Origin of the sequence: Pedobacter sp. ASV12 (genome assembly GCF_016429155.1) — a bacterium.
Taxonomy (GTDB): domain Bacteria; phylum Bacteroidota; class Bacteroidia; order Sphingobacteriales; family Sphingobacteriaceae; genus Pedobacter.
In genome coordinates, this window is record NZ_JAELUC010000028.1 from 1 (window position 1) to 48,514 (window position 48,514).

A 48,514-nucleotide genomic window follows, 5' to 3' on the forward strand; every position below is an offset into this window, starting at 1 on the left:
CCCCCCCCCCCCCCCCCCCCCCCCCCCCCCCCCCCCCCCCCCCCCCCCCCCCCCCCCCCCCCCCCCCCCCTTTTACATCCCCCCCCCCCCACCGAGACCTACCCATGTCGTGGTTCGTCGGCAGCGTCAGATGTGTATAAGAGACAGCTGAAAACCTTGGGAAGTTTGTGGAAGCATATATGTTCCTTACAAAGCCCAAAGAACAAAAGCAAACCACAGAAAAAATCAAAAAAGAAATATTTGGTCTGCTGTTATAAATTCAGGTTGGATCATTGTTTAACTAATCGAACAAACTCCCATTATTTTAAACAACCAAATCTTTTTAGTTATTCAAAATCTCAGCCATTTAGTAAACAGCTTCAAGCGGAAGTCGCAGAGCGAAGGGCAGTTATCCCCGCCAAACAGGTAGAAGGATTCACACTTCTGAAAGGCGCAGCAGTTGCTTTTCCTTTTCTCCCCTCAGGGGCAAATACGTAATGACCGATTTTTGGGTAAGCTGGTGCTAGCCATGCAGAGAAGCCATTCACACTGGAAAGCGGTATACGCAAAATACAAAAACAAGCGCTTTGAGGTCATCGGTCTATAGAAACGGAACAGATGCTATGGATCCTGCTAGCTGGAGAGTTTCCAAAAAAATATGTCGGCAAGAGTCATCAGTCGTTTCAGGATACAATACGGCTTAAAACAGCATTATTTTACAAAGTTTACATTTTTATTTACAATCTAAGTTCGCCTTGCCACAAGGCACCTCGGTAATTTTACCAGATCAAATTAAACATCAAGGCAACCCTGGAGAAGGGTGCATTACTGCTTTTAAAATCAATTATTATTAACCCAATTAATTTCTGTAGCATGAACAACAAACTATCAACTAATTCTTTCGTTTTAATTATTGCATCCCTGATTTTCGGTTGCCGTGGACCTGTAAAGGAGGCCGATAAAAACAAGGCAGCAACAAGCGCTTTATCCTTACATGCAGGGGATGAAAGATATATGGCAATAGACACAAAGGAAAGTACCGTAACCTGGCAAGGGTCTTCGTTAGCTGGTGTCAACCCTCATAAAGGATACGTGTATCTATCAAAAGGAGAATTGATGATCGAAAACGGCCAACTGAAGGGAGGCACAGCCGAAGTAAACATGAATACCATTGAAGATGAAGCCCATAGAAGCAATAACAACCTGATTAAACACTTAAAAGACCCTGATTTTTTTGATGTTAAGCAATTTCCCTTTTCTACCATTGCCATTACCAAGGTTGCCTCCACCAATACCGAGGATAAGCAAATTACAGGGAATCTGACTATTAAGAACATCACTCACCCTGTTACTTTTCCGGCCAAAGTGGAAGTTAAGAATGGACTGGTTAAAGCGAATGGCAAGCTGACGATTGACCGGACATTATGGGATATCCGTTATAGATCAGGAAAGTTCTATGGACATTTGGCCAATGGGGCAATTTCAGATTCCATTGCATTCGACATCAAGATTATAGCCAAAAAATAATTCCAGGTTCTTAATGTTCTGGAATTATAGCCTTAGGCTCCAGCAAAAACCACAAAAAGCCAGTCAGGTCACGACTGGTTTTTGTATTAAATTCTGTTGTCAATCCATTCGCATCAGCCTATTGCTCCAAATACTCCAAAGCAAACTGAATCCAATCTTTTATGCTCTTGTCCAGGTAAATGTCGGGTTGCATGCCAATGTTGTCAATCGGGTAATCAGGCAATCTTAACGAACGAAAAGTAGGCAATTGCAAAAGGTATTCGGGGCAGCCGAAATCGAACCTGCGGGCCGCCGCATAATCCAATCCGCCAGAGGTTACCGTGCCGGCTACTTTTACTTTCTTGCTTTGTTTGGCCTTCATCACGAAATTCTCGGCAGAACTCCCTACCCTATGATCGGTAAGTACCAGCACATGACTGGGGCCTTTCTCGGCAGGCATGACCTTTTGGATGGCAAACGAACTGCCTTCAACATTCACAAATTTTCCCATATTTTGTTTAAACAGGCTAATCCATCGCTTCACTGTGTTTATCTCTCCCTGTTTTTCTTTCTTGTCGCTCACTGTTTTGATATAGCTTTCGAGGCCGTTAACTAAAGTTTGGGTTGCCAGGTATTCCACCCCCATCGTCCTGATCGAATTGCTCATGATGTAAGGCAACAGCATTTGATAGGCATTGTCTGTCCCGCCCGAATTTCCCCTAACATCGACAATTAAGTTTTCGGCCTGTGCCAACTGCGAACGGTTGCTTTCCACAAGGTCTTCGATAATATCAACAAAAGGATAATCAAAAGACGGCAGCGTAATGAGCATGGTTTTGTCGGTCAGTTTTTTCATGGTAAATCCGTAAAACTCTCCTACTTTTCTTTTAATCTGCGTGGCTGTAAGGTTCGACTGTGGCGTTTCTTTGATAAAGGCCGCCCTTGCCTCCTTAAAATAAATGATACTGTTGTTGTAGATTTCGTATCGCCCGGTCTTCAGGGTTTTATCGAAGCCATAAAATTCAAACTTGCCATCAGGATATAGCCTGAATTTTATTTCGTTGGGCTTCCAGAAAGCAGAGCTTGAGGTGATGACAAAGCCCACTTGCACACCATCGCTGTTTTTGGTTATTCCGATTTCGTAGCCCACTCCTCCTGTCCATTCAAATTTATTTTTCCAAATTCCTTCCAACGGCTTAGGTGACTTTTTCAATCCATCCCGAAATTTTGCCACATCGATATTCACAAAATTAACCGGATCGGTGCTGGCCAAGCTTTTTGGACCTACAGAAGTGGCTGGGTTAATCCAGATATGGCCATCCCTGAAAAAAGAGGTATATTTTTTTAAGATGTCAAAACATTTTGCCTTTTCAGCGCTATTGGCCTGTTTCCTTAACTCTTGCTTAAAACTTTCGTACAAAATCTTGTCTTTGGTTTTTTCTTCGAAGCCCGGGTATTCGCTTTCGATTTTCTTAATCAATTTGTCCAGGGCATCGCCACAGGCACATTCGTTTTGTGCATGGGCCATTTTGGTGATGAAAAGTAAGGCTACAAGGAGAATAGTTCTGGTCTTCATGGTGTGTTTTATTAATTCTGCCGGCAAAATAAGCGAAATCCAAAGAATCAAAATTGTAAAAATCGTGCAGAAATATCGCCCCACCTCAATCTCCTAAAAAAACATTCCGATGACTTTAGCCCCTCGTTTCTTTAGGTTTGATTTTTATAACTTTGTTCCATGAGCCAGCACGAAACCATCAACGACTTTTACAAACGCATCCTCAAAGATTCTTGTTTAAACCTATCGGAGCTGAACACGCGCATTGGCCATGTCAACATCTTTTCGAGAGATAATTGCGCTACCATTTCGCCTTACAGCCGTCGCGATTACTACAAGGTATCGCTCATTATAGGCACAGGCACTTTGCACTACGCCGATAAATGGATCTACATCAACAAACCTGCATTGCTGTTCTCCAATCCTATTGTGCCATATTCTTGGGAAGCCGAATCGGAAAAACAAGAAGGCTGGTTCTGCCTTTTTACCGATGCTTTTATTGAGCCCGGCGAACGCAAGGGTTCTTTGCAGGAATCGCCTTTGTTTAGCCTAGGCGCCAATCCGGTTTACTTTTTAGATGAAGCGGCGCTAAAGGAAGTCTCTGATATTTTCATGAAAATGCAGGCCGAAATCCAGTCGAATTATCCGCACAAGTACAACGTGATCAAAAACTACCTGCATTTGCTTATCCACCAGGCCATGAAGCTCTCGCCTACCGAGGAATTCAAAAAACAGATCAATGCATCCACCCGTATCTGCGGCTTGTTTCTCGAACTACTTGAACGTCAGTTCCCTATTGATACGCCGACCAATGCCCTGCAAATTAAAACTGCGCAAGATTTTGCCAACAGCTTGTCTGTACACGTCAACCACCTGAACCGCTCGGTAAAGGAAATTTCGGGCAAAACCACCACCGAGCATATTGCCAGTCGCATTACCCAGGAAGCCAAAGCGCTTTTGCAGCACACCGATTGGAACATTGCTGAAATAGGCTATAGTTTGGGTTTTCAGGAACCTGCTTATTTTACCAATTTCTTTAAAAAGAATACAGGCATTACCCCCAATACCGTAAGGTTGCAAATGGCTTAAAACTGCTGTTTGATTTTTATAAGTTTTGGTTTGATAACTATAATCATACAGCCCAGCATTGCGAGTAGTTTTGTATCATAAAATTTCATCATGCCAATCTTATCCCAAAAACTGCAGCCCAAAAACAAAAAGATAGCCACTTTTATCGCTTTTCTATTGATCCCGCTTTCGGGCCTAATTACCGATATGTACCTGCCTTCTATGCCGCACATGGCCATAGAGCTGCACCAGACAGAAAATGCCATTCAGCTTACCTTGGCTTTGTTCCTGATCAGTTACGGACTGGCTCAATTTATTACCGGCAGCCTGGTTGACAGCTATGGCCGCTACAGACCAACACTCATTGCACTGGCTATTTTCATCGGTAGCAATTTCGTTATCGTATTAACCAAACAAATCGAAGTAATCTACGCCATGCGCATTGTGCAGGGCATTACCACGGGCTTTATCGTAGTAGCCAAAAGAGCCTATTTTGTTGATGTTTATGAAGGTGATGAACGAAAAAAATACCTGAGTTCCCTATCTATCGTATGGTCGTCGGCACCGGTTATTGCTCCGTTTATAGGCGGTTACTTGCAGCAATATTTCAACTGGCAGGCCAATTTTTATGTGTTGGCTGTTTACGGCATCGTGGTATTGGTATTGGAAGCGATCTTCTCGGGCGAAACCGTTCCCGAATATCGACCTTTTCGTTTGCCATCTATCATCAAGGACTACAAAACCATGCTGAGCACACCGCTGTTCTTATACGGCATCTTCATTATCGGGCTTTGTTATGGCACCACCATGGTTTTCGGGCTGTCGGGTTCCTTTATTATCGAGCATCAGTTTGGCTATTCGCCTGTGGTAGCCGGTTATGCGGCCCTGATGATGGGCCTGGCCTGGATGTGCGGTGGCTTGCTGGGCAAAGCACTGATCCAAAAGCCGTTTATCCCCAAAATACGAATCGCCAATATGCTGCAGTTGATTTTTATTGCGGGCATGCTCGTTAGCGCGCAATGGTTTAACAACATTTTCACGTTGATATTTTTTGCCTTTTTGATCCATGTCTGCGTTGGCTTCATCTTCAACAATTATTTCGCCTACTGTTTGGGCAGGTTTCCGCAAATGGCTGGAGTAGCGAGCGGCTTGAGCGGTGGCGCCAATTTTATCATCACCTCGGTATGCAGCTACACCGTGGTGGGCGTTTTGCATCCCCAATCTCAATTAGGACTTGGCTACGGCTATCTGTTTATCGGGCTTATTGCTTTGCTGCTGCTTCAGTTTTTGGTTAAACCAGTGGTCAACACTAAGGCGGCAATAGCTTAAAACATTATAAACAAATCGTTATTTACGACTACTCAAACCATATCGTTATGAAATATAGAAATCTTGGAAAAACAACTGAACAACTATCGGCTATAGGCCTGGGTTGTATGGGCATGAGCTTTGCTTATGGCCCTGCCGACGATACCGAAAGCATTGCCACCTTGCATAAAGCCTTGGATCTGGGCATAAATTTTTGGGATACCGCCGACGTTTATGGCAATGGCCTTAACGAAGAACTGATTTCGAAGGTTTTGGTACCCAACCGCGACAAGGTTTTCATTGCCACCAAATTTGGCTTCAGGTTTAAGGAAGATACAGGCACTTCAAATGCCGTAGGCACCTATTTCGATGGTTCGCCAAAATGGATGAAACAAGCCGTTGAAGCCAGTCTGAAAAGACTGAAAACAGACACCATCGATTTGTATTACGCACACCGTGTTGATGTGAATGTTCCGATAGAGGAAACCGTTGGCGCCATGGCCGAGCTGGTAAAAGAAGGCAAGGTAAAATACCTGGGCCTGAGCGAAGCCTCGCCGGCATCGCTCCGTAAAGCACACGCCGTGCACCCTATTTCGGCCCTGCAAAGCGAATATTCCTTGCTAACCAGGAATGTTGAAGGCGAAATTCTGGCAACCACCAGAGAACTGGGCATTACTTTGGTTCCTTACTCGCCATTGGCAAGGGGATTGGTTTCGAATACGCTCGACCTCAATGCCCTAACAGCCGACGATTTTAGAAAAACCCTGCCCCGCAACCAAGGCGAACATGCCGAAAACAATGCCAGGTTAGTGGCCGATTTTGCACTGTTGGCTCAGGATAAAGACTGTACACCTGCCCAATTGGCTTTGGCTTGGGTATTGGCACAGGGTGATGACATTATCCCTATTCCGGGCACCAAGAAAAGAAAATACCTACAGGAAAATGCTGGCGCCGTTGAAGTACAACTGTCAGGAGCAGAATTAAATGCGATAGAAGAAATCCTGAAAAAATATCCGAATGTTGGTGCCCGTTATGCCGAAGGCGCCATGAAATTGGTCAACAATTAACTTTCGTAACTACCCCTTACCAACCAAGCTGCCCATTGGGTAGCTTGGTTGCTTGCTGAAAGTTTCTTCTTTATTTAATTGTTTGCAGATTGTCCTGCTGGTTGTCGTCTAAATAATAGGCATAAGGATCTAGGGCGACAGCTTTGGGCTTTTGAGGCACCATGATGCTCAAAATGGTTTGCCGTTTGGTAAAATGATGCTTTTTCAAATAAAACGGTTTGGTTTGGTCGGTCCAGTCTTCCTTAAGCTGATCAAAAGTGGCCAAATCTACCGTCATATGGGGCTGCAACGCTGTCCTTCCGGCCTTTTCGCTGGGCTCAATATTTACCTGCAACTTCAATTCGTACTGCCCGTTTGCCAACGCTTTGCCTTGCAGCACTTTAAGGCTCATCCGGTAAACCATCATTTTGTTGATACTCTCGTCTATAAACTGCCTTTGTTCATGAGTAGCTGCTTTGTATAATTCGGCAACCAGGTCTTCAGTTCCCGCCCTTTTGTTAGGGCTCGAATGTTTGGCAAGCAACCGGCTCAGCACCAGGTTCATTTCACGTTCGCCCAGCATTTCTTTCAAGGCATACATCACCAACCCGCCTTTTTGATAATAGATATATGGTTGGTTATACGATTTGCCCAATGGCCGTTCTTCATGGTCGGTGGCGCTGTAAACAAAATAAAGGTTGTTGTCGAAACTCAGGTATTTGCGTAGGTACATTTTGCCATATCGATGTTCCATCAGTACAGCTTCGGTATATTTCGCCATCGATTCGGTAAACATATCGGCTCCGGGCTGCGACAAGGGCCTCAGCTGGTTGGCCCACCACTGGTGCGCGGTTTCGTGGGCAGCAATGGCATAGGCATGGTTGATCAGACTTTTGTTATAATTGGTCAGGAAATTGAGCTTTTCGGCGCTAAAAAGCACCCCGGCATAAGCGGTTGCCGCCCCGTTGTACTGCGGAATTTCGGCCAGACTCAATTGCTTAAACTGATACGGACTATAGTACTCTGCCCCATAGCTTAAGGCATCTTTCATACCCTGTAGCATATCGCTTAAATTGTATTCATGTCCTTTGAGGTAGTAGAGCTTAAGCGCCATGCCTTTGTAGAGTTCGGTTTTTACTTGATAGCGCGCCGAACTCAAAGCGAACATAAAATCGATAGGTTGTGTGGTTTTATAATGAAAATAACGGCGGCCATCCTTTATCCATTCTTTTTGCAATTGGCCTACGGTAACCACTTGCTGATCTGGAGCTGTTGATATCGTAGTTTCCAAATCAATCAGATGGTAATTGCTGTCAGTGGCATTGCCGATGACAATTGGCGCTAATCCGGCTTTTTTTCTAGCCCTTTCGTCGCTTGTTTCCATGCTGCTGTTATAGCCAAAGTCGGGCACAAACTTTTCCAACTCGATGTAAGAACCATTTTCAACTACCGAATTTTCTTTGTTAAAGGGCACAAAACCGGAGGTAACCACTTCAAGACTAAAATCCATGTACAGCGTATCGCCTGGTTTTAACGGTTTTTCCAATTCAATAAACTGCTGCTTAAATTCCCGATCAATTTTCGATTTCCCCTTGGCACGTACTCGCACATCAAAATAATTCACCTCCCGGTTAATGCCTACCCAAATTTTAGCAATGGCTAGCTTGCTTTCGTTTTGCAGCAAATAACTTCCCTTAACGTGGTATTTGGCCTCTTTGGTGAGTAAATCGACATGAGTTTTAACCGATTTAACAGTAGGTTGCGGCCAATTGGCCAATGCTTTGTACTTTTTCTCGTAGCGGATGCGCCAGTCGAGTTGGGCCTTTTTGTTTTGGTAGCCTCCTACAAGATTGGTTTGCTCGTAAATATAGCCTCCACTGGTAAAAAACACAACAATAGCTAGGCCAAACAGCCATTTATGGCTCCTTATCAAGTGGCCAATCCTTTTAAAACGTTGCGTCAAAGTGCTGTTCAAACGGTCTTGCCATAGGGCAACAGTTAAACCGGCCAGCAACACGCAAAAGCCAGACCAATAAACCATGTACCAATTAAAAGCCTTTGCATAATGGCCAAAACCATTAAAATAAGAATATTCGAGATCGGGTACGGCCGCAAAGCGGAAAAGGTAGTGCTCCAGTCCCACGCGCTGCGCCATGACGAAAAACGCGGCAACAAAGAGGCCCAATACCATGCCCAAGTATTTGTTGGCACTTAAATTCTGTGCAAATACAATAAGCACAACAAACAGGCACAAAGGCAACGAATTGTAATAGTATAAAGAAATGTAGGTAAGCGGTTCGATGTTAAAATAGCCATGGCTCAACTGCAGGGCAATGCCAATGCCTATATTGGTTGTGGTAAGCGCCAGCACCAAAACCATCAGTGCCAGCGTTTTGGCCGCCCACATTGGCCAGTTCCCAATCGGCGTGCTGTAGATGAGCGAATGTATATTAACCGATCGTTCGCTACCCAACAACTCGGCCGCAAAAAAGATGACCAAAATAAGCGAAAAACGCATGGACCGCAATTGCTCTACAATTAGGCCCGTAGTTGGATAGGCGGAAGTGCCGTACTGACCGTTAAATATAGTGTCCTTGAGCTCGATGGTATAAATAAATATCCAAAGCAAGAGCATCACCATAAACGAAATGTGCTTGAACAGCGAAACGGTTTCGAGCCTAAACTGCGATTTAAACACCAACCAACTATAGCCAAATCCTTGGGCCTGCGTTTTAAAATTCCTGAAAGGCACAAGTGCGATTTTTCTTTTCGACACCTTCGCTTGTTTGCTTTTAGGGGTTTGCCCTAACCTGAAGTTGAAGAGGCGATAGCTCAGCAAAATCAATACCGCCGTGAAGCCTAACCATAGCAGCCGGTTCATCAAAAACAGTCCTTCAACCGGAAATTGCTGGGTGTTGCGTTGCAAATCGGTCCAGGTTTTTACGGTAGCAAAGAAAGCGGCAAGGCCAAAAGGATCTGTTAAGATAGGGACAGCCAGCGAATCGGTGGTTTTATAAGCCGAGTTGGCCAACATGGGCGAATTGCCCAAAATAGAAGCAGCCATGTACAAAATATACAGCAGTACACCTGCGGCATAAATGGCCCTTGTGTTTTTGCTGAGCACTGCGGTACAAAAAATGATGGCCGACGAAAACAAAATATTTGGCAAGCCGAAAACCAGCAAGGGCTGCAGGCAATTGACCCATTTAAATGGCCCCAACTGATCGGCAGCAAACCAATAACCACCTAACAACATGCCCAATATAGCCACAACCAGTATAAAAAACACAGCCACCACCAACCCTGCAAAGCGCACAAAAAAGTAAGGCCTTTTTTTAATCGAAGTGGTAAATACCACACTGTCCATTTGGTAAACCTGATCTCTCAGCACAACATTGGCACAACACAGCGTACTGGCAAATACGGTAAGCAACGACAAGAAACTGGTGATATAGGTAATGGTAAAGGGCGAATTTTTATATACTTCACTGCTGCCAAAACCTCCATTAACAATGACCATGCCCAACGCAAAGAATAACAGGGCCGTAATTTTGAACGAAAGCTGGCCGAAATGGTATTTCAGCTCGAACCTTAAGAGTTGACCCATCATCTTCCGCCCTCCTCTTGTAGCTGTTGTGCGCCAAACAGCGCCGAGAAATATACTTCTTCCAACCCTGGATAAAAAGGCTCGAAACCTGTTGCCGGACGCTCATCGGCCAATACGTGCAATTGGATCTGACCAGCTAATCTTCGGGTAGAAATGACATTAAACACGTTTGCATAATCAGCCAAAGCCTCTTTCGAAATGGTTTTGCGCCATATCCTGCCATTTAGGCCTTCGGTTAAAATTGATGGCTTGCCTTTTAAAATGACTTTTCCGCCTGCCAACACCGCCATTTCGGGACAAAGATCGTGTACGTCTTCTACAATATGGGTAGAGAGCAATACCACTTTCTGTTCGCCTATTTCGCTCAGCAGATCGTGGAAACGGTTGCGTTCGAGTGGGTCTAAACCGGCAGTGGGTTCGTCAACAATAATCAGTTGCGGATTACCGAGCAAGGCCTGGGCAATACCAAAACGCTGCCTCATGCCACCAGAATAAGTACTCACCGCACGTTTACGCACTTCGTACAGATTGGTTTGCTGCAACAGCGATAGCACCTGTTCTTTCCGTTCGCTTTGATTGAGCATGCCTTTAAGCACCGCCATGTGGTTGAGCAAATCGACCGCCGATATTTTGGGATAAACGCCAAAATCTTGGGGCAGATAACCCAATTGGTTGCGCATGTATTGCGAATCTTGGTAAATATCCTGTCCATCAAAGTAAACCTGTCCGCTATCGGGGAGCTGCAACGTAGCCAGGGTGCGCATCAGCGACGATTTGCCCGCGCCGTTAGGGCCAAGCAAACCGAACATGCCATTGCCAATACTAAGCGTAACATGGTCCAAGGCCTTTACGCCATTGCCATACTGCTTGCTAAGATTTTGTAGATGAAGTCTTTCCATGGTCATTCGAATTATGATGGAACAAAGAAAACCAGCCGTTTCCATTCCCTTAAATTTTAGTGACGAAGGCGCTGGTAACGATGATGAAAGGCTCGAAACGAGGTTAAAGCGCAAAGACCAATACCGCTATTGACCGTAGACGATAAACCGGTTTTCCTTTCATCACCAAAAAGCCCCCCTTCGTCATTTAGATTTGAGGATATGGGCAATTTGTTGTTCTTTCGTTATTTTTAAAGCAATGGATAAATCGGCAGCCCGCTTAAATGTGATTTTCAAACACCAAGAGTTCTTTATTTTTATTGGGCTTTGGTTTTGGATTGCCATTCTTTTCTTATGGGATAAGGGTGCAACCACCTGGGACAATTATTTCAACTACCTATCGCTTACTTTTCCGGTTCTGGCACCTTGCCTGTTATTTTCGTGGTTCAACCCACAATTACAGGCCAACACTGCACGAAAAAAATATCTGCGCTATTGGTTGCTTTGCTTCATGGTTTGCCTGCCTGCAATAGCTACCCTTTTTGCCTGCCTATTTCAGTGGCAATACATTAACCTGTATGCACTTACTGCGGGTGCAGCCTTGGCTTTAGCATTATTGCTGCGCATCAACAGCTACTATCAAAACAGCATCAGACATGTGAAATGGATCAAAAAAATAGGACTCGAAAATGCAGTGTTGATCAGCATCGTACTTTTTGCGCTTACCATTTCCATAATGGCGGTATCGAGTATGGGCAACCCGCGTTACGACCACCAAAACAACCTATTGATAGGATTAGAGTTCAGTTTTTTTAAGGTTATACGCCATTTCAGTGCTTTTATCAGTTTTTTTGTCCAGTTTTTAATCATGTACCTATCGGGTTACCTGTTCTTTTTCATCAACAACCGCTACCTTGTGGCCAAAGTACTGAAACAACAGGGACTCACCAGTTACATCTTAAGCTTATTGACAACCGTTGTTATCCTCTACCCCATTATTGCACAGCTTTTGTTGTTTTTGCCCATTAACAAGATATTTGGGCGCGATATTTTCTCTCCCAATCCCTTCGACCTCGAAAATGCCTTTAGCGTAATAGGAATTATGATTTTGAGCCTGCCTATTGTACTTTCGTTGCAATGGGGTAAGCAGAACAACCAGATTATTGCATTGGAAAAAGAAAAATCGCAAGCCGAACTCGATTTGCTGAAGCAGCAGCTCAATCCCCATTTCTTTTTCAATACGCTCAACAACCTTTATGCATTAAGCCTGCAAAAATCGGACAAAACGCCCGAAAGTATTTTACAACTGGCCGAGCTGATGCGCTATACCATTTACAAAGGCCAGGAAAAGCAGGTAAGCTTGGCCGACGAGCTGAAATACATCGAAGACTACCTCCAATTGCAACAAATCAGGCTCAAAAAGCCTTTAGATCTTAAATTTGAAGTGGAAATTAGCGACGACAAACAAACCATCGCGCCCCTGATGCTCATCATCTTACTAGAAAATGCTTTTAAACACGGCATTGAACCCGCCGAAGAAACCGCATTTTTACGATTAAAGCTACACTGCCAACAAAAGGAGCTTTATTGCTGCTGCGAAAATTCATTCGAAAATGACGAACCTGAAAAAGCAGGCGGCATTGGCCTTCAAAACTTGGTTAAACGTTTAGAGTTGCTTTACCCAAACCAACATCGCTTGACCATCAGCAAAGATAATTCTATTTTTAAAGCACAGCTATTCCTCCAGTTATCATGAGTTTACGTTGCCTAATTATAGACGATGAGCCGCTGGCCCACAACATTATCCTCACCTATCTGGACGACATTCCTTTTATAACGGTAGCAGGCCAGTTTTATCGGGCAACGGAAGCGCTGGATTTTTTGAGTAAAAATGAAATCGACCTTATTTTTCTCGACATCCGCATGCCTAAACTCAATGGCCTGGATTTTATCAGAACGCTAACACACAAACCCATCATCATCATTACTTCGGCTTACGAAGAATATGCACTGGAAAGCTTCGATCTTGATGTTTGCGATTACCTGCGCAAACCGTTCCGTTTCGATCGCCTGCTCAAAGCGGCCAATCGGGCACTCGAAATCCATAACCTCAAAAAACAAGCTTACAAGGCAAGTGTGCCACAGCAAACTGCCATAGCACCCGAAAGCGCACAAATTGCCATCAAGGTGGATAAGAAGACGGTTTTGATGCCTTTAGACGAAATACAGTACCTGGAAAGCCTGGGCAATTATGTAAAGGTTTGGCGCGACACTGATTTCCTGCTAACGCCCAGAACCATGAGCAGCTTTGAAGAACAGCTGCCGGCATCAGCCTTTGTCCGCATCCATAAATCGTACATCCTGAACAAGAAATTTGTACACTATATGGAGGGAAACACCATATACCTCAAAAACAAACGCGAAGTGCCTATTGGCAAAAACTTCAGGTCCATGATCAAGCAATTGCTCGATATGGAAGAATAAGGCTAGCCGTTCATGGCTTCCAGCAGCTCTTTTTTATACAAGGGACCAATCGGCACAAAATCCTGATTGCTAAGCATCAGTTTATTATCCACAATGCGCCGTACATGGTTTTTGTTGACAATGTACGAACGATGCGCTTGAAAAAACTGTTTGGGTTGCAACTGTTCGAGCAAGCCTTTCAAAGTTTGGTATACCAGATAAAATTGCGCTTCGGTAAAAATCTTCACGTAGTCTTTGCTGCCCTCTATGTATATAATATCCTGTTGCCTGAGGTTAAGTAGGCTTTGGCCATCTTTAATCAACAAATGGCTTATTTGAGCATCTTCGGCAGGTCCATCCAACAGGCCCGCCTTGTTTACCGCTTTCCTAAAACGCTCGTACGAAAATGGTTTTAACAAATAATCAACGGCCTCGAGTTCATAACTCTCAAAGGCATATTGCTTATAGGCCGTAGTAAAAATGGTCTTTGGCCTTCGCGTTAAAGCCTTCAAAAAATGCAATCCATTAACCAGGGGCATTTCAATATCCAAAAACAACAGGTCTACCTTATACTTGCCCAAATACTCGAATGCTTCAACAGCATTTCTGAACGAAGCCAAATGCTCCAGGCCTGGCGTTTGGCCGATGTAGTGTTCTAATACCTGATGAGCCATGGGCTCGTCGTCTATGACAATGCAGTTCATTTGCGGTTCAAAATTACGGAGGCCACATATTGGCCGTTTTCTTCTGTTAAGATCAGCTGGTGCTGCTTTGGATAGTAAAGTTCCAATCTTTTTTTGATATTGACCAATCCGATGCCACCAACAGGTTTTGCACCGAGCTGAGGCGTGTTTTGCAGTTGGTCATTCTGTATGGTAAAGCTAATTTGTGACGGCGTAACCGCTACATAGGCCAATACCGAAGCATGGTCTTCCAGTTTATGCCGGCCGTGCTTAAAACTATTTTCGACCAGGGGCAAAAACAGCAAAGGCGGGATCTTCACCCTTGCATCTACCTCAGGTGCCTGAAAAACAATACTGGCTTTCGGAAACTTTTGCTGTTCCAACTCAAAATAGCCTTTTAAAAAATCGATTTCCTCCTGTAAACTCACTTCTTCTTTATCACAATCGTACAAAATGTATTGCATCATTTGCGAAAGCAGCAAAATAAAACGGGGCGCTTCTTTTGACCCTACCAAGCTCAAACCATACAAACTGTTTAAGGTGTTGAACAAAAAATGAGGCTGCAGCTGGGTTTTAAGCATATTGAGCTGCAGGTGCAGGTTATCGGTTTCCGACTGGTGACGTTTGATTTCATTCTGATACGAAAACCTAGAAAGCCCGATACAAAAAAAGGCGATCAAGTCGGTAAACATCATGTTCCAATCCCAATACTGATAAGCAAATTTAAAAAAATTATTCACCGGGAGGCCCTGCGTAGCCATTTTAAACAGCCATGAAACTGCTGCATTATTCAAAGGCATAAGCAGCAAAAAATAGGCTACCGTAACCAAAAACAATCCCAGATACTTTTTACGCTGCAATAAATTAGGGATTAGCCAACGGTAATACGGAATGAGTAGCAATGTTGAACAGATGCCGTAAAGACAAATCTGCAGGTAGGGAAAATCATTATTCGGTACGTGAGGCAAACTCGAGCTCTCCATATAAGCCGAATACTTATAAATGCAAACATAAAGCAGCCAGATGATCAGTTCGAAAAAAAGGGGAAAAGTAAGCGCTGGTTTCTTCATGATGGGACTAAAATCGTAATATTTATTGACTATGCCGTGTTTGTTTTCGACGAAGGCCAGTTTTTGCACGACCAAAAAAATCAGCCACAGTTTGGCAGCCTGCACCTCGGTCTCGGTCGAATAATCGACAGCGAGCCTATTTTTTGTGTGTTGATTTGCATCATCAAAAAACAAGAACATGAAAACAACACTTCAACTTTTTATCCTTGCTATCTTTTTAACTTTTAATGCCAGGGCACAATCGGCCAACGAGCTTAACCTGGCCAGCAGACAGGCATTTGTAAAAAGTGCCCAACCATTGGTCGAAAAAATGGCCGAAAAAAGAATTGTAGCCTTGGGCGAAGGTACGCATGGCACCGCCGAATTTTACAAACTACGCTATTGGATTACCCGCGAACTGATCGAAAAGAAAGGCTTTACCCGCATTGCCTTTGAAAACGACCTGAGCGATGGCCTGATGCTGAACCAAGAACTAAACAGCCAAGCCGACCTGAATGCGCTGATGAAAAAGCGCCTGCTGCGCATCTGGCAGAACGAAGAAACCAAAGAACTGTTAACTTGGGTGCGAAGCTACAACCAAACTCATCAAAAGAAAGTGGTAATTGACGGCATAGACTATGTTTACAACAATGTTGATATAGAGGCCTTGCAAAAAATATTGGCCAAGCAACCCGAATTTTTGGTTGAGGTGAACCGCTTAAAGATCCCGGCCTCTTTACAGGATGCCACATGGGAAGCCACGAACGACAAAAACAGTAAAATTGATTTCGCCGCCATGAGCAATTGCAGCTCTAAAGGCTATTTATTGGCCGATAGCCTTGATCAGAAAATACAGCAATCGAAGCTCCCTGAAAAGCTGAAATCAGCCAGCCATTTGATCTTATTGAATATCAAACAGGCATTCTCTCCTTTCTATTACAACGCCATCAAAAAAGCAGAACCCAGCCGCGATGTAAACATGGCTGCCAACGTAGCCGAAATATTAAAGGGCAACCGCGATAAAATGATTATTTGGGCACACAATGCCCATGTGGCCAAAAGCGGCGTCTACGATAATGCCGTTGGCGGTATGGGCGGCGAAATTGCCGAGCTGTTTCCCAACCAGTATTTTGTAGTGGGCACCGGAACGGCCACCGGCACTTTTGCGGCCACCGAACAATCGCGCGATACCTACACCAATCTTATGAAAGCCTATCCATTAGAAAAAACAATAGCCGAATCGTGGGAAACCCAGTTTTTAGCCTTGAATAAACCAGCCTTTTACATTTTCCCGGCGCAATACAACAGCAAAAACGAAACGAAGCCTTTGCGTTTTATAGGCTATGGCCCAAAGAGCGATCCAAGCACTAACGATAAAACCAATATCAGCCAACATTTTGATGCTTTTTTGTTTGTTGGCAATACCCATGCAGCCACTCCTTTAAAATAACGGAAAAGCATTCGCTATAAGTAAATTTATAATTACATCTTGAGCCACACCAGCGAATTACGATACAAACATCCGCTTTTTTCTTATCTTGAGCTTATGAAAGCTGTTTTCTCCATGATGTTGCTTTGTTTGGGGCTATCGGCATTTGCCCAACAAGATTCGCTTATTCTTTTAAAGCCTGCGCAGGTTTTTGACGGCGAGAACTTGCACAGCAACTGGGTGGTACTGGTAAAAGGCCAGCAAATTGAAGCGGTAGGCGCCATGACTTTTAAGCTGCCAGCCCATACCAAAATTATAGAATTGCCAGGCACAACTTTAATGCCGGGCTTGATTGAAGGACACTCGCATTTGTTTTTGCATCCTTACAACGAAGTAAGCTGGAACGAGCAGGTACTGAAGGAAAGCCGTGCCGAAAGAACCGCCAGAGCCGTTAAACACGCCGAAGCAACCTTAATGGCCGGTTTTACCACCGTTCGCGATTTGGGTACCGAAGGCGCTGGATTTGATGATGCGGGCCTCAAACAAGCCATCGAAAAAGGGGTAATCAGCGGACCGAGAATGATCATTGCCACCAAGGCCATTGTGGCTAAGGGAAGCTACGGACCCAACTATAAGAATGCGGATTTGGAGCTGCCACAAGGCGCGGCCGAAGTAGCCGGCACTGCCGAAATGGCCAAAGAGGTTTACCTCCAAATTAGCAAAGGTGCCGATTTGATCAAGCTCTATGCCGATTATCGCTGGGGCTTGGACGGCAAGCCAGCCCCTACTTTTAGCATCGAAGAAATAGCCACCGCAAGTGCCATTGCTAAAAGCAGCGGACGGCCAACCGTTGCGCATGCCTCGACCAAAGAAGGCATGCGCAGGGCAATTCTGGGCGGTGTCTCTACCATAGAACACGGCGACAACGGCGATGAAGAGATTTTTAAGCTCATGAAGGAAAAAGGAGTTGCCTTATGCCCCACTTTGGCCACCAGCGATGCCACTTTACAATATGATGGCTGGAAAAAAGGCATTGATCCAGAGCCCGAACGCATTAAAAACAAAAAGAAAAGCTTCGAACTGGCCTTACGCAATGGCGTTACCATTTTAATGGGTGGCGATGTGGGTGTTTTTGCCCATGGCACCAATGCCCGCGAAATGGAACTGATGGTAGCCTACGGCATGAAACCTATCGATGTGTTGCGATCGGCAACCTCGGTCAATGCCAAGGCTTTTGGCTACGACGAAAAGATTGGAAGCCTGCGCAAGGGCCTCATGGCCGACATCATTGCCGTACAAGGCGATCCTAGTATAGATATTAAAAAAATAAAGGAAGTGGTGTTTGTGATGAAAGACGGGAAGATTTATCGTTCTGCTTTTAACCAGTGATCAATAGCCGTTTTGGGTATCCATAAATTAAGGGCATTAAGCTAATTTTCAGACAACTGATATAGAAATAGTCCAGACTTGTTTCAGCTTTGCTTGCTGTTCATGTTGCTTTTTTTAGACTATTTACGTTTAGCCCTGCAAATCAATGAACTAATAACCCATTGAACTAGTTGCGAAACCATTCCAGCCACTTCTCAATCAGTGCTACCCTTTGCTTTAAGTAATTAGGCCCGAAGAAAATGCTCGACCAGTCGTCGAAGTTTTCGTATTGGAAGCCGAGGTAAAATACCCAAAAGCCAAAACCAAAATAAGGCATCGTAGCAAGCTCTTCATCACTTAGAAGCCTCACTTTTCGATAGGCCTCCACAAATAAGGCAAAAGATTTTTCTGCCTCTTCCCTACTGATTTTGTTATGGAAACATTCCAAAAAATAATGGATATAAAAAGAGGTGATGTCGTTAATCAAATATCCTTGACCAGCAAAATCGAAATCGAAGAAAGTGAGCTCACCATTTTTTTGGAAGTGAAAGTTTTTAGGCAGGAAATCAAAATGGCAGTAGCCGTAACTGAAATTGCTTAAATCTAGCTTTTCCATTTGGGCGCTTACCTGATCAGCCATTTGAACCAATTGGGCATAAACTTCCTCCATTCCCTCGAAAGCCGGTTTTACTACTGTTATCGGTTGTTTGATCGTAGTCTCTATCGTATAGGCTTTTCTTGGGTGTTTCAGTTCAATAGCGCCGGCTAGATTATGGAATTTGGCCATTTCAGTACCCAGCGTTTCCAATTGCTGTGAATTAAGCTCATAAACCGGTTGGCCTAAGGCATAGCTCAGCAAAATACCATAGCGTGTACCTTCAGCCGCATTAAAAGATTGGATCTGTTCGCCATCCAAGGCTTTGATTGGATAAGAAACGCTTACGCCATTTTCTTTGAGGATATTGAGCAGTTCTACTTCTGCCTTGATCTCGTCAAGTTTTCGGTGTGCATCGCGATAGATCTTGAAAATATATTGCTCCGTATCGTTTTCGAGCAGGTAAGTATCGCTCACATTGTGCACCAGCAAACGACATTTCATTTGCGAAAAACCATATTGCTGTTCCAAAAAATCTTTTAAGGCTCGAGCAGCAAGGGTTGAGTACTGCGTAGGGAAAATATCCATGATGGTGCAAATATAGGAATAGTTGAACGTTGGTAGCCGGATCATTTGGTAGAACCGATAGATCAGATCCGGTGTAAAGATGTCTTTTAAACCGAAGAAAGCCCACCATGCGGGCTTTCTTTGGTTTTATTCTATATTGAACCTGAGTTTAGCTGAGGGCCTAGGCTCAAAGATTACTGCTTCCAGCCGCCACCCAAGGCTTTGTACAAATTGACTACGGCTTGCAGTTTTTGCAACTTATCGCTTACGCTACTCAATTGCGCTGCCAAAAGGCTTTGCTCAGAGGTCAGTACGTCGGTATAATTGGTTGCCGAGCTATAGCGCAACAATTCTTGTGTAAAATCAACCGCCTTAGTTAAAGAAGCGATTTGCTTGGCGCGCGTACCTTCTTTTTCGGTTGCCGTTTGGTAAGCATACAAAGCATTCGACACTTCTTGTCCGGCGGTTAGCAAACTCTGTTGAAAACCATAAAAAGCAATCTGCTGTTGTGCCTGAGCCGTTTTTAAACGCGCCTTGTTCTGGCCTTTGGCAAAAATAGGTTGGGTTAAGCCACCTACTAGGTTATAGAAAATCGAGTGGCTGAAGAAATCCTTCAGCTGCAAGCTCGATAAGCCACCCGACGCCGTTAAAGTTAAAGCTGGATAAAAATAAGTCCTGGCTACGTTGGTATTTTCGAAAGCCGAACGCAGGCCCAATTCGGCAGCTTGCACATCCGGGCGGTTTTGCAACAACTGTGCAGAAACGCCGGTTTTCAAATCGCCGTAAGGTACTTGTTTGTCTAAACTGGTACGGGCAATGGCTCCCGGCGCCCTTCCCAACAAGATGCTCAAGGCATTTTCGGCTTCCCTGATGCTTCTTTTCAAATCGGGGATAGTTACTTGTGCCGCATACAAATTGGCTTCGCTTTGCACTACCGCGGCACCGTTTACAATCGCTCCTTCTTTCAGCTCTTTCATGGTGCTTACGCTTTTCTCCCTCACTTTAACCGTTTGTTCGGTAATGGCCAACTGCTGATCCAAGGCCAACAAATTGTAGTAGGCATTGGCAATATTGGCAATCAGTTGGGTTTGTACGGCGCGCTTGGCGGCATCGCTTTGCAATAAGGCGGCATAAGCCGAACGCTTGGCGCTGCTCAATTTGCCCCAAATATCGGCTTCCCAGCTGGTGCTGAGCTGCGCACGGTATGTTTGGGTTTCCAAATCGATGTTAACGCCTGCCGGAAAGTTTAATGCGGCTTTCGATTGCTTGGCATCGGTTACCGAAACATCGCCTTGCAGGCTTGGCAACAAGGCCATCCTGTTTTGCAACAAGGTGGCTTCGGCCACTTTAATACGCTCGATGGCCGTTTTTAAATCGAGGTTTTCTTTTAGCCCTTGTTCAATCAAGGTTTGTAGCTCGGTATCGGCAAACAAGGTTTTCCATGGCAGATTGGCAATGGTAGTGCTATCTGTACCCGTTTGGCTACGGTACAAATTATCACTGATAACCTCCGGACGCGTGTATTTTTTGGTTACACAGGCACTGAGGCTCAATACAACAAAGCCAAGGATTAATAACGAATATTTATGTCTAGAGTTCATCTGTTTGTATGTTTAATTTTGAGTGATTGAATTTTGAATGACTGAATTTTAACCCCGTCGGCTCTATCTTCCCATTCAATCATTCAATAATTCGCTCATTCAATAATTCTATTAATGTTCGCGGGCATCAACCTCTGGAAACTCCAGCGAAGCCTGTTCCGCATCGTAGCCTTCGTCAAATGGCGATTTGTTGCTTACTTTCTCTTGCAGGGTCTGAAAAACGATAAACAAGGCCGGAATAACGAAAATCCCGAAAATGGTACCGATCAACATACCGCCTACGGCACCTGTACCGATAGATTTGTTACCTGCAGCGCCTACACCTGTAGAAATCATCAATGGCAACAAACCCAGGATAAAGGCAAATGAAGTCATCAAAATTGGACGCAAACGCGCCGTAGCGCCATCAATGGCTGCATTTACAATGCTCATGCCCTTACGCCTTCTGTCAACCGCGTACTCTACGATCAGGATGGCATTTTTAGCCAATAAACCTACCAACATAATGAGGGTAATCTGGGTATAAATGTTATTGTCCACGCCAAAGATTTTATCGAAGATGAATACACCAGCCAAACCAATCGGCAAGGAAATCAATACTGCCAAAGGCAAAATATAACTCTCGTACTGTGCGCAAAGCAAGAAATACACAAATATTACGCAAAGCAGGAAGATAAACACGGTTTGGCTCCCGCTGCTCACCTCCTCGCGGGAAAGACCCGAAAACTCGTAGCCGTAACCCGCCGGCAGGTGGATGGCCGCTTCTTCCTGAACCGCTTTCAAGGCATCGCCCGAGCTAAAGCTAGGATTAGGTGCGCCTGTTACCGAAATTGAGGTAAACAAGTTGAAACGCGAAATAGCCTGTGGCCCATAAACCTTCTCTAAGGTGATGAACTCGCTAACCGGAGCCATTTTGCCACCCGAATTGCGTACATAGATGCTGTTCAGGCTTTGCTGGTTGGCACGGTATTGCGGTTCGGCCTGGTACATTACCCTAAACTGCTTGCCAAACTTGTTGAAGTTAGAGGCATAAACACCGCCATAATAACCTTGCAACACGCCTAAAACATCGCTCACCGTTAGGCCTGCCTGTTTTACCTTGGCCACGTTCACATTGATTTGATATTGGGGGAAATTAGGGTTAAATGAAGTTGATGCATATTGTATTTCAGGACGTTTGGCCAATGCGGCCAAGAAGCCCTGTCCTATTTCATTAAACTTCCTGATATCGCCACCGGTTTTGTCCTGCAGCTGGAATTCGAAACCACCGCTGGTACCAAAACCTTGGATGGTTGGCGGTGCAAAGAAAATAATCTTTGCGCCTTTAATGCGGGCTGTTTTGGCAAATAATTCGCCAATAATGGCCTTCACATCGCGCTTACGCTGGTCCCAAGGTGCCAAACGGGCAATTACCATACCGTACGAACTGCCGGTACCACTGATCAAGCTTCGGCCCACTACCCTAAACGAGTGTTTGATTTCGGGAATGGTTTTTACAATGCTGTCTATTTGGGTAATCACCACATTGGTGGCTTCCTGTGAGGTTGACGGAGGTAGGGAAATATCAGAAAACACTGTTCCCAAATCCTCGTTGGGCACAAATCCTTTTGGCGTGGTATTCATGAGGTAAATCAGCACCGCCGCAAAAATGGCAATGCCTAAGCCTGCTATCCACTTGGCATGCGACAGGAAGTTCACCGCCCGTTTATAACGGGAAGTCATGCTGTCGAAACCGGCATTAAAGCCCGCATAAAAGCGCTGCAAAAAGTTTTTCGATTTTTCGTGCTCTTCCTTGTGCGGCTTTAAGAACAAGGCACAGAGTGCCGGACTTAAAGTTAAGGCATTAATGGCCGAAAGGATAATTGAAATGGCCAAGGTTAAACCGAACTGTTTGTAGAACACACCCGACGAACCTTGGATAAAACTTACCGGAATAAATACCGCCGCCATAACCAGGGTAATCGAAATAATGGCACCGCTAATGTCGTCCATCGCATCGATGGTTGCCTGTTTGGCCGATTTATAGCCATGGTCGAGCTTCGCATGCACCGCCTCTACCACCACAATGGCATCATCTACCACAATACCAATGGCCAATACCAAGGCGAAAAGGGTTAACAGGTTGATGGTAAAGCCAAAGAGGCTGAGGAAGAAGAAGGTACCGATAATAGCCACCGGCACACTGATGGCTGGGATTAAGGTAGAGCGGAAATCCTGCAAGAAGATAAACACTACGATAAACACCAAAATAAAGGCCTCAACTAGCGTATGCAATACCTTTTCGATAGAGGCATCCAAGAAATCGTTGACATTAACCAGTGCCTGGTAGTGTACGCCCTTAGGAAAGGATTTTGAGGCCAGATCCAAAGTTTTGATCGAGTTTTCGATTACTTCTTTTGCATTTGAGCCTGCCGTTTGGTTAATGGCGATACCCAAGGCCTGTTTGCCATCGAATTTTACCGAGCTGCTGTAGCTTTGTGCACCCATTTCGATGCGGGCGATATCTTTCAGACGCAATACTTCGCCGTTGGCACCGGTTCTGATAATGATGTTGCCAAACTCGGTTTCGTTTTTAAGCCTGCCCGTGTATTTTAAAATGTACTGGAAGGCCTGATTGCCCTGCTCGCCAAACTGGCCCGGCGCCGCTTCGATGTTCTGCTCGGCCAAAGCCACACTGATATCATTAGGTACCAAACCATAGGTAGCCATTACATCGGGCTTTAGCCAAATACGCATGGTGTAGTCCATCAAACCAAAAGCACTCGCATCGCCTACCCCATTGATACGCTTAATTTGAGGGATGATATTGATGTTGGCATAGTTCTGCAAGAATTTTTGGTCGTAGGAAGGGTCATCACTGTAAATACCAAAAATCAACACGTTACTGGCCTGTCTCTTGGCCGTAATTACGCCCGATCGGGTAACCTCTGCCGGCAATAAGCTGGTCGCGCGGGCCACCCTGTTCTGTACGTTTACCGCGGCCAGATCGGGGTTGGTGCCCAATTTAAAGTTAACGGTAATGGTTGCCGTACCGTCGTTGCCAGCGCTAGAAGTCATGTAGGTCATGTCTTCTACCCCGTTGATTTGTTCTTCGAGCGGAACAACTACGCTATTCATAACTACATCGGCATTGGCACCTTGGTACGAAGCCGAAACCTGAACGGTAGGCGGCGCAATTTCGGGATATTGGGATACAGGCAGGGTAATCAAGCCCAAAATACCCAATATAACGATGATGATGGATATAACCGTTGATAGTACCGGTCTCTCTATAAATTTTTTAAACATAAATGCTAATGCTGCTGGACCAAGCCAGTATTTAAATGAATCTTATTTTTTTACTTCGGCAAGTACTGAATCGGCGTTCAGTTCTTCTGGCTTGATGGCCGTTCCATCTTTAAGCGACTGGAAACCTTCCAACACCACTTTATCGCCTGCCTTTAAGCCCTTGGTTACCACGTAGAAATTGCCCTTTGTCAATTCCATAACTTGAATTTCGGTGCTAACCACTTTAGCCGAGTCGCCCAAAACATATACAAATTTCTTTCCTTGCAAATCAGTAGTCGATTTTTGAGGAATCAGGATAACGTTCTCCAAGTGTTGCGGAATACGGACCAAAGCGCTGGCTCCGCTTTTTAGTAGAGATACCGGATTAGGGAAAGTTGCCCTTAAGCTGGCCGAACCTGTGCTGGTGTTAATCTGGCCGTTGATCGACTCGATCTTGCCGTTTTGCGCATAGACGCTGCCATCGGCCAAAACCAGGCTTACCGCCGGGATATTCTTCATCTGCTCGGCCAAGGTTTTGCCCTTATAGGTAGTAGAGAAATCGAGCAGCTGCTTTTCGTTGAGCGAGAAGTAGGCATAAACTTTCGAAATATTAGAAACCGTAGTTAAAGGCTGTGCGCTGGTGCTGCTTACCAAAGTACCGGTTTTGTAAGGAAGACTGCCCACAACGCCATCAACCGGACTGGTAATTGAAGTATAGCCCAAATTGGTTTTGGCATTTACCAAATCGGCTTTTGCCTGGGCCAATGCTGCTTTTCTGCTCTGCAGAGTTAATTGAGCCGCTTCGAGTTCGTATTTGCTGATGATTTCCTTATCAACCAGGGGCTTGGTTTTATTGACCTGTAGCTGCGCTGCGTTTACATTGGCTTCGGCGCTGCTGATGGCGGCCGTTGCGGTTCTCACCTGCTGTTCGTATTGTGGCGCATTGATGGTAAAAAGCAATTGCCCCTTCTTCACCACAGCACCCTCGTCAACGTAGATTTTTTCGATAAATCCGTCAACTTTTGGCCTGATGTCTATGTCCTGGATACCTTCGATGGTAGCCGGATAATCTTGATCCAAGGTAGTAGCTTGGGTGCTCACGGCAAAAACCGGATAGGCTTGTGGCTGCCCGGCTGCCGCCGCTGCCTTTGCCGCCTTATCGTCTTTACCACCGCAAGAAGCAAGTACGGTGCCCAGGAATAAAATAAGCGATAATCGAATTGTTGTTTTCATATTAATATGGGGTTTGCTTTTGTGTTTCATGTTGATTTTATTGATAAACCATTTCAAAAATTAGCTTTTTACGCTCTTTCATCAGCTCGAGGTATTCAGCATCGTTGATGTTATATAGTGATTTGTTTAAGCAATTATTAATTAATGGATAAGCCATTAAGGCGAACAGATTCATGCAGAAGTGGCGCGGATCCATCCGCTTGATCTTGCCTTTGTCCATTTCGGCACTTATTTCCTTCAAAAATGCCGATACCCTGGTCTTCTTCTCTTCCGGAACCTGACGGTCGTTGCGGTTCAAATCGGTGATGATATACATCTCCCGGTAAGGATATTGCATAGCCTGATCCATAAAAACATGGATCAGTTTTTCGAGCTTGTCCTTAAACTCAAGCTGCGAAGCGAAAACACCGTCCATTTCTTTCGACATTTCTGCGCGCGCTTCGGTAGCTACCTGTTCAAATAAAATATCCCTCGATCTAAAATAATAGTTTAACAAGGTGCGGTTAACACCAGCCGCATCTGCAATATCCTGTGTTGTAGCATGTAATTTTCCCTCAGAAAAAAAGATCCGCTTGGCGGTATCTTTAATAAGCTGTTCAGTTCCCGTATCTCGCTGCGCCATTTACAATTGTGTTTAACATTTTTGTTAAACAAATGTAGACATCTATTTTAACCTGCCTATTTCCTATCAAAAATGTAGCCGATTTATGACAAAGGCTTGATAAATGCCTAATACCTATTTCCTACTCATCCATTTCCTATTCCCTTACTTCAAAAAAAACAAAAACCACATAGGGGTAAAACCAAGTTGGGTTGTATTACTATTAAAACGCCTTTAACACACCACAAAAATTAGCTTATGATACCAGCACTTTTATTTTGGTTGTTCAAAAAATATGCACAACCAACCTTACATCAGCTATACCTGCAATTGGGCACAGGCAACCTGCTAAGGTTTACCAAAAAGAAAACCATCCTTTTGCTTTTCGTAATCTTGAGTCTGTTCGCGCATGCTGAGGAAAAAACGGCTACCTATCTGATCAAACGAAACGGAACCGTCATCGGGCAGCTGCTGCTGCAACAAAAACAGCATGGTGCCGAAACATTTTTAAAGATGAGCTCGAAAGTGAAAACCCGTTTCATTTTTGAAATCAATGTGCAAACTGCCGACGAATCGTTTTTTAAAAACGGACAGCTCCAGTATTCGAGCGTTTATCGCAAGGTAAACAGCAAGGAAAAAGAAAACCGGCAAACCAAGCTCCTGCAACAAAACTACCAGCTTTTAGCCGGCAACAAAAGCAGCTGGTTCAATGCGAGCATCAATTACAACATGATGTTGCTGTATTGCCAGGAACCTATCCATATTTTGCAGGTTTATTCGGATCATTTCCAGCAGATGCTGCCCATCAAGAAAATCGGCACGAACAATTACCGCATCGATCTGCCCGATGGCAATTACAACACCTATTATTTCCAGAATGGCAGCTGCAAAACGGTAGAGATACATCATTCGCTGTACACCATTACGATGGAATTGGTTGAAGGAAATGACTGAATGAGGGAATGAATGAATGAGAGAATGAGAGAATGAATGAAGGATTGAGTCAAAGCATAAGTAATAGCAGACAAGGCCTATTCAATCATTCAAAATTCAATCATTCAAGAACGAAGGACAGAATGAATGAAAGGCAAAGTTAGAGCATGGGTAACAGTAGACAAGGCCTATTCAATCATCCAAAACTCAATCATTCAAAAATCAATCATTCAAGAACGAAGGACAGAATGAATGAAGGACAGAGTTAGAGCATGGGTAACAGTAGACAAGGCCTATTCAATCATTCAAAACTCAATCATTCAAAATTAAAAAATATGGAAACGAAAATATTTGTAAGTGGTGCTTCTGGTTTTATTGGGCGAAAATTGTGCTTAGATTTGGCCGAAAAGGGCTTCAAGGTGCATGCGCTTTGCCGAAATACGGCACACCCCTACCTGCTTAAACACGAGAACATCAGTTTTTTCGAAGGCGATATCCTCGACATGAAAAGCCTAGCTATTGCCATGGAAAGTTGCAAACAGGTTTACCATACCGCAGCCATGGCCAAAATGTGGAGCAAAAACAAAGACGATTTTTACAGCGTCAATGTAATCGGCACCCGAAACATATTGCAAACAGCAATAAATCAAGACGTGAAAAGAGTAGTATATACCTCAACCTGTGGAGTTTGGGGGCCAACGCTGCGCTATCCGATGACAGAGAACGATCCGCGTATCATGGGATTTCCTATCGACTACGAACGTACCAAGTACCTGGCCGAGCTGGAAGTAGGCAGCTTTGTAAAAAACGGATTGGACGTAGTTACTGTTAATCCGTCGCGGGTTTTTGGCGAAGGTCCGATTACTGACAGCAATACCGTAAGCAAAATGGTTAATGGCTATTTAAAGGGCAAATGGCGCATTATTCCGGGCAATGGCAAAAAGGTGGCCAATTATGCCTTTTTAAACGATGTGGTAAACGGGCATATCGCAGCCATGCAAAACGGCGAAACCGGACAGCGCTATATTTTAGGGGGCGAAGACATCAGTTTTAACCAGTTTTTCGCCCTATTGGGGGCCATTTCCGGCCATCACCAGAAAATGTTCAGGGTGCCCCAAAAAGTCATCAAGTTATACAGCCACCTCGAACAGCTCAAAACTACCTTAACTGGCTGGGCACCGGTGTTTTTGCCCGAGTTTGCCGACCGCCTCCTTTACGACCAGAAATACAGCAGCAAAAAGGCCATCAACCAACTCGATTACCGCATTACGCCTTTTGCCGAGGCCTTAACCAAAACCGTTCATTATTTACAAAAACACGCATCATGAAACTTACCGCCGTTGTAACCGGGGCTAGCGAAGGTTTGGGCAAATCGTTCGCCTTCGAGCTGGCCAGCAGAGCCATCAACCTGGTTTTGGTTGCCCTACCCAATTCGGGTTTGCCTCAATTAGCCAACTTTATCCGCATCAATTTTAAGATCGAGGTGACCGAGTTTGAGCTCGACCTCACGCAAACCGAAAGCTGCGAAACCATATTCAACAACCTGCAACAACAAAAGATAAAGGCCGATTTTTTGATCAATAACGCGGGCTTGGGCAACTGGTCGTGGTTTGAGGAGAAACAGATCGATTTCTACAAAAAACAGATCGACCTGAACATCACCAGCACCGTATTGCTTACGCGCCTGTTTTTATACCAGGTTAATAAACAGCAACCGTCGTATATTTTAAATGTGGGCAGTTTAGGCGGCCGATTTGTAGTGCCCCGGAAATTGGTTTATGGTGCCACCAAATCGTTTATCAGCTATTTTACGCGTTGCCTGCAGCTGGAACAGGCCAATTCTTTGGTAAAGGTGAGTTTGTTGAGCCCAGGTGGAATCAATACCAAACCCGAACTGCTAGTGCTGAACCATGCGCTAAAAGGCATTTCGAAGGCCACCATTTTAGAACCCGAGCAAGTAGCCAAAACGGCTATCGATGGTTTGTTGAAAGGCAAGAAAGAAATCATCCCCGGACAAATCAACAGGCTTTTGGTATTCTTCGATTTACTGTTGCCCAATTTCATCAAAGCATTGATCATTAAAAGGAAACTGACGGCAACAGTGGGCAGGCCCCATTTGCTCAATGCCTAAAGATTTTTAATAAAAGCTTATCTTCGATTGGAATAGCCCATAGCTTGGAAAGTAACGACAACCATTTAATCGGCCTCATCAAATCTGGCAACCAAACCGCATTTGATACTGCTTACCTCAATTATTTCAGGCAGCTGCAACGTTATGCCTTTACTTTTACCAAAGACAACGACGATGCCGAAGAATTGATACAGAACGTGTTTTGCAGGATCTGGGAAAAACGAAACCAGCTTGATGCCAATGGGCAATTAAAGTCTTTCCTGTACAGAGCCGTGCATAACGAATGTTTAAACTATTTAAAACACCAAAACGTGAAGCTGTCTTTTCATAACTACCAACAGGAAAATGCAAGCATAGCCAACGATCCCGTTCAGGAAATGGCGGCGCAAGAGCTGGAAAAACAGCTTTACCTGGCCATCAATGAACTGCCTGGCCAATGCCGCACCATTTTTCAGCTGAGCCGGATAGAACAGCTCAAATACCAGCAGATAGCCGATCGGCTGAACCTCTCTATCAAAACCGTTGAAAACCAGATGGGGAAAGCTTTGAAAACGCTGCGTTTAAAGCTAGTTGACTTTCTGCCCATTTTATTGATTTATTTAACCAAAGGCCTATGACCTGGAATGCTACGATAACTGATGATTTACTGGTAAAATACTTGCTGGATGAAGCCAATATGGCCGAACGGCAGGAAGTAGAGCAGTGGCTGGCTGCCGATGCCCGGAATCAAAAATATTTCGATGATTTTAAGCTGATCATCGAAAAAAGCCAAATACAGGCAACTGAAGACGAAAAAGACTACGCCGCCTTAGCTCGTTTGCACGCGCGTATGAAGCGACAAAGAGCAGAAGCACCTACCCGACCGCTGTTTACACGAACCAGAGCCATTGCCGCCGTATTGATGATAGCCGTAGGTTCATGGCTGGCTTATACCCTGCTTAGCCAGAACAAGCCCATCAGCTTGCAGAGCGAGGCTAATGTAATAACCCAAAACCTGCCTGATGGCTCTACCATAATTTTAAACAAACATTCGTCGTTCACTTATCCGGCCAAGTTTAAGGGCGCTACCCGAATGGTAAAGCTCAACGGCGAAGCTTTTTTTAAAGTAGCTCCCCATAAGCAAATGCCTTTTATTATCGAAGCCAACGGCGTTACCGTACAGGTGGTTGGTACGTCGTTTAATGTCAGAAGCAGCCAAGGCCAAACCCAGGTTATTGTAGAAACCGGAATGGTAAAGGTAAGCAAGCTCGAAAAAAGCATTACCCTTTTGCCCGGCGAAAAAGTAAACGTAGCCAGCAACAGCAATGTACTGGTCAAAGAAATGAACAAAGGCAAGCTGTACAATTACTATTACAGCAACGAATTGATATGCGATAAAACCCCATTGCGCGAACTGGTACAAGTGCTAAATCAAAAATTCGATGCCAATATCGCAATCAGTAATCCGAAACTGGAAGATTTGCTCATAAGTACTACCTTTAACGACAATTCGCTCAACGAAATTTTAACGGTAATCCACGAAACCTTTAAGGTGAACGTTGAGTATAAAGGTGGTCAGATTTTATTGAAGTAGCATGCGGTTATGGCTTAAGTGTTTTACATTTTTCGCTTCCCTATTGTTTTTGTCCAACAGCGAAACCCATGCGCAAAACCTGGGCAAAACAGTGGCTATTCAAGTCAAAAGACAGAAACTTAAAGCCGTACTTTCGCTGTTGGAAGAGCAGGGCAAATTCAAGTTCTCCTACAACAGCAATATCCTTCCCCTCGATAGCCTGGTAGATTTCGATTCTAAAAATCTCAATGTTAAGGAAAGCCTTAACCTCTTGCTCGGCAACCCATACGAATATCGCGAAACGCCAAATTTTGTCATTATCCGTTATGCGCCATTCGAAATGACAATGTTGGTACAAGAATCGAACGGTAGCCAAGAGCAATACTTCATCAGGGGAAAAATAGTGGATAAACAGACCGGCAAACCCATTGCCGATGCCAGCGTGTACGAGAAAAACCTGTTGCAATCGACCCTGAGCGACAAAGATGGCCTTTTTAGCCTGAAGCTGAAAAATATACACGCCACAATTACCCTTACCGTAAGTAAAGAGGGCTATAAAGACCACTCTTCCTATTTTTTGCCCGAAGTAGTTATTTTTAAAAACCCCAAAAAAAGCAACGGATCTTATACCGACGACGAGCTGCCCAAAGTAGAAAACACCTTTCTCGGCCGGACATTCATTACCCGAAAACAACGTACCCAAACCCGTAACATTGGTGGTTTTATTGCCAATGCGCCAGCACAGATTTCGCTCGGGCCCGGCCTCGGTACGCATGGCTCACTAAGCGGACAGGTGGTGAACAAATTCTCCATCAATGTAACCGGCGATTTCAATGCTGGCACTGAAGGTATCGAAATAGGCCTGTTATTCAACATCGACAAAAGAGATGTGCGTTATTTCCAGTTTGGTGGCGCATTCAATCTGGTGGGTGGTTCTTTTACCGGCTTGCAAATCAGTGGTTTTCATAACCATGTGCTTCAAAACCTCAAAGGCCTGCAGGTTTCGTTAGGCTATAACCAGGTGTTGGGCAATTTGAACGGTTGGCAGATCGGTGGCCTGTTTAACCAGGTTTACAGCGATGTTAAAGGCATACAGGTGTCTGTTGGCTATAACCAGAACAAACAATCCGTGCAGGGACTACAGATAGGCGGTTTGTTTAACCAGGTAAAAGGCAATTTTAGTGGCCTGCAAATTGGAACCGGCTACAACCGTACTAATCAACAGTTCAATGGGGTACAGGTTGGAGCCATCAACAGTGCCCGAAAGGTAAAGGGACTGCAACTGGGCTTTGTTAATTTCGCAGACACTTCGTCGGGGTATAGTGTTGGCTTGTTCAATATTATTCGCAAAGGCTACCATAAACTGAGCATCAGCAGCAACGAAAGCATCGATTTGAATGCCGCCCTGAAAACAGGAACCTCCAAGTTTTACACGCAATTGCTTTACGGACAAAATGTAAGGGCGCATAAAAAATTAATCGCCATAGGTTTTGGCCTGGGCAAAGAAATCGAGCTGGGAAAGCTGTTTTCACTTAATCCTGAACTCAGTACCCGCTACGTTTACCAAGGCGATTGGCAATATACCAACCTTCTCAACCGTGCCGACATTAATTTCAATTACCACATTAATTCGTGGTTGACCATTAATGCCGGACCTGCCTTTAACGTTTACTATACCAAACAAAACGTTCAATTTGAGGGCTACGAGTTGCTCAAGCTTCCCCAAGCAGGCAACAAACTGCGGAGTTGGGCTGGCTGGAATTTGGGGATAACATTATTTTAAGTACCCCTAACTTGCGAAGTTTAAGAAGCTTCGCAAGTATGCTCGCTAGCGTCTGTGCTACAAGTTAGCCATTAAGGTTTTAACCGAAGGCCTTTTCTTGTAATCGGCATCAAAATGTACGTATTTGATTTTTCCATCTTTGCCAATGATGTAGGTGGCAGGCACAGGCAATACATAATCTGTTTGACCATTGGCCATAGCTACATCCAAGCCACCTTTTTTATACCGATCGGCCAATCCAGGTTCCATTACATAATTTACCTGATAAGCTTTCATGATACTATAATCGCGATCGCTCACGATGCTGAAAGACGCCTTTGTTTTGGCTACCGTTTTCTGTACGCCTGCTGCAGTTTCTGGCGAAACACCCAGCACATAAGCGCCCTTACCGGTTAACAGTTGCAGGCTATCCTGCAAATCCTTGATGTGCTTGTTGCAATACGGACACCATTGGCCACGGTAAAAAAACAGCACTACCGATTGATTGTTTTTTAACAGCTGTTTCAAGTCTACCACTTGGCCAGCATTGTCCTTCGCACTAAATTGGGGTGCCTGCTGACCTACTTTTAACGGATTTTGGGCAAATACAGGAGCCGTGGCCAGCAACAAAATGGCCAATACTAAGATTTTTTTCATGCTATTCATTTTCTAGTTTTGTGTTGATTAAAATTTTGAGTTTATTTTTAAATTCTGGGTCCAGCTCTTTGGTTTTGGTGGCCGAATGCCTAAATACGCTGCCCATGAGCAATTGTATGTTTTTGCTTTGCCTTTCGTAGGTCCTGCACCAAGAGCAAGCGGCAAGGTGTATTTTTAGTTTTACCTGCTCGCCTAGCGTTAAAGGCTTAAACTGTTGCTTTTCTATTAAAAAAGTAGCCTTTTTACAGTCTGCCATTATTTTTTCTGTCAGCTTCATCTTATAGCCAGTGTTTTTGCAGGCAGGCCCTGAGGTTAAGCTTGCTTCGGTGAACAATTACCCAAAAGTTTGCAGCCGTAATGCCCAAACTTGTACAGATCAATTCAGAAGTACTGTCTTCGAGATATTTGAGGCTAAACACCGCCAGCCAAAGCGCCGGGAGTTTTTCCATGCATTTTTTAAGCACCTTATCCAGTTCTTTGTTTTCTAACGGATTTCCATCATCAATTCCAATTTCCAGGGGCTTGGTTTTCCAATGTCCGCTTTCATCAAAAAAGTCATCTCCGCCCAACTCTTCTGGCCTTCGCTTCTTTTTGCGAAAGGTATCGGCAATTTTATGCTTGAGGATACCCGTAAGCCAAGTCAGTTCTGCGCTTTCCTCCCTAAAAGCATTCCTGGCCTGCAAGGCGGCCAAAAAAGTTTCCTGAACCAGGTCTTTGGCCAGTTCATCTTCAAAAACCTTTTTTAAGGCAAAGGCATACAGCCGATCTGCATATCGCTCTACCCATAATGCAGGATCGCTCATTGTTTTCTCCATATATTAAACGTGCTTCAAAGCCATTTGCCACATTCTTTACCAGGTTAGTAGCCAAGTCATGGTATTCCTTACAAAAATTTACAAAAAAATATTGGGTGCAGTTAAAAATCTAAATTTTATAGATTTGTTTCCGTGCCAAAGCCAGGCTAAGCTGTTTTAAAGGGGTTGTTTGAAAATCAAGGCTTTCTGTTCTTGGCCAGGTTCAGTCCTGCTTTAATTTGCACGAAATAAGCTTTGTTGGAAAAACTTTGCCGCTTCCCCTGTAGGCAAATTTGAATTCATATTGCCTACCGCAAACTGACAACTAAAACCGAGAACTGTAAACTTACCTGTAAATCAACTGATAAATTTGTCCGCGGTTGCCGGTGAGCAGCACCAAGCTTCCTTTTTTGGCTTTTTGCAGGGCATTAAAGTTTTGAGTAGAAATATTTGTCCAGGTTTTACCACCATCTGTCGATACATCGGTGCCTGATGAACCTGTAGCAAAACAAAGCTGCTCGTTAACATATTCAACTGCCGAGCGATAGCCCAGCACGGGCTTTTCTGGCTTAAACCAGCTTTTGCCGCCATTTTTGGTTAAGAGCACATTATTGGTGTTTTCTTTGTCTTTAAGATAGTTGCCCCCCACTACAATCCCTTTTCTATTGTTAAAAAAGGCGATAGAGAATGGTCCGGTACTATTTTCTCCTTGGATAATCGGACATTGATAAACTTTCCAGCGATGCCCGTAGTTGGGCGAGTAGTAGATGTTTGAAGTTGAGCCTCCCGTGGCTATCCATACTTTGCCATCGGGTGCCGTTCTGATGGTGGTACCGCTTGCGGCAAAACCCGCTTCGCCCGCTTTGAGGTCTTTTTTCAACTGGGCCGAAATATCCTGCCAGGTCAAGCCGCCATCAACGGTTTTGAGCAGCTGCATTTTGTTTTTGATCGGATCGCCGAAGATAATGCCTTGTTGTGCATCCCAAAAGCCCATTCCGTCTAAAAATATGGCCGAATCGGTATTTTTATAAACCTCACGCCAAGTTTTGCCACCGTCAATAGTCGACAGCACATAAGCCGGCGAACCCGCATTCACCACAATAGCCTTCAGTTTGTCAAAAGCCTCGATATCCCTGAAATCAAGCTTTTCATAGCCCTTCGGCTGGACCCACTCCCATGTTTTGCCACCATTGAGGGTTTTGCCTACATAACCGTTGCTGCCACTTACCCAAGCTATCGAATCGCTAACCACTGAAAGGCCACGCATACTGGTGTTTTTACCGGTTGCCAGTTGTTTTAACGTATAGTTTTGGGCCATGCCCCAAAAAGGGCAAAGCAAAAAAACACAAAGTAGCTTTTTGAACATAACAGGGATTTTAAAGGCGTTTGGCCTATTTTACTCTTTTCCAGCTTTCAGACCGGCCAATTAGCGAAATGCCAATATAGCCTCTAATGTTAAGCTGTCCGTTTTCTTTCAACGTGATATTGCAACTATAAGTCTTGCCGGTTTTAGGATCGTAGATGCTGCCGTCGGTCCATCTTTTATCTTCAAAAACAAAATCCTTCAGAATTTCCAATCCCAATAAAGGCTTGTTCCTGAGGCTTGTATTCGGATTTTTGACATCGGTTTTTGGTTTACCGTGTTCGTCGTTCGGTTCTTTGATCCAAGCCAGTTTGCCAAAATACTTGTCGCCTTTTTTATAGATTTCTATTTGGCCTTCACCAGAAGGGTTCACCCATTTGCCCAGGATATCGTCATTCTTTTGAGCAAAAACAGAAAGCGTGGAGAGCGCTAGTATCAACAAAAAGGATAGTTTCTTAACCATAAGATGTGCTTTAGCTAGGCTAATTTAGCGATTAGGAATGAAAAATAAAACTTGGGTGCAACAGCACCAAGCTAATTTTACATTCAAACTTCTTTAAGCCAAGGCTCCAAATACATCATCAAGCCCCACTTTGGCGCGTATTAACGCCGGGTAAACAAGGTCGCCACGGGCTGAAAATCGTCGGGGAGCACGCTAGCCTCAAAACCGTTTGCCAGGAGCAGTTTAATGATCGAATGGGGACAAACCACGCCATTGACACATTGAATGCGAAGAATCAGGTCGCAATCTTCTAAATCGAAGTTGGCCTGATACTCGCTAAAACTTTGGTGTATCTGATCGACGATGTTTTTGGCATCTTCGCCATGGGCTACGTTTGTCTTAAAAACTTCTACCATAGGTATTTCACATCAACTTGTATATTTTCTCGTTCACCACAACGTCTTTGCCTACCCTTTTGCAGGGCAATGGCGCTCTATTTTTCGGGTTCGTTTATTTGAAGCTGGCGCCTTCGCCATTGCATCAAACCTTATTAACCATTTATTGTCTGATCATTTTATGGTAGCTGATGTAAGAAGTGAGCAGCACGGCAAATACAACCAAAGGGAAGAACGACATCCCTACTGCACCGTCGACAGCCAAATGGCCAATGAATGCCGAAAGGTATTTGATGCCACAGCCTACATAAGCCCATTCTTTGATACGCTTGCCAAAAAACGGCAGGATCAAAATCAATCCGCCAATAAAATGACCTATGCCGATTTCCATGGCCAGCCAAGTGGGAATGCCCAAATGTCTGGTGCCTTCTACGGCTTCGGGGCTGTTCATAAAAAATATGCCCGGCAGGATAAATAAGGCCAGTAGGCCCGTCGAAACCCAGAAAACTATTTTCGCGGTTTTGTTCGGTTTTTTCGTTTGATTTTCCATCCTCTTATTTTTGGTTGTAATCGTAGTTCACCATCCATTGAATGCCGAATTTATCGGTCAACTGGCCATAGTAGGCATTCCAGAACATTTTTTGCAAAGGCATAACTATTTGTCCGCCTTCGGCCAAGCCATTGAAAAGCTTATCGGCTTCGGCTTCGCTTTCGGCGCCTATCGAAATAGACATGTTGCTGCCGGGTTTTACCTGTACCATACTGCTTGGCACATCAGTTCCCATTAAAATGCTGGTTGGGCCAATTGGAAGCGCTACGTGCATAATGCCTTCCTGATCTTCCTTCGTCATGCCTTCGCATCCCGGCGTATCTTTAAAGCGCATCAAGGCCGTAAATTCGCCACCAAATACTGATTTGTAAAAATTGAATACTTCTTCGGTATTGCCGTTAAAGTTTAAGTAAGTGTTTAATGTTGCCATCTTGTTTGTTATTTTTTTGTTTTAATGAGGTTATTGGTTTATGGACTAGGGTTCTACTATCAATTAGCCAGCTGCTGATAAGCCCTGTTCAGCTGATTGGTATGCCTTATGGTATGAAGCATCACAAAATGGAGGGCTTCCAGGCGAGTAACATAGCCAATACCAGGCAGTTCGAAACCTAGGCAAGTGGCATCGAGGTCCAAATCGGCTATGGCTTTGGTTAAGGTCTCGTTAATGGCTTTTATGTTGTCCAAATGAGGTTCCTTTTCGTAGTTTTTTATTTCGGGACGTACAAAATCCGGTGCTTCCATCTTCGAATCGAAGTTGAGCATGATGTTCTTCAGCAAACCAATATGCTGATCAGCCGGCCTTTCGGTTTGCCGGGTTTCGCCATAAAGCATATCGGCAAAACCGCCGTTGGCCAGGGTAAGATGCTGTACGATTTGGCCGGGTGTCCAGCTGCCTTCGGAAGGAACCAGGTTATATTGTTCGTTACCAAATTGTTGTGTGGCTTTTGTCCAATTGGCAAAAGCCTGATCCAATTCTTGTTGCAAGGTTGTTTGCGTTGTCATAATCTTTAAATTTTACATGTATTTCATTGCCGGATAATTAAGCAGGCGACGCCATAAAGCGATTTGACCGATGCAGTTCGCTTCGCGATAGGTATTGAATGTTACCATATCATACAAGGGAAAGCTCATGTTCATTTCCGGGAACTCGAGGATTTTATCGAGCTCGGCATCACTAGCCTGCATCAGTTTTTCGCGCAGGATCGGCGAAATATGCGCCCAGTCTTTTTGATAGCTTTCGAGCGATGGATATTGTACATCGTCCTGAATGCCTTTGTTATGTTTAAACAGCTCATGCGATTGGGCTTTGTGGTCGATACCAAACCAGTTAGCCAGTTCGAAGCGGCCTTCGAGCATGCTGCCTGCCAACCAGGCGACATGATTTGCCTTGGTATCTAGGCGTTTATGCGCATCGGCATCGGCAATGCCATCCAATACGCTATTGAAATAAGTGCTGTGCATGTCGTACAATACAACGATGGCAAACATGCGGTTACTTTTGGGTTGAGTTTCCATATTGTTTTTTGTTTATGCTAAGTTAAGCCATGTTTAACTGGATATGGACTGCTAAAAAAGTCAACCTTGGGGGGTATTTGAGACATTTTTATTATCTTAGTTCTGCAACAATCCTATCCTTACCATGCGACAAATCGGCGTGCTGCTCAGCAAAAGCTATAAATTATTAAGTATTGCAGCCATTTTAGAGGTTTTTGAAACCGTCAACAAATTTTACGAGGCAGATGGTCTTCCCCTGCCTTTTCACATCAACATACTGACTTCTGAAGAGACTCTGGCCACACAAAAGGAGGCTTTTGGTTATACCTTGCAAAGCATTAAAGAAGCCGAAACCATGGAAATTATCCTTATTCCGGCTTTTACCTCAGATAACATGGCCGAAACCCTGCAGGCCAACTATGCCTGCATACCGCATTTGATTAGGCAATATAATGCCGGAGCCTGCGTAGGCACTTTCTGCACCGGGGCTTTTTTGTTGGGCGCGAGCGGTTTGCTGAACGGAAAAATCGCCACTACGCACGTAGATGCCAGCAATGGCTTTGCGCAGGCATTTCCATCGGTAAAGCTTAAGGCCGACAAAACCGTAACGCAAGACGGCCGTTTGTATACCAGTGGCGGTGCTACTTCTTCGTTCCACCTCTTGCTGCATTTGGTACACGAATATTGTGGCAAGGAAATGGCCATCAAAATTGCCAAGGTTTTTGCCATTGACATGGACAGGGATAAACAGTCTTATTTCAGCACTTTTCAGCCCTCTAAAGACCATAACGACGATTTGGTGGCCTCGGCACAGGCCAAAATAGAAAGCAATTACCAAGATGCCGCCACCATTGAAGAACTGATTAAGGATATTCCTTCGAGCCGGCGCAATATTGTAAGGCGCTTTAAACAGATTACGGGCATTACCCCGATCGAGTACCTGCAGCAAACCCGCATCGAAGCCGCCAAAAAACTCTTGGTAAAAACTGGCCAGCAGATGTCTGAAATTATTTTCAACTCGGGCTATAGCGACCCCAAGGCTTTTAGAAAAGTATTTAAGAAAAGTGTAGGCATGACACCTTCGCAGTATCGGGAGAAATTTCAGGTGAGGTAAGCCTTTAGCCTCTCTAGTCGAGGGCAAAAGGCTGGCCACGTTTTTCAAACTTTACCAATCTATACTACTGGCAAAGCAAAGCAAAACCTGCTGCCTTCGCCAATGGCACTTTCTACCCAAATACGGCCTTGTTCGGCCTCGATAAAATCCTTAGAGATAGCCAAGCCCAAACCCGATCCCGATTTGTTTTGCCCATCGGTTGGCACTTGGTAATAGCGATCAAAGAGTTTCTTTTGGTATTGTTCCTCAATACCTTTTCCAAAATCACGAACCGAAAATTCAACAAAACCATGCTGTTCGCTCACCTGTACCAATACTTTCGATTTTTCGGAGCTGTAGCGCAGGGCATTCGACAGGAAATTAACCAGCACCCAAGCCGTTTTCTGTACATCGGCATTAACGGCAGGCAATTTTGCAGGTACATTTAACTCTAAGCGGATTTCTTTTTGTTCGGCCTGAAAGTTCACTGCGTCTATGGCCAGTCCTACAATAGCGGCAGGATTAGTCCGTACAAAATTGAGCTGCAGGTTTCCGGTTTCTACCTGGGCCAGATCGAGCAGTTCGCTGGTGATCTTCAACAGGCGTTCGCTATCTTCCTTAATGTGTTTCACCAGCTCGCTCTGTTCCTGGTTCATAGTGCCTACCCTTTCGTCGTTGAGCAGCTTTAAACTCATTTTGATCGAGGATAGCGGTGTTTTCAGCTCGTGCGAAACCGTGGCAATGAAATTGGTTTTGGCTTCGTCGAGCTCCTTGAACTGGGTGATGTTTTTGAGCACATAAACCTTGCCTACCGATTTGCCAACGGCAATCAGCGTGGGATCGTTAAACTCATCGAAATTGGGAATGGTAATTTCGCGCTGTTCGAGCAAAAAGTAGGATTCCTTTTCGTCGGCATAGATTTTCAAAGGCTCTTTGCTGTTTTTATCCGCCAATATCCTTTGGAGCAACTCGTTCCTTTGGGCCAATTCATCGGCACTTTTACCGACTGCCACGGCCGAATCGAGGTTAAGCAACTGTGCGGCAACCTTATTGAGGAACAAAATTTCCTGCTTTTCGTTTAAGCCGATAATGGCATCCTGCATCTGCTCGATAATGGTTTCAATGCGCTGCTTTTCCGATTTGATTTTGGCTACATTGCTGTTGTCCCAGTTTTTGAGTTCCAATGCCATTTTGTTAAAAGCCAAAGCCAGTTCGCTAAACTCGTCGTGCCCTTTAAAATTAAGGTGCTGCTTGTAGTTTTTACGGCTGATTTCGCGAATACCTTCCAACAGTTCACGCAATGGATTGGCAATAAAGCCCGGAAAGTTGACAATAAAGCTGAATAGGATAATAAAAGTAACCGAAGCGGTAATGCTCAAAAAAAGCGTCGCCCTTTCGGTAGCCTGCTGCGCCTTTTCGTTTTTCCTGACAATGGCGTTCATGTTCAGCTCGTCGATATTGCGCAGCTGCAAATGGATCTCGTTCATAGCTTCGCGTTGCTGCGCAAATATCACATTGGGCTGTTTGAGTCGATCGAAGGCTTGCCGAAGAGCCAATACCGCCGCCTTTTCGCCGGGTTCGGTCACGTTGGCTTCTTCCAATTGCAAAGCCTTTTCAATGGGTGCCGCATTTATTGGGTTGATGGTGCCGTTTTGGGCATCGAGTGCCGTGCGGATATCATTTACATACACCAACGACTTATAGTTGTCTTTCAAAATCACTTTCGAACGTGAGGCGATCTCGTTGATATGGTAAAGGGAAATGGCGCCAAAGCTGATCACAACCAGGAACAAAAAGCCAAATCCAAGCCGAAGTTTTGTTTTTATCTTCATCGCTTTAAATTTAATATTCATTTAAGACAAAATAACCAAGTCGGTATCCCTTGCTGCCATGGCCTTGAGCAATTGGTTAAACAAATTGGTGCGCCAAATGAGCTGGAACAGGTTAAAATGGGGCTTACCGATACAAATGGTCGTTATTTCTCTTGCGGTGGCCAACTGGATAATGGTTTTGGTAATCTCATCGCTTTTGATCCGGATTACTTCAGCCCCCAATTCGGTGGCCAACTTCAAATTGTTCAGTAAATATCGCTGTTTATCCAGCTTAATTTTATCGGCCTGTTCATGGGTGCTTTGCACGTACAAAACCAGCCAGGGCGAATGGTAATAGGAAGCCAGCCGGGCCGTTTTTCTAATCACCACCCTTGCCGTATCCGGATTGGAGGAAATGCAGGCCAAGAACCTCTCCTGGCGTAATTTAACCTGTTTGGGCACTTCCCTGTTTACTTTCCGCTCTACCTGATGGGCTACTTCCTTTAGCGCCAGTTCCCGCAGCTGCAGTATTTTCTCCGACTGGAAAAAATTATTCAAGGCCTGCTCAATCTTGTTTTCCCGATAGATCTTGCCTTCTTTTAACCGCGTAAGCAATTCGTCGGCTGTTAAATCGATATTCACGATTTCATCGGCCAGCTCCAAAATCTTGTCGGGGATCCTTTCGGTAACCGGAACGCCTGTAATCTGTTCAACTTCTCCGTTGATGCTTTCGAGGTGTTGGATATTAACCGCCGAAATCACACTGATACCCGCTTCTAAAATATCGTAAACATCTTGCCAGCGCTTGGCATTTTTGCTGCCTTCGGCATTGGTATGGGCCAGCTCGTCTACAATTACCACTTCGGGATGCGCATTGAGAATAGCCTGCAGATCCATTTCCTCCAATTCTTTGGCTTTGTAGAAAATCTTTTTGCGCGGAATAACCGGCAAGCCATCGAGCAGGGCATGCGTTTCTTTCCTCAAATGGGTTTCGATGTAACCGATACGCACATCTACCCCGCTTGCCAACAAGGCATGGGCCTCCTGCAGCATGCGGTAGGTTTTGCCCACGCCCGCGCTCATGCCCATGTAGATCTTGAGCTTGCCCCTGCGGTTTTTCTTAACCAGCGCGATAAATTCGTTTACATTTTCCATTTTGCGTTTGACAAAGTGCCTAATCTTTAAAGCTGTTGTAATTGTTTAACAAACTTCCCAATGAACCAATGAGCTAATGACTAATGAACTATAAATATTTCCTTAAAAAGCCACCGCGATACTCGCCGTTACAGCAGCATCTTGGTTAACTGTACTGTTGTTGCGGGTAAAAATCTTGTCTTTGCTATCATAAACCTTGCCTTCTAAACGCACTACGGCATTGCTGATGGGCGAATAATCTAAATTTAGCGAATAGCCCATCGTTTTGAAACCATTTGGCGTTCCAGTGGCTATAAATATACCGTCTTTGTCTTTATAATATTCGGCTCTGCCGGCGATGGCCCATTTTGGATCAAATTTATACTGGGCAATCAGAACTGGCGAAAGTACTTTGCTCTTGGCCGATTGTCCCTTTATCTTTTGCTGCGTACCATAATCAAAACCTGCGGTTAGGCCAAATTTTTCGGTTAATTGGGCAATGGCATAAAAATTATGGTAGATGCGTTGTACACGGGTGGCATTTTCGCCTTCGTAGCCAATGTAATTGCTATAATTTAATGTAATCTTGCCATTCGGCTTATAGGTGAGCTGTACGCCTCCGGCAGGCTTGCTGTTGCCATCTTGGCGATTGATTTTTTGCCAGCCGTTCAGGTAAAGCAAGGTTGCAGCAAACTTTCCATCGGCTGTAGCATAGCTGAGTTTGGCACCCGATTCATAGTAAGGCGTGTTTTCTGAAGCGATGTTCCTGGTGAGCACCCAACAATCTTTCGAAACCGCGCTTTCAAAACCAATGTGCGAGGCAAAAACACCAGCATCGATCCACAGGTTGGCAGTTTTGCTCAGCTTGAGGCCAGCATTGGCTTCGTAGATGTTTTTCAGTACGCCAGGCTCGGCCGATAGATTGGCATTGGTATAAGTACCGGCCATCAAAGCTATATTAGCTCTTACTTTATCATTGTCGTAATTGGCTTTGATAAAGGCCAGATTCAGGTTTACTTCGTTGTGCCTGTTGTGCGAATACACAAAAGCGGGACGGTTGTTGTTGGCAGGCTGATTAAAATCGTAGCCATAATAGGTTTCCAGATAACCCGAAAATTTGACTTTTGGAGCATCTTGGGCTTTAACACTTAAGGTTAGGGCTAATACGGCAATTGTTGCTATTATTTTTTTCATGTGTTTGTATCTTTTCAATGGGGGATTCGGCTAATTATTTCAATTGGTCTAAAGCCAGGTTCAGTTCAAGGACGTTGATTTTTTTAGGACCAAAAAGACCTAAAAACGGCTGTTCGGTATGTTTTACAACCAGTTCGGCTATTTTGCGCTCATCTATTTTACGGTAGGCAGCTATCCTTTTGATCTGGATAATGGCACCTTGCTCAGAAATATCCGGATCGAGTCCACTACCCGATGCGGTAACCATTTCGGCAGGGATAGCATCTTTGCTAACGCCTGGATTGTATTTGATCAGGGTATCTATCCTTGATTGTACTGCTTTGAGGTAATCGGGATTGCTTGGCCCCTTGTTAGAGCCCCCAGAACCAGCCGCGTTATAGCCCACCGCCGACGGACGGCCCCAGAAATACTCGGGTTTGGTAAACGACTGGCCCAACAAAGCGTAGCCTACCACTTTACCATTTCTGGTTATTTTTTCGCCACCACCCTGCCCTTTACCTAGTTTTCCGGCAATAGCAATACTTAATGGATAAAACACGCACAACAACACCAAAAGCACCAGGGTTAAGCGGATGGATTGAATTAAATACTTTTTCATTTTTTTGTTTTTTTATTTTGAGGAAATAGAAAATGGAGGATAGGCAATAGGTTTGATTATGCGGATATTCCTTGCTGTTCTCTAAATCCTTGTTTATATTTTCTGTTTACTTCTATCTATTGTCTGTTAACTACTTCTATTACCTATTCGTCGCCTAAACCATTAATCCAACCACCAAATCGATGATTTTAATACCGATAAATGGAGCTACAATACCACCAATACCGTAAATAAACAGGTTGCGACGAAGCAAGGCCGTTGCCCCGATGGGCTTATAGGCCACACCTTTTAAAGCCAGCGGAATTAAAATTGGAATGATGATGGCATTGAAAATTACAGCCGAAAGAATGGCGCTTTCCGGACTGTGCAAGCCCATGATATTCAAACTTTGCAAAGCTGGAATGGAGGCAATGAACAAAGCCGGCACAATGGCGAAATACTTGGCCACATCATTAGCGATAGAAAAAGTGGTGAGCGTGCCTCTGGTAATGAGCAGCTGCTTGCCAATTTCTACGATTTCGATCAATTTGGTGGGGTCGTTATCCAAGTCGACCATATTGCCAGCTTCTTTAGCGGCTTGGGTACCACTGTTCATGGCCACGCCAACATCGGCCTGTGCCAAGGCGGGCGCATCGTTGGTACCGTCGCCCATCATGGCCACCAGTTTGCCCAACTGCTGCTCTTCCTTAATGTAGTTCATTTTATCTTCTGGCTTGGCCTCGGCAATAAAATCGTCAACACCGGCCTTTTCGGCGATATATTTGGCAGTCAACGGATTATCGCCAGTTACCATCACGGTTTTTACGCCCATTTTGCGCAAACGTTCGAAACGCTCGCTGATGCCTGGTTTAATGATATCCTGCAATTCGATTACGCCCAATGCTTTTTCGTTAAGGGCTACCACCAAAGGCGTACCTCCGTTGGTGGCGATGGCTTTGACCTGGGTTTCAATCGCTGAAGGAAATTGATTTCCGGCTTGTTGCACCAAGTTGCGGATCGAATCGAATGCACCTTTGCGGATGCGACGGCCATCGGCAGTATCCATTCCGCTCGAACGGGTTTCGGCTGTAAATTTGATGAACACCGCTCCAGCTGGCGCGCTTTCGATAATTTTATGGTTATTGACTTTGGCCAATTCAATGATCGATTTGCCTTCTGGGGTTTCGTCGGCCAAAGAACTCAGCACACAGGCTTCTACAAATTGAGCCAGCTCTACACCTGCCGTTGGATAAAAATTGGTGGCTTTGCGATTGCCAATGGTAATCGTTCCGGTTTTATCCAGCAACAACACATCAATGTCGCCAGCAGTTTCTACCGCCTTACCCGATTTGGTGATGACATTGGCTCGTAAAGCCCTGTCCATGCCAGCAATACCAATAGCCGACAACAAACCGCCAATGGTAGTTGGAATCAGGCAAACAAAAAGCGAGATCAGTGCCGCAATGGTAATCGGTGTATTGGCGTAATCGGCAAAGGGTTTTAAGGTTACGCAAACGATGATAAACACCAAAGTAAAACTGGCCAGCAAAATGGTCAGGGCAATTTCGTTAGGCGTTTTCTGTCTGCTAGCACCTTCCACCAAGGCAATCATCTTGTCTAAAAAGCTCTCGCCAGGTTGGGTACTTACTTTTACCTTAATTTGGTCGGAAAGCACTTTGGTACCGCCAGTAACCGACGATTTATCGCCACCAGCTTCCCTAATTACAGGTGCAGATTCGCCGGTAATGGCCGATTCGTCGATTGTGGCAATGCCTTCAATTATTTCGCCATCGGTTGGAATGGTATCGTCAGCTTCGCACATAAACACCTCCCCTTTTTTCAAGGTGTTAGACGAACGGATTTCGTAGTTTCCATTGGCCAAAATTACCTTGGCAGGCGTTTCTTCGCGGGTTTTGCGCAAGCTATCGGCCTGTGCCTTGCCCCTTGCCTCGGCAATGGCTTCGGCAAAGTTGGCAAACAGCACGGTGAGCAATAAAATCAGAAATATAAAGAAGTTATACAGCGCACTGCCCTGACCAGCATGACTGATCGAATAAATGGTTACGTAAGCCATTATGGCGGTACCGACTTCTACCGTAAACATAACTGGATTGCGAACCATGAGGCGCGGATCGAGCTTAATGAACGATTGTTTAAGCGCATTTTTGACCAAAGCAGGTTCGAATAATTTATTGTTGGATTTCATTTTATTTTAATTTTTCTCAAGAGAGAGTTTCTTTTCTTGGTTAATGGTCCATGGTCGATGGCTAATAGCTTGACTGACTATGGACTGTTGACTATGGACTATCAACTAGCCTAGCGCATGGTAAAATATTCTGCCAGCGGGCCCAAAGCCAGTGCCGGGAAATACGACAGGGCGTTGAGTACCAAGATCACGGCAAAGGTCATCAGGCTAAACGTAAGCGTATCTGTTTTTAAGGTACCTGCCGATTCTGGAATGTATTTCTTGCGGCCCAGCAAACCAGCAATGGCCACCGGACCAATAATGGGCAAGAAACGACCCAAGAAAATAACCAGTCCGGTTGAAATGTTCCAGAACACGTTGTTATCTCCAAGGCCTTCGAAACCCGAACCATTGTTGGCATTTGACGAGGTCATTTCGTACAACATTTCAGAAAAACCGTGGAAACTTGGGTTATTTAACCAGTTTTTAGGCTGTACAGCCCAATGGGCACCACCAAAATTAACCAATAGATAAGAGGCAATGGCCGTTCCGGCTAAAATGAGAAAGGGACTGAGCAAGGTAATGATAGCTGCAATCTTTACTTCTCGCGCTTCTACTTTGTGGCCCATAAACTCGGGCGTTCTGCCTACCATCAGGCCTGAAATAAAAACGGCAATAATGAGGTAGATGAAATAGTTGAGTATACCTACGCCGCAGCCTCCGTAAAAGCCGTTGATCATCATGGCCAACATTTGCCATAAGCCGGTTAGCGGCATGGTGCTATCGTGCATTCCGTTTACCGATCCGGTAGAAATTATGGTAGTTAAGGTGCTCCAATAAGCGGTTGCCGCAGGGCCAATGCGTACCTCTTTGCCCTCCATGGCTCCTGTAGCCTGCGAAATGCCCATTTTGGCGATGGCGTGGTTGCCACCTAATTCAGAACTTAGGGATGGGATCATGAGCAGCAGCATACCGATGGTCATCACCCCAAAAATCATCCAGCCCAGTTTTCTTCTGTTGATGAAATAGCCAAAGCAGATGACCATGGCAATCGGAATAATGGTTTGGCTCATCATTTCGACCATGTTGGTGAGGTAGTTCGGATTTTCGAAGGGATGTGCCGAGTTAGCGCCGAAAAAGCCACCGCCATTGGTTCCCAAGTGCTTAATGGCAATAAACTGTGCGGCCGGACCTTTTGATACATGCACGGTATCGCCCTGTAGGGAAATAAACTGGTCTTTGCCTTCGTAACTGGCTGGGGTGCCATTAAAAGTTAAAACAAGGGCTACAACGATACTTAAAGGCAACAACAAACGGGTGATGGCTTTCACAAAGAACTCCCAAAAGTTGCCTAATTGCTGCGTGGTTTTATCTCTAAAAGCCTTAAACAACACTACCGCAGCCGCAATGCCAGTAGCAGCACTTACAAACTGCAAAAACATGAGCACAAATTGCTGGGTAAGGTAGCTTACACCAGTCTCGCCCGAATAATGCTGCAGGTTGCAGTTGGCCACAAAGCTGATGATGGTATTAAAAGCCAGATCTGGGGTCATGCCCGGATTGCCATCGGGATTGAAAGGAAGCTTATCTTGGTAAATCAGTACAAAAAAGCCATAAATGAGCCAGACGGCATTGATCAGCAACAATACTTTAAGGTGTTGCTTCCAATTCATCTGTTCTTTAGGATTGATGCCCGAAAGTTTGTAGATACCTGCTTCGATGGGCTTCAGGAAATCGGTCCATACTTTTTCTCCGGCAAACATTTTGGCCAAGTATTTTCCCAAAGGGATAGCTACAACCAAGGTGAGCAGGAAAGTGGCGATGATGCCAAGGATTTCTGTGTTCATAGCGTTAGAATTTTTCTGGTTTAATGAGTACGTAAACCATATACAGGAATACGGCTACTGCAGTGATAAATAGTGCAATCATGAGGTTAAATGTTTTCGAACCAATCGATGGAGCGGTAAACGATCCAGCAAAAGACAACGAGGGTGAGGAATAAGATTATGGTCATTTGTTTATTGATTTTCCATGCCTATACCAATTGCTGTTCCACGAAACACCAAAACAATTCAAAGCATTTATTTACAAACACTTACACCATAAATCAACAACAGGCGCATAAAAAAACCCTTCCATTTTGGAAGGGTTTTTATCAAAAAGGAAGTCTATGGCTAGCCTTTCCATTCCCCTACGCTGGAGGGGTGCCTGCAAAGCGGGGCGGGTTTAAGCTGGCACCTCTTTGCTTAACCATTTAGGTATTAAGGTACATTTAGGCAAACAGCTATTTAAACGGCCCAAAAGCATTAAATATCAAGAAGAAACCTATAAAGAGCCTTTCCATTCCCCTCCGCTGGAGGGGGTGCCTGCAAGGCGGGGCGGTTTTAAGCTGGCACCTCGTTGCTTAACCATTTAGGCATTAAGGTACATTTAGGCAAACAGCTATTTAAACGGCCCAAAAGCATTAAATATCAAGAAAGAAACCTATAAAGAGCCTTTCCATTCCCCTCCGCTGGAGGGGTGCCTGCAAGGCGGGGCGGTTTTAAGCTGGCACCTCGTTGCTTAACCATTTAGGCATTAAGGTACATTTAGGCAAACAGCTATTTAAACGGCCCAAAAGCATTAAATATCAAGAAAGAAACCT

Annotated in this window: 42 protein-coding genes; 15 read left to right on the top strand and 27 right to left on the bottom strand. The window is 44.7% G+C overall.

Translation table 11 applies throughout. The features are described from left to right. The first annotated feature begins 852 nt into the window (after positions 1 to 852). The gene (locus JHD69_RS08960; RefSeq protein ID WP_199139480.1) at positions 853 to 1,506 is read left to right on the top strand and encodes a YceI family protein; all 654 of its coding nucleotides are present in this window, start codon (positions 853 to 855) and stop codon (positions 1,504 to 1,506) included. A gap of 118 nt (positions 1,507 to 1,624) precedes the next feature. On the opposite strand, the gene JHD69_RS08965 is transcribed toward JHD69_RS08960, so the two are convergent. Next, positions 1,625 to 3,061, bottom strand: a complete 1,437-nt coding sequence (locus JHD69_RS08965; RefSeq protein WP_199139482.1) for a S41 family peptidase — start codon at positions 3,059 to 3,061, stop codon at positions 1,625 to 1,627. Between the two features lie 159 nt (positions 3,062 to 3,220). On the opposite strand from JHD69_RS08965, the gene JHD69_RS08970 reads away from it, so the two are divergent. The 3 genes from JHD69_RS08970 to JHD69_RS08980 all read left to right on the top strand — a co-directional run bounded on the left by JHD69_RS08970 (position 3,221) and on the right by JHD69_RS08980 (position 6,483). Further along, positions 3,221 to 4,129, top strand: a complete 909-nt coding sequence (locus tag JHD69_RS08970; protein ID WP_199139484.1) for a helix-turn-helix domain-containing protein — start codon at positions 3,221 to 3,223, stop codon at positions 4,127 to 4,129. 90 nt (positions 4,130 to 4,219) lie between these two features. Continuing rightward, the gene (locus tag JHD69_RS08975) at positions 4,220 to 5,437 is read left to right on the top strand and encodes a multidrug effflux MFS transporter (RefSeq protein ID WP_199139486.1); all 1,218 of its coding nucleotides are present in this window, start codon (positions 4,220 to 4,222) and stop codon (positions 5,435 to 5,437) included. A 47-nt stretch (positions 5,438 to 5,484) separates the two neighbouring features. Further along, entirely contained in the window at positions 5,485 to 6,483 is a 999-nt protein-coding gene (locus JHD69_RS08980; protein ID WP_199139488.1) for an aldo/keto reductase, read from the top strand. Positions 6,484 to 6,553: 70 nt separating this feature from the next. On the opposite strand, the gene JHD69_RS08985 is transcribed toward JHD69_RS08980, so the two are convergent. Beyond that, positions 6,554 to 10,072, bottom strand: a complete 3,519-nt coding sequence (locus JHD69_RS08985) for a M1 family aminopeptidase (RefSeq protein WP_199139490.1) — start codon at positions 10,070 to 10,072, stop codon at positions 6,554 to 6,556. Further along, positions 10,069 to 10,968, bottom strand: coding sequence for an ABC transporter ATP-binding protein (locus JHD69_RS08990; protein ID WP_233165801.1), 900 nt, complete (start codon positions 10,966 to 10,968; stop codon positions 10,069 to 10,071). The genes JHD69_RS08985 and JHD69_RS08990 overlap by 4 nt, the downstream gene beginning before the upstream one ends. Positions 10,969 to 11,206: 238 nt before the next feature. Between JHD69_RS08990 and JHD69_RS08995 the strand changes: the two genes are divergently transcribed. Together JHD69_RS08995 and JHD69_RS09000 are read left to right on the top strand one after the other, a co-directional pair. After that, positions 11,207 to 12,703 carry a sensor histidine kinase gene (locus JHD69_RS08995; RefSeq protein WP_199139493.1) on the top strand — a complete coding sequence of 499 codons (1,497 nt, stop codon included), beginning with the start codon at positions 11,207 to 11,209 and terminating at the stop codon, positions 12,701 to 12,703. Further along, the gene (locus JHD69_RS09000; RefSeq protein WP_199139494.1) at positions 12,700 to 13,431 is read left to right on the top strand and encodes a LytR/AlgR family response regulator transcription factor; all 732 of its coding nucleotides are present in this window, start codon (positions 12,700 to 12,702) and stop codon (positions 13,429 to 13,431) included. Before JHD69_RS08995 ends, JHD69_RS09000 begins: the two co-directional genes overlap by 4 nt. 2 nt (positions 13,432 to 13,433) lie before the next feature. On the opposite strand, the gene JHD69_RS09005 is transcribed toward JHD69_RS09000, so the two are convergent. Beyond that, the gene (locus JHD69_RS09005; RefSeq protein ID WP_199139495.1) at positions 13,434 to 14,114 is read right to left on the bottom strand and encodes a LytR/AlgR family response regulator transcription factor; all 681 of its coding nucleotides are present in this window, start codon (positions 14,112 to 14,114) and stop codon (positions 13,434 to 13,436) included. Further along, positions 14,111 to 15,268 carry a sensor histidine kinase gene (locus JHD69_RS21465; RefSeq protein WP_199139496.1) on the bottom strand — a complete coding sequence of 386 codons (1,158 nt, stop codon included), beginning with the start codon at positions 15,266 to 15,268 and terminating at the stop codon, positions 14,111 to 14,113. Before JHD69_RS21465 ends, JHD69_RS09005 begins: the two co-directional genes overlap by 4 nt. Positions 15,269 to 15,341: 73 nt before the next feature. Between JHD69_RS21465 and JHD69_RS09015 the strand changes: the two genes are divergently transcribed. Together JHD69_RS09015 and JHD69_RS09020 are read left to right on the top strand one after the other, a co-directional pair. Beyond that, positions 15,342 to 16,592, top strand: coding sequence for an erythromycin esterase family protein (locus JHD69_RS09015; RefSeq protein WP_199139497.1), 1,251 nt, complete (start codon positions 15,342 to 15,344; stop codon positions 16,590 to 16,592). A 96-nt stretch (positions 16,593 to 16,688) separates the two neighbouring features. After that, positions 16,689 to 17,960 carry a metal-dependent hydrolase family protein gene (locus tag JHD69_RS09020; protein ID WP_199139498.1) on the top strand — a complete coding sequence of 424 codons (1,272 nt, stop codon included), beginning with the start codon at positions 16,689 to 16,691 and terminating at the stop codon, positions 17,958 to 17,960. A 166-nt stretch (positions 17,961 to 18,126) separates the two neighbouring features. Here JHD69_RS09020 and JHD69_RS09025 read toward each other — a convergent pair whose 3' ends face one another. From JHD69_RS09025 to JHD69_RS09045, 5 genes are all read right to left on the bottom strand, one after another. Then, on the bottom strand, positions 18,127 to 19,167 hold the full coding sequence (locus JHD69_RS09025) for a phosphotransferase enzyme family protein (RefSeq protein WP_199139500.1): 1,041 nt from the start codon (positions 19,165 to 19,167) through the stop codon (positions 18,127 to 18,129). A 128-nt stretch (positions 19,168 to 19,295) separates the two neighbouring features. Beyond that, positions 19,296 to 20,702, bottom strand: coding sequence for an efflux transporter outer membrane subunit (locus tag JHD69_RS09030; protein ID WP_199139502.1), 1,407 nt, complete (start codon positions 20,700 to 20,702; stop codon positions 19,296 to 19,298). 111 nt (positions 20,703 to 20,813) lie between these two features. Beyond that, positions 20,814 to 23,990, bottom strand: a complete 3,177-nt coding sequence (locus JHD69_RS09035; RefSeq protein ID WP_199139504.1) for an efflux RND transporter permease subunit — start codon at positions 23,988 to 23,990, stop codon at positions 20,814 to 20,816. Positions 23,991 to 24,032: 42 nt separating this feature from the next. Further along, entirely contained in the window at positions 24,033 to 25,202 is a 1,170-nt protein-coding gene (locus JHD69_RS09040) for an efflux RND transporter periplasmic adaptor subunit (protein WP_199139506.1), read from the bottom strand. 37 nt (positions 25,203 to 25,239) lie between these two features. Further along, the gene (locus JHD69_RS09045) at positions 25,240 to 25,824 is read right to left on the bottom strand and encodes a TetR/AcrR family transcriptional regulator (RefSeq protein WP_199139508.1); all 585 of its coding nucleotides are present in this window, start codon (positions 25,822 to 25,824) and stop codon (positions 25,240 to 25,242) included. Positions 25,825 to 26,061: 237 nt separating this feature from the next. On the opposite strand from JHD69_RS09045, the gene JHD69_RS09050 reads away from it, so the two are divergent. From JHD69_RS09050 to JHD69_RS09075, 6 genes are all read left to right on the top strand, one after another. Continuing rightward, positions 26,062 to 26,757, top strand: a complete 696-nt coding sequence (locus JHD69_RS09050) for a DUF6134 family protein (protein WP_199139511.1) — start codon at positions 26,062 to 26,064, stop codon at positions 26,755 to 26,757. A gap of 314 nt (positions 26,758 to 27,071) precedes the next feature. After that, the gene (locus JHD69_RS09055; RefSeq protein WP_199139513.1) at positions 27,072 to 28,064 is read left to right on the top strand and encodes an NAD-dependent epimerase/dehydratase family protein; all 993 of its coding nucleotides are present in this window, start codon (positions 27,072 to 27,074) and stop codon (positions 28,062 to 28,064) included. Beyond that, positions 28,061 to 28,867, top strand: a complete 807-nt coding sequence (locus tag JHD69_RS09060) for an SDR family NAD(P)-dependent oxidoreductase (RefSeq protein ID WP_199139515.1) — start codon at positions 28,061 to 28,063, stop codon at positions 28,865 to 28,867. The genes JHD69_RS09055 and JHD69_RS09060 overlap by 4 nt, the downstream gene beginning before the upstream one ends. A gap of 44 nt (positions 28,868 to 28,911) precedes the next feature. Continuing rightward, entirely contained in the window at positions 28,912 to 29,484 is a 573-nt protein-coding gene (locus JHD69_RS09065) for an RNA polymerase sigma-70 factor (RefSeq protein WP_233165802.1), read from the top strand. After that, positions 29,481 to 30,440 carry a FecR domain-containing protein gene (locus tag JHD69_RS09070; RefSeq protein WP_199139517.1) on the top strand — a complete coding sequence of 320 codons (960 nt, stop codon included), beginning with the start codon at positions 29,481 to 29,483 and terminating at the stop codon, positions 30,438 to 30,440. The genes JHD69_RS09065 and JHD69_RS09070 overlap by 4 nt, the downstream gene beginning before the upstream one ends. Positions 30,441 to 30,489: 49 nt before the next feature. Next, entirely contained in the window at positions 30,490 to 32,202 is a 1,713-nt protein-coding gene (locus JHD69_RS09075; RefSeq protein WP_199139519.1) for an LA_2272 family surface repeat-containing protein, read from the top strand. 57 nt (positions 32,203 to 32,259) lie between these two features. Here JHD69_RS09075 and JHD69_RS09080 read toward each other — a convergent pair whose 3' ends face one another. The 10 genes from JHD69_RS09080 to JHD69_RS09125 form a co-directional block, all read right to left on the bottom strand. Beyond that, complete coding sequence (locus JHD69_RS09080; RefSeq protein ID WP_199139521.1) at positions 32,260 to 32,838, bottom strand: peroxiredoxin family protein; 579 nt, start codon at positions 32,836 to 32,838, stop codon at positions 32,260 to 32,262. A gap of 1 nt (position 32,839) precedes the next feature. Next, positions 32,840 to 33,115: a hypothetical protein gene (locus tag JHD69_RS09085; protein ID WP_233165803.1), complete on the bottom strand. Its 276-nt coding sequence runs from the start codon at positions 33,113 to 33,115 to the stop codon at positions 32,840 to 32,842. 1 nt (position 33,116) lies between these two features. Continuing rightward, entirely contained in the window at positions 33,117 to 33,653 is a 537-nt protein-coding gene (locus JHD69_RS09090; RefSeq protein WP_199139525.1) for a sigma-70 family RNA polymerase sigma factor, read from the bottom strand. Between the two features lie 325 nt (positions 33,654 to 33,978). Beyond that, positions 33,979 to 34,998, bottom strand: coding sequence for a WD40/YVTN/BNR-like repeat-containing protein (locus tag JHD69_RS09095; protein ID WP_233165804.1), 1,020 nt, complete (start codon positions 34,996 to 34,998; stop codon positions 33,979 to 33,981). 25 nt (positions 34,999 to 35,023) lie between these two features. Then, complete coding sequence (locus JHD69_RS09100; RefSeq protein ID WP_199139527.1) at positions 35,024 to 35,458, bottom strand: DUF2147 domain-containing protein; 435 nt, start codon at positions 35,456 to 35,458, stop codon at positions 35,024 to 35,026. A 140-nt stretch (positions 35,459 to 35,598) separates the two neighbouring features. Continuing rightward, positions 35,599 to 35,853 carry a hypothetical protein gene (locus tag JHD69_RS09105; protein WP_199139528.1) on the bottom strand — a complete coding sequence of 85 codons (255 nt, stop codon included), beginning with the start codon at positions 35,851 to 35,853 and terminating at the stop codon, positions 35,599 to 35,601. 142 nt (positions 35,854 to 35,995) lie between these two features. Beyond that, positions 35,996 to 36,382 carry a DoxX family protein gene (locus JHD69_RS09110; RefSeq protein ID WP_199139530.1) on the bottom strand — a complete coding sequence of 129 codons (387 nt, stop codon included), beginning with the start codon at positions 36,380 to 36,382 and terminating at the stop codon, positions 35,996 to 35,998. 4 nt (positions 36,383 to 36,386) lie between these two features. Continuing rightward, positions 36,387 to 36,812 (bottom strand): VOC family protein, encoded by a 426-nt coding sequence (locus JHD69_RS09115; RefSeq protein ID WP_199139532.1) that lies wholly within the window; start codon positions 36,810 to 36,812, stop codon positions 36,387 to 36,389. A gap of 59 nt (positions 36,813 to 36,871) precedes the next feature. After that, on the bottom strand, positions 36,872 to 37,384 hold the full coding sequence (locus JHD69_RS09120; RefSeq protein ID WP_199139534.1) for a DinB family protein: 513 nt from the start codon (positions 37,382 to 37,384) through the stop codon (positions 36,872 to 36,874). A 12-nt stretch (positions 37,385 to 37,396) separates the two neighbouring features. After that, on the bottom strand, positions 37,397 to 37,897 hold the full coding sequence (locus tag JHD69_RS09125; RefSeq protein WP_199139536.1) for a DinB family protein: 501 nt from the start codon (positions 37,895 to 37,897) through the stop codon (positions 37,397 to 37,399). A gap of 124 nt (positions 37,898 to 38,021) precedes the next feature. On the opposite strand from JHD69_RS09125, the gene JHD69_RS09130 reads away from it, so the two are divergent. Continuing rightward, on the top strand, positions 38,022 to 38,990 hold the full coding sequence (locus JHD69_RS09130) for a GlxA family transcriptional regulator (RefSeq protein ID WP_199139538.1): 969 nt from the start codon (positions 38,022 to 38,024) through the stop codon (positions 38,988 to 38,990). A gap of 59 nt (positions 38,991 to 39,049) precedes the next feature. Here JHD69_RS09130 and JHD69_RS09135 read toward each other — a convergent pair whose 3' ends face one another. From JHD69_RS09135 to JHD69_RS09165, 7 genes are all read right to left on the bottom strand, one after another. Continuing rightward, positions 39,050 to 40,801 carry a HAMP domain-containing sensor histidine kinase gene (locus tag JHD69_RS09135; protein WP_199139540.1) on the bottom strand — a complete coding sequence of 584 codons (1,752 nt, stop codon included), beginning with the start codon at positions 40,799 to 40,801 and terminating at the stop codon, positions 39,050 to 39,052. A gap of 21 nt (positions 40,802 to 40,822) precedes the next feature. Beyond that, positions 40,823 to 41,935: a sensor protein KdpD gene (locus JHD69_RS09140; RefSeq protein ID WP_199139542.1), complete on the bottom strand. Its 1,113-nt coding sequence runs from the start codon at positions 41,933 to 41,935 to the stop codon at positions 40,823 to 40,825. 102 nt (positions 41,936 to 42,037) lie between these two features. Continuing rightward, positions 42,038 to 43,108 carry a porin gene (locus JHD69_RS09145; RefSeq protein ID WP_199139544.1) on the bottom strand — a complete coding sequence of 357 codons (1,071 nt, stop codon included), beginning with the start codon at positions 43,106 to 43,108 and terminating at the stop codon, positions 42,038 to 42,040. 34 nt (positions 43,109 to 43,142) lie between these two features. Next, positions 43,143 to 43,706, bottom strand: a complete 564-nt coding sequence (locus tag JHD69_RS09150) for a K(+)-transporting ATPase subunit C (RefSeq protein WP_199139547.1) — start codon at positions 43,704 to 43,706, stop codon at positions 43,143 to 43,145. A gap of 154 nt (positions 43,707 to 43,860) precedes the next feature. Continuing rightward, positions 43,861 to 45,891, bottom strand: coding sequence for a potassium-transporting ATPase subunit KdpB (gene kdpB, locus JHD69_RS09155; RefSeq protein WP_199139549.1), 2,031 nt, complete (start codon positions 45,889 to 45,891; stop codon positions 43,861 to 43,863). A 110-nt stretch (positions 45,892 to 46,001) separates the two neighbouring features. Beyond that, positions 46,002 to 47,717, bottom strand: a complete 1,716-nt coding sequence (gene kdpA, locus JHD69_RS09160; RefSeq protein ID WP_199139551.1) for a potassium-transporting ATPase subunit KdpA — start codon at positions 47,715 to 47,717, stop codon at positions 46,002 to 46,004. A 4-nt stretch (positions 47,718 to 47,721) separates the two neighbouring features. Beyond that, positions 47,722 to 47,799 carry a potassium-transporting ATPase subunit F gene (locus JHD69_RS09165; RefSeq protein ID WP_199139557.1) on the bottom strand — a complete coding sequence of 26 codons (78 nt, stop codon included), beginning with the start codon at positions 47,797 to 47,799 and terminating at the stop codon, positions 47,722 to 47,724. Between the last annotated feature and the right edge of the window lie 715 nt (positions 47,800 to 48,514).

What these genes read in the sequence shown, in the direction of transcription:
- JHD69_RS08960 (WP_199139480.1), top strand. Translation starts at nt 853, where the DNA reads ATGAACAACAAACTATCAACTAATTCTTTCGTTTTAATTATTGCATCC.
- JHD69_RS08965 (WP_199139482.1), bottom strand. Translation starts at nt 3,061, where the DNA reads ATGAAGACCAGAACTATTCTCCTTGTAGCCTTACTTTTCATCACCAAA.
- JHD69_RS08970 (WP_199139484.1), top strand. Translation starts at nt 3,221, where the DNA reads ATGAGCCAGCACGAAACCATCAACGACTTTTACAAACGCATCCTCAAA.
- JHD69_RS08975 (WP_199139486.1), top strand. Translation starts at nt 4,220, where the DNA reads ATGCCAATCTTATCCCAAAAACTGCAGCCCAAAAACAAAAAGATAGCC.
- JHD69_RS08980 (WP_199139488.1), top strand. Translation starts at nt 5,485, where the DNA reads ATGAAATATAGAAATCTTGGAAAAACAACTGAACAACTATCGGCTATA.
- JHD69_RS08985 (WP_199139490.1), bottom strand. Translation starts at nt 10,072, where the DNA reads ATGATGGGTCAACTCTTAAGGTTCGAGCTGAAATACCATTTCGGCCAG.
- JHD69_RS08990 (WP_233165801.1), bottom strand. Translation starts at nt 10,968, where the DNA reads ATGGAAAGACTTCATCTACAAAATCTTAGCAAGCAGTATGGCAATGGC.
- JHD69_RS08995 (WP_199139493.1), top strand. Translation starts at nt 11,207, where the DNA reads ATGGATAAATCGGCAGCCCGCTTAAATGTGATTTTCAAACACCAAGAG.
- JHD69_RS09000 (WP_199139494.1), top strand. Translation starts at nt 12,700, where the DNA reads ATGAGTTTACGTTGCCTAATTATAGACGATGAGCCGCTGGCCCACAAC.
- JHD69_RS09005 (WP_199139495.1), bottom strand. Translation starts at nt 14,114, where the DNA reads ATGAACTGCATTGTCATAGACGACGAGCCCATGGCTCATCAGGTATTA.
- JHD69_RS09015 (WP_199139497.1), top strand. Translation starts at nt 15,342, where the DNA reads ATGAAAACAACACTTCAACTTTTTATCCTTGCTATCTTTTTAACTTTT.
- JHD69_RS09020 (WP_199139498.1), top strand. Translation starts at nt 16,689, where the DNA reads ATGAAAGCTGTTTTCTCCATGATGTTGCTTTGTTTGGGGCTATCGGCA.
- JHD69_RS09025 (WP_199139500.1), bottom strand. Translation starts at nt 19,167, where the DNA reads ATGATCCGGCTACCAACGTTCAACTATTCCTATATTTGCACCATCATG.
- JHD69_RS09030 (WP_199139502.1), bottom strand. Translation starts at nt 20,702, where the DNA reads ATGAACTCTAGACATAAATATTCGTTATTAATCCTTGGCTTTGTTGTA.
- JHD69_RS09035 (WP_199139504.1), bottom strand. Translation starts at nt 23,990, where the DNA reads ATGTTTAAAAAATTTATAGAGAGACCGGTACTATCAACGGTTATATCC.
- JHD69_RS09040 (WP_199139506.1), bottom strand. Translation starts at nt 25,202, where the DNA reads ATGAAAACAACAATTCGATTATCGCTTATTTTATTCCTGGGCACCGTA.
- JHD69_RS09045 (WP_199139508.1), bottom strand. Translation starts at nt 25,824, where the DNA reads ATGGCGCAGCGAGATACGGGAACTGAACAGCTTATTAAAGATACCGCC.
- JHD69_RS09050 (WP_199139511.1), top strand. Translation starts at nt 26,062, where the DNA reads ATGATACCAGCACTTTTATTTTGGTTGTTCAAAAAATATGCACAACCA.
- JHD69_RS09055 (WP_199139513.1), top strand. Translation starts at nt 27,072, where the DNA reads ATGGAAACGAAAATATTTGTAAGTGGTGCTTCTGGTTTTATTGGGCGA.
- JHD69_RS09060 (WP_199139515.1), top strand. Translation starts at nt 28,061, where the DNA reads ATGAAACTTACCGCCGTTGTAACCGGGGCTAGCGAAGGTTTGGGCAAA.
- JHD69_RS09070 (WP_199139517.1), top strand. Translation starts at nt 29,481, where the DNA reads ATGACCTGGAATGCTACGATAACTGATGATTTACTGGTAAAATACTTG.
- JHD69_RS09080 (WP_199139521.1), bottom strand. Translation starts at nt 32,838, where the DNA reads ATGAAAAAAATCTTAGTATTGGCCATTTTGTTGCTGGCCACGGCTCCT.
- JHD69_RS09085 (WP_233165803.1), bottom strand. Translation starts at nt 33,115, where the DNA reads ATGAAGCTGACAGAAAAAATAATGGCAGACTGTAAAAAGGCTACTTTT.
- JHD69_RS09090 (WP_199139525.1), bottom strand. Translation starts at nt 33,653, where the DNA reads ATGGAGAAAACAATGAGCGATCCTGCATTATGGGTAGAGCGATATGCA.
- JHD69_RS09095 (WP_233165804.1), bottom strand. Translation starts at nt 34,998, where the DNA reads ATGTTCAAAAAGCTACTTTGTGTTTTTTTGCTTTGCCCTTTTTGGGGC.
- JHD69_RS09100 (WP_199139527.1), bottom strand. Translation starts at nt 35,458, where the DNA reads ATGGTTAAGAAACTATCCTTTTTGTTGATACTAGCGCTCTCCACGCTT.
- JHD69_RS09105 (WP_199139528.1), bottom strand. Translation starts at nt 35,853, where the DNA reads ATGGTAGAAGTTTTTAAGACAAACGTAGCCCATGGCGAAGATGCCAAA.
- JHD69_RS09110 (WP_199139530.1), bottom strand. Translation starts at nt 36,382, where the DNA reads ATGGAAAATCAAACGAAAAAACCGAACAAAACCGCGAAAATAGTTTTC.
- JHD69_RS09115 (WP_199139532.1), bottom strand. Translation starts at nt 36,812, where the DNA reads ATGGCAACATTAAACACTTACTTAAACTTTAACGGCAATACCGAAGAA.
- JHD69_RS09120 (WP_199139534.1), bottom strand. Translation starts at nt 37,384, where the DNA reads ATGACAACGCAAACAACCTTGCAACAAGAATTGGATCAGGCTTTTGCC.
- JHD69_RS09125 (WP_199139536.1), bottom strand. Translation starts at nt 37,897, where the DNA reads ATGGAAACTCAACCCAAAAGTAACCGCATGTTTGCCATCGTTGTATTG.
- JHD69_RS09130 (WP_199139538.1), top strand. Translation starts at nt 38,022, where the DNA reads ATGCGACAAATCGGCGTGCTGCTCAGCAAAAGCTATAAATTATTAAGT.
- JHD69_RS09135 (WP_199139540.1), bottom strand. Translation starts at nt 40,801, where the DNA reads ATGAAGATAAAAACAAAACTTCGGCTTGGATTTGGCTTTTTGTTCCTG.
- JHD69_RS09140 (WP_199139542.1), bottom strand. Translation starts at nt 41,935, where the DNA reads ATGGAAAATGTAAACGAATTTATCGCGCTGGTTAAGAAAAACCGCAGG.
- JHD69_RS09145 (WP_199139544.1), bottom strand. Translation starts at nt 43,108, where the DNA reads ATGAAAAAAATAATAGCAACAATTGCCGTATTAGCCCTAACCTTAAGT.
- JHD69_RS09150 (WP_199139547.1), bottom strand. Translation starts at nt 43,706, where the DNA reads ATGAAAAAGTATTTAATTCAATCCATCCGCTTAACCCTGGTGCTTTTG.
- kdpB (WP_199139549.1), bottom strand. Translation starts at nt 45,891, where the DNA reads ATGAAATCCAACAATAAATTATTCGAACCTGCTTTGGTCAAAAATGCG.
- kdpA (WP_199139551.1), bottom strand. Translation starts at nt 47,717, where the DNA reads ATGAACACAGAAATCCTTGGCATCATCGCCACTTTCCTGCTCACCTTG.
- JHD69_RS09165 (WP_199139557.1), bottom strand. Translation starts at nt 47,799, where the DNA reads ATGATTGCACTATTTATCACTGCAGTAGCCGTATTCCTGTATATGGTT.